We start from the raw sequence: 46,613 nt of genomic DNA on the forward strand, positions 1-46,613 counted from the left end.
GCCGGGGCTGCGGGAGCAGTCTGGCGGCGGTTGAGCAGGAAGAGCGCGGCGATGATCAGGACGGCGCCGAGGACGGCCAGGCCGATCGGGGCCCAGACGCCGACGAGCTGGAGCTTCTGGCGGTTGTCGCCGGAGGTCTCGGCCGCGTTCTTGATCGTGTCGTCGGTGTAGGTGAAGGTCGCGTCGAGGATCGAGACGGACTGGCCGTCGTCGCTGACCAGGCTCTTGCTCTGCTTCTCCTCGACCTTGAGGTACTGGCCGGTGGCGGGCTCGACCCAGACCGTACGGGTGTTGTTGTAGTGGACCTTGCCGGTCGCGCCACCCTTGAGCAGCTGCGAGGTCAGCACGGTGAGCCGGTCGGCCGGGAGCTCCTGGATCTCGTCGCGGATCTCCTGGGTGAACTGGTACGTCTCCAGGCCCTCGATCTGCTGGGTCTTGACGAACTTGGCCGGCACGGTCTTGAGGATGTCCCGGTCGTAGATCTCGTAGTCCTTCTTCTCGGTGCCGAAGGGGAACTTGTAGATCTGGCCGGAGTACGCGATCGACTCCTGGTTGTTGCCGGTGTCGAGCCACGCCTTGTCCCACGGCTGGGCCGCCGCGGTCTGCCGGTCGAGGGCCAAGGACGTGCTGTACGCGCTGATCAGGGCGTTGGTGTCGGTCCGCACGACCTGCTGGCCGACGAGCCAGACCACGGCCTCACCGTCGAGCGGGTCGCTGAGGGCCGAGGTGGCCTTCGCGTCCGGGGTCACGGTGATCGTCGAGCGCAGTTCGACGCCCTCGACGACTTCGGCCTTGCCGGCGGTGATCTGCAGGAAGCGCGCGTTGGGGGCCACGGCGACCGACTGGGTGGGCTTCAGGTCGTAGGGCAGTTGCTCCACTGTGGGCGCCACGACGAAGGCCAGGCCGCCGGCGAAAACCAACGCCAGGACGCCGAGACCGAAGAGCGCGGCGCCGAGGACGCGGGACCTCATAGTGCCTCCACGAGAGGTGGTGAGGGATGGGTGTGGGGAGAAAGTTACTGCTGAGTCACATCGGAGTTGGCGGAAGGTTACTACTGAGTCACATCCGGAAGCGACCCCTGGCGGGCAACTTCCTGAGCACAAATTATTCGGCCGGTCCGGTGCGTCGCAGAACGACGGTGAAGTTCCAGGTCAGCACCTCGCGCAGGAGCGGCACGCGGGCCACCCAGCACATCCCGCGCGGATGATACCGGGGCAGCACATCGACGACGGTCACGTCCCCGGCGCGCCGGGCCGCCCGCGCCCAGCGCATGCTGCGCGCCGCGCTGATCGCGAAGAGTGTCTCGCCGATGCGGTTCTTGGGCTCCCGGCCGTTGCGGCGCAGGTAGCGGCGACGGGCGCCCGCGCCGCCGAGCAACAGGTGCCACGGTCCGGTCTCGTGGCCGCCGTGCGGGGACAGCCACGGCGTGTACGACACGAAGATGGTGCCGCCGGGACGGGTCACCCGCACCATCTCGTCCAGCATCGCCTCCGGGGTGGGGACGTGCTCGAGGACGTTGGACGAGTAGCAGACGTCGACCGCGCCGGTCCGGATCGGCAGGGCCGTGCCGCTGCCGCGGACCATGCCGCGCACCTCGGCCCCGGCCGCCGCGAAGTCGCCGACCGCCGGGTCGATGCCGTGGTAGGTCGCCCCGGCCTTGTCGAACTCGTTGCCGAAGTACCCCGGCCCGCCGCCCACGTCGAGCACCCGGGCGCCGTCGAGGTCGACATAGGACCCGAGCTGGCGCACCGAGTCGACGGCGAGCTCCGAGTAGAAACGGTCAGGGTCGGACTGCTCCACCAGGAACGCGCGGAACAGAGAGATCGACCGGCTCATCGTCGCCCGGTGCGGGGTCGTCCCGTGCGGGGTCGTCCGATCCACCGTTGCTCTGCGCACTGCCACCTGGTTCCTCCGAGTCCTCGTCCGGTGCCGTGGTCGCTGCTGGTGCCGCTGCCGCCCGGATCGTCCGGTGGGTCGTCGGGGCGGTGGTCGCCGCCACCGCGCAGACCGCTGCCAGCATCGCGACCTGCACCCAGGCGCCGTACGCCCATTCCTGCCCGTGCCCGAGCAGGCGACCACCGACGGCGACCGCGAGGCCCGCGCCCGCGGCGGCGAAGGCGAGGCCGGGCAACGCGCCCGGGCGCAGCTGGCGCACGATCAGCGCGGCCAGCAGCAGGGCCGCGCCGGCCACTCCGCCCAGCACGACGACCAGCAGCATGAGCGGCACGACGATCCATCCGCCCCTGCCCGGCACGCCGCAGAACATCCAGGCCGGCGGCGACCCGGCGGGCCCGGGCCGCCGCTTGCGCACCGGCAACAGCGCCATCAGCAGAACGAGCAGGATGCAGGCGGCGCCGGCGGCGAGGCCGAGGCGGTACGGGCGGTCCGGCGTGAACTCGAGCGCCACCGCGCCGCCGTTGCCGGCCGGGACCACGAACGCCTGCTGCCAGCCGTCGACCCGGACGGCGCGCAGCTGCTGCCCGTCCAACGTGGCCGTCCAGCCCGCGTTGAAGTTCTCGTGCACGAGCAGCAGCGACTCCGCGCCGCCGCCGACCGTGACGTTCCGCTCGGTCGGCTGCCACCGGGTCGCTTCGACCGGCCGCGTGGTCACGGGCGTGGTCCGGCCCCGGGCCAGGGTCGCCGTGTCCACCACGTACGCCGCCGACGGCACCGTCCGCAGGCGGTGCTCCCCCGCCGCGAGCGGCACGGACTCGCTCACGAAGTCGTCGCACACCGTGACCTTCAGGGCGCGTCCGGCCCGGACGTCGCCCAGCGTGCCGGCGACCGACGTCGGGTACGCCACCCCGTCGATCTCGACGCCCGGTCCGCTGCCGCACCGGGCGAGCAGCGGGGTGCCGTCGGTGGCCGGGGGCATCAGGCCGCTCAGGGCCGGCGCCTCGACCTCCGCCAGCCCGGCCGGCGCGGGCCAGCTGTTGCCGCGGGTGTCGGCCACGACCCCCTGGGTGCCGGTGATCGTGATGCGTAGCTGCTTCGTGGTGACGGCCGGGAAGCGCACCCAGCCGTCGGCGCCGACGCCGGCCACCGTGTCCCGGCCCGGCGTGGTGATCAGCACCTGGGTGGGCCGGGCGGCGGCCGGGACGGCCGGGACGACGAGCCGGACCCGGTCCAGCCGGCGGGCCGCGCCCCAGGACAGCCGCAGTACCGGGGTGTCGTCGGTGGGCTCGGCGAGCCAGGCCGTGGCCGGGTCGCCGTCGACCGCCGCGTGCGCGCCGACCGTGACGTCGCCGGTCAGCACGGACGACGCCGAAGCGGAAACCTTGCGGTTCAGCGGCAGGGTGCCGCCGGGCCGCGGACGGGCGGTCAGGCGCAGGTCGTAGGCGCCGTTGGCGGTGGTCGTGAAGAACCGGTCGATGCCGAGCGGCTCCTCGCCGGAGCGGGCCAGGAACTGGTCACAGCGGACGGCGCCGCCGGCGGGATAGCAGGAGCCCCGCTGCTGCGGCGACCGCTCGAACGCGTAGACCGCCGCCGCGCCGGCCGGGACGTCGGACGGTACCCGCAGGCCACGCTGGGCGGCCAGGCCGGGCAGACCCAGCTCGCGCAGAGCCACGGCGCCCTCGTACCCCGGCTGCAGAGCCAGCACGGTGACCCGCACGGTCGTGGTGAGACCGGGCAGCGTCGAGAGCTTGTGAGCGCCCGGGCCGGCCGGCACGAGGCGGTCCACCACGCCCTGGTCGGTGGTCAGCCGCACCGCCGCGACCGGGGCCGCGATCCGCAGGTCGTCGGCGAAGTCGACGGTCACCTCGGTGACCCGCTGCGGCGTCTCCAGCACCACTTCGAGCCACTGCCCCACAGGCCGTTGGTACGCGTCGGAACGCCACGCCGTCGACCGGTCGCCGTCGAGGGCCGCGAACGGCAGCCCGGACGGGTCGCTGGGGCCGAACGAGTCCGCGAAGCTCTCGCTGCTGGACGCCCGGACCGAGCGGACACCCTGGTAGGCCGCGACCGTCTGGTGGCCCTCGGCGTCGAACGGCAACAGGTCGCTGCGCACCCGCCCCTGCCGGGTCTTCTCGTCCGCGGTCAGGGTCTGGCTGACGTTGTCGCGCATCCGGCCGATGTTGAGCTCGCGCCGCCGCAGGCCGTCCGTGACGATCCGCGGCCCGTCGAAGCCGGCGGCCGCGGAGTCGCCGGCCAGCACGGCCGGCCGGTCGCCGCTGATCAGGCCCTGTTCGAGCACGCCGAGCAGCGATTCCGGCCCACCGCTGACCGTCGGCACGTCCTTGACCGCGGTGGCCGACACGGTGGACACCGGGCGGTCCACCTGGAAGATCTCGATGGCCGGCGCCGAGAGGCCGGCGTCCACCGGACTGGGCGCCGGGCCGGCCGCGCCGACCGGAGGCCCGAACGTGGCCGCCGGAACGAGGCCGGGTGAGCCGGTGACCGCCCGGCGCACCACGGCGATGGGCGGGGCGCCGGAGGCCGCGCGGTCGAGGTCGTGGCGGACGAGCAGGTAGCGGTAGCCGGAGCGGGCCAGGAAGTCGGCCAGGGCGGGCGAGCCGCGGCCCTGCGCGAGCACCTGCTCGACGGTGTCCATGACCCGGATGTTGCCCTCGGAGCCGAGCGGGATCTGGTGCCGGGTCGACCAGGGGGCCTCGGCCAGCGGCTGGATCGGCTCGTCGACCGTGCGGCCCCAGGAGTGCTGGGCGAACCCGGATCCGGGCACGACCAGGGTGCGGGCCTGGGCGTCCTGCTCGTGCAGCCACGTGGTGGCCTGATTCCAGTAGCCGGGGACCTCGGTCCAGCCCGGCCCCGGGCGGAGCACGAACAGCCAGGCCGGGGCGATCGCGGCCAGCAGCAGCGCGGCCACCACCGGAGCGGCCGGCAACCGCAGACGCAGGCGGGGCAGGGCGAGCACCCGGCTCGCCGCGTAGGCCAGGCCGAGCACGATCGGCAGCCGCAGCACCGGCTCGAACTTGTGGACGTTGCGCAGCGGGGCGAGCGGGCCGTCGAGCAGGTCGCGCATCAGCGGCGCGAACGGGCTGTCCATCGTGCCGACGTAGCCCATGGTCAGCAGGGTCAGGCCGGTCAGTGTGCCCAGCACCAGGAAGCGCCGCTCGGGCAGGCCGCGCAACGCCAGGCCGAGGAGGCCGACCGCGGCGACCACGGCTGTCGCGGCCATCAGCACCGGCCGGTCGACCAGCATCCAGCCGGCCGGCCACCACGGCTCGCCCTGGACGATGTAGCCGCTCCACTGGTTGGTGCCGCGGATCGCCTGGAACAGCGACGTGATCGCCGTGGTGGTGGCGGACGACTCGATGTAGTCGAGGAAAGGCAAGCTGTACTGGCCGAACAGGAACAGCGGGATGATCCACCACAGGCTGGCCAGCGTGACGAACAGCGCCCACCAGCCGATCAGCGCGAACAGGCGCCGGTTCCAGGGCCGGGTGAGCAGATAGACGCCGGGCAGGACGAGGGCCATCACCACGGCGGCGGCGTTGATGCCGCCCATGAAGACCACGGCCAGGGCGGAGAGCGCGGCTGCCCGCCGCGCGGATCCGATCCGGTGCACGGACACCAGCGGCAGCATCACCCAGGGCAGGACGACGACCGGCAGCATCTCCGAGGACAGCGGCCCGATCTCGGTCAGCATCCGCGGCGCCAGCGCGTACGCCAGGGCGCCGACGATCCGGCCCGCGTCCGAGCCGATCCCCATGGCCCGGGCCAGCAGGAGCACGCCGAAGTAGGCGGCGCAGAACAGCAACGCGCACCAGACCCGCTGGGTGATCCAGGGCGGGACGCCGAGCAGGTCGCCGGCCGCGAAGAACGGGCCCATCGGGAACAGGTAGCCGTACGCCTGCTGCTGAAGCTCGCCCGAGGTGGCCCACGGGTTCCACAGGTGCAGCGAGCGGGCCATGAACCCGATCGGGTTCTCGGCCAGGTCGAGCTTGGTGTCGAAAGTGGTGCGGCCCGGGCGCTGCAGGAACGCGAGAACCACCAGGAGCAGGGCGCCGGCGCTGACGGCCAGGGGCCGCCGCCGGTCGACGGCCGCCGTCATCGGCGGCACTTCGGCGGCAGGCAGCTGAACTCGGCCAGCGCGGTGAAGAAGATCTGGCGGATGCCGGACGGCTCCTTGGTCAGCGCCACCCGGCCGCCGGTGGCGCCCGCGATCTGCTGCAGCTCGTCCTTGTCGATCTCGGGGCCGACGCCGATGAACAGGATCGGCACCGGGCGCTTGCGGTCGGCCAGCTCGCCCAGCTCGCGCAGCAGCACGGCGCGCTTGATGCCGCGCGGGTCGTCGTCGCGCCCGTCGGTGAGAATCAGGACCATGTTGATCCGGCCCGGGGTCCAGTTGCGGGTGGCGTCGCGATAGGCGGCCAGGGTGGTGTCGTAGAGCCCGGTCCCGCCGTTCGCTTTGACCCGCATCCGGCCCAGTTCCGCGACGATCTGCGCGCGTCGCGGGCCGACCGGCCCGACCGGCACCATCTCGCGGTAGTCGCGCCCGGCCTCGAGGTTGGTCGAGAACTCCCAGATGCCGATCTCGGTGGTGCCCAGCAGCAGCTGGGCGCCGCCCTGGGCGGCCTCCACTGTGGCCGACAGCCGCGTCGCCGTGGAGCCGGGCACCTGCGCGGCCATCGAGCCGGAGATGTCGAAGACGGCGAGCATCCGGGCGCTGATGTGCACTCCTCCCCAGGCGTTGAGCAGGTCGGTCGCGGCGGCTTCGTCGGGCAGCCGCGCGGGCGGGTAGACCACCTTACGGATCCGGGTGGCGGCCGGAATGCCGGCCGGGGCCGCTCCGGACGGCGTGCGCAGTCCGCTTTCGGTCAACGTCCGTGCGCCCTCGGCGGCGAGCAGCGCGCGCAGGAAGGCCGTGGCGCCCGTCTGCTCGTCGCCGGAGCCGAGCACCGCGTACGGATAGTCGGGGCCGGGCAGCGCGGCCGGCGGGTAGAGCGCGACCTGGCCGACGCCGCCCAGTACGGACAACTCGGTGCTGATCATCGCGCGCGACCCGGGTGGAGCAGCCGGGCTCTCCCCGGTGACCGACAGGGTGTTCGGGGCGAGGCGGCGCATGATGGCCGCCGCGCCGGCGGCGGCATCGGCCGGCTGCGTCTTCGCGGCCAGAGCCCGGATGCCGACCAGCGCCGCGAAGCCGAGCGGGCTGGTCGCCGGGTCGGGCAGCGCGACCGGCACCGGCGCCTTGGTCCCACCGACCAGCTTGACCCAGCTCAGGTCGCCGCTGCGGCTCAGCCGGGTGGCCGAGGCGCTGTCCAGGGCCAGCACGACCGGGGTGGTGGCTACCGAGACGCCCTCGGCCGGAACCTGGAACGCGCCGGCCGCGCGGGCCCGTCGCAACCAGAGCGTCGATTCGGGCAGCCACACGTCGGGCGCCGGCGACACGGCCGGCGCCGAGGAAGACGGCGACGCCGCTGACGGGGACGTGTCCCGGGACAGGTCACGCAGGACGTCGGCCGAATCCCGGGCGTCGACGAGGACGGTCAGACAGGTCTCGCGGGCGGCCAGCCGCTCGGCGACCGTCCGGGCCGCGCCGGCGATGCTCGGCGTCGCGGCGACCCGCAGCGTGATCCGCTCGGCGCAGCCGGGGTCGCTGCGGGTGCGTTCGAGATAGGTGACGGCGCTCCATCCGCCGAGCACGGTGACCAGGGCGACGCTCAGCAACGTGACCGGCCAGAACTCCGGTCGCGCGCGGAGGCTCCCGTCGGCCACTGGCTTCTTCCTTCCATCGATGCACCGTTGCGGTTTCTCGGCACGCTGCCCTAATGTGACGCGATCGTGAATCGTACTCGCCAGTAGGGGTGTGAACGAGTAGACCATGACCGATGTCTTCGGCGCCCACGTACTGTTCCTGAACTGGCGGGACACTGCCCACCCGGAGGGGGGCGGTTCGGAGGTCTTCCTCGAGCGGGTGGCCGCCGAAATGGTTTCCCGGGGCTACCGCGCGACCCTCGTCTGTCAGGCCTACGGCGTCGCGCCGGCCGAGGAGACGAACCCGGACGGCCTCCGGATCGTCCGCCGCGGCGGCCGGCACACCGTATACCTCTTCGCGGCGATGATCTACCTCGCCGGGGTATTCGGAATCGGTCCCCTGTCGCGGCGCCGCCTGGGCCGCCCGGACGTGATCGTCGACGTCGGCAACGGCATCCCGTTCCTGAGCCGGCTCTGGTCCCGGCGGCCGGTGATAGCGCTGGTGCACCACGTGCACCGGGAGCAGTGGCCGGTGCTGTTCGGGCCGCGGATGGCCCGGATCGGCTGGTGGATCGAGTCCCGGCTGGCCGTCCGGGTCTACCGCCGGTGCCGGTACGTCACGGTCTCGGCGTCGACCCTGGGCGAGCTGTCCGGGCTGGGCGTCGACCCGCAGCGGATCACCGTCATCCACAACGGAACCACCGCGGTGGTGGGTCCGCCGGTGCCTCGCACGGCCTTCCCCAGCCTGATCGTTCTCGGCCGCCTCGTGCCGCACAAGCGGGTCGAGCTGGCCATGCGCGCGACCGCGCTGCTGGCCACCGAGATGCCCGACGTGGAGCTGGTGGTGGCCGGGCAGGGGTGGTGGGACGAGCCGCTGCGGCAGCTCGCGGCCGACCTGGACATCGAGAAGCACGTGCGGTTCGCCGGGTACGTCAGCGAGGCGCACAAGCACGAGCTGCTCTGCGGCTCCTGGCTGATGCTGCAGCCCTCGATCAAGGAGGGCTGGGGTCTGACCATCGTGGAGGCCGGCGCGCGGGGCACGCCGTCGGTGGCGTTCCGCTCCGCGGGCGGCGTCGTCGACGCGATGGCCGACGGCGAGACCGGCATGCTGGTCGAGGACGAGTTCGAGTTCTTCCGGGCGACACGCGAGTTGCTGCTGGACGCTCAGCGCCGATCGAGCATGGGCGCGGCCGCGGCGTGCTACGCCCGGCGGTTCACCTGGGCGCAGGCCGGCGAGGCCTTCGCCCAGGTGGTCGCCGGGCACCTTCCCGCGGCGCAGCCGGGGAAGTCGGATCAGCGGGTGCCGTAGACGCTCGTCGAGGCGTCGACGATCTCGGTCGTCTGGGCGACATGATCGGCGGACGGGTTGACCGCGCCCATCATGGCCATGATGCCCACCGCGCCGAGGACACCCCCGGCGACCAGGGCTACAACGTAGGTTGCCAGCTTGGCCATGCTTTTCTCCCTCCCCGGTTCGAATTGGCGGACATTACCACGGAGTAACCCGCCGCCGCAGCAGCGTGAGCCCATAGAAGATCACGATTGCGGCTGCGGCTCCGTGGGCCGCCACGGCGAGGACGCGCCCGCCGACGTCCGCGGCCGGGGCGGGCGGCGCGGACGCGTTCTCCCACAGCTGCAGACTCGATCCCGCATAGGCGAGCCGGAGTCCGGTCAGGACGGCCGCCGGCGGCTCGTCCCCGGCGCCCAGCCGCACCAGCACCCAGCGGAAACCGAGCTCGGCGGCGGGCCGGCCGGCTGCCAGGTGCTGCCGCACGGCGCGGGCGCGCGGGCTCTCCCCGTCGACGGTCACCGGCCCCACCCGCAGGGCGTCGTTGATCAGCACCGGGGCGTTCAGGTAGCGGGGCGCCGGGTCGCGCACCACGACGCCGTCCGTCCACGGATAGCGCTGGTAGCCCTCGAACGGCAGGGAGAGCACCTCGCCGGGCGCCGCGCCGACCCGGTCGGCGACCACGTTCCAGTCCGCCGGATAGTTGACCGGCCGCAGGGCGCCGAGGCCGCCGAAGGCGAGATCGGGCAGGACGGCGACCGGCAACAGCGCGGCCCCGATCAGCACCATCCGGCCCGCCGACGGCTCGAAGCGGCGGGCCAGCGTGCTTGCCATACGCCCGGCGCCGGCCGCGAAGGCCAGGGCCAGAGCCAGCGCGTACGGGATGAGGAACTTCTGCCCGTCGCGCAGCAGGCCGCCGCCCGGCACCTGGCCGACCACCCACTCGAGCACGGGCCCAGCCGGCCCGGCGCCCGCCGCGGCGAGCAGGAACCCGCCTGCGGCCAGCACGAGCAACCGGTCCGCGACGCCGGGCAGGCCGCGGCGCAGGACGGGCAGACCGGCCCCCGCGACCCCGAGCAGCAGCAGGGTCACCAGGGGTGTCAGCGCCGAGCCCCGGCTGTCCGGCACGGTCTGGGAGTTCCAGATGCCACCGGTGCCGGCGAGCGACCACCAGGCGCCCGCCCAGTTCTCGGCCCGGGCGGCGAAGGCGGGCACGCCCTCGGGGTCCGAGACGCCACCGGCCGAAGCGGTCAGCGCGGCGACCAGCCACGGCAGATTGAGCCCGAGCACCGAAGCGGCGGCGAACGCGGTGGTCCGTGACCGCAAGGGCAGCAACACCAGGACGGCGGCCAGCGCGATCAGCCCGCCGGTGGGGGTGACGGCGGCCGGAGCGGCCGCGAGCACCAGCCGGGGCAGGGCGCCGGGACGGCCTGCCAGCAGATCCCGGGCCGCCGCCACCAGCCAGGGCAGCGCGGCGTAGGCGAGCAGCAGCGCCCACTGCCCGAGCAGCAGGCGTTCGGCGAGGAACGGCGTCCAGGCGTACGCCAGCGCCGCCACCACCCGGGGGCCGGTGCGCTCGGCCGGCATGAGCCGCGCGGCGCCCAGCGCGGCCAGATAGACGACAGCCACCAGCGCTGTCCGTTGCAGCAGCCAGCCCGGCACGGCCACGTTGGCCAGCGACACCAGCGCGTCCAGCGGCACCGCCCGCGGGAGCGAGTCCGCCGGGGCGAGCATCTCCCAGTTCAGCGGCTGCCGGGGCACGAACACCATGTCGTAGCGCAGCACGTAGCCGGGCCGGGCCAGGGGCGCGAGGACCACCACGGTGACCGCGGCGGCCACACCGTGCAGCGCCTTCACCCGGCCGGCTGGGGCACGAGCGAGCCGATCTCGATCTCGTCGGTGCAGAGGTTGGCCGAGGCGTCGGCCACCTTCAGCGTCACCTCGTCGCCGCCGGCCAGCAGCAGGATGAACATGGCGTTGAGGCCGCGGCGCACCGCGAACGAGCGCGCCGGATGGTCGCCGGCCCGCACCGTCGCCGTGGTGTCCTTGTCGCTGAGGTAGCCGATCCGCAGCACCTGCCAGTAGTCGACGACCTCGGCCCGCAGCGGGATCCGCACCGTGCGGCCGCGGGTCACCTGGTACCCGCAGCCCTTCACCGGACCGGGCTCGGCCCGTACGCCGTCGACCCAGGCCGGCCGGATGTGCCCGGACTCGTCGAAGACGGAGAGCCGCTGAGCCTCGGTGACGAAGGTCGGCCCGTTCTCGACCGGTCCGAAGAACCGGGACTGCATGTTCCACGGGCTCGACATGCTCGGCACCACCTCCTCGGGCACCGGCTGGTCCATGAACACCGTGCCGGCCCCGGCCACGGCCAGGTCGGCCTGCGCGGTGCGCAGGTAGTCCCGCCCGGCCTTCTGCGACCAGTCCGAGGCGAAGTCGACGCTGCTCCAAAGGCTGCTGGCGATGAAGACGGCCGCCGCCACCACCGCGGCCGTGAGGCGCGCCGGCGGCTTCACCTCGTCCACAGTGCCGTCCAGCTTCCGCAAGCCGCACACGGCGATCCCCACGCAGAGGGCCGCGACCGGCATCACGTCGCCGAGGTAGCGCGGCACCAGACCGGCGACCCCGCTGAGCGCCGAGCCGAGCCGGGTGGCCGCGATCAGGCCGCCGGCCAGCAGGGCGAAGAGCAGCAGCAGGGTCCAGGCCCGCACCGCCACCCAGCGCCGCCACCAGATCGTGCCGGCCACGAGCGCCCCGATGAGAACCCAGGAGACCCACCGGGCGGCCGCGGTCGGCGCCACGACCGCGGTGCCGTCCCCCGCTGCCAGCCAGCTCCACGGCCCGCCGATCAGCCCGGGGGCCAGCGACTCGCCGAAGTACTGGCCCAGGAACGTGCCCACCTCGCCTGCCGACGACGGCTCGCGGATCGTGGAGGCGGTCGACATCCCGAGGTAGGCGCCGAGGTAGACCAGCACGATCACGGTCAGCAGGGCCCAGGCCGGCCACCAGCGCCGGACCGTGGTGACGACCGCGCGGACCGGTCCGCCGGGCGCGTAGAGGCAGAGCGCGACCAGGAACACCAGCGGCGCCGCGAACAGCACCTTCTCGAAGAAGAGGAGCCCGACGAGCACCGCCGCGGCCAGCGAGACCAGGTGGTGGTTGTCGCCTGTGCGCAGGTAGCGGACGAGCGCGCCGATCGCGACGATCATCGCGAGCTGCATGGGCAGCAGGTTGACGCCGACCGCCCACCACGCGGTGAGCTCCAGGGTCAGCGGGTTGAACACGAGCAGGCAGAGGGGCAGCAGCAGGCCCCAGCCCGCCGGCAGCATCAGCTTGAGCAACCGGTAGAAGGCGATGCCGACGGCGAGCTGGGCCAGCAGCATCAGCACCAGCAACGGGACGTAGTCGTACCCGGCGAGCCGCTCGACGGCCAGGGTGACCAGCCGGCCGGCCGGCATGAAGTGGTTGTTGTAGAGCCCGAACAGGTGCCCGGGGTCGAGCCCGTACGCGTCGGCCTGGGACACGATCGGGAAGTCGTCGATGGCCAGGAAGCCGCGCCGCGACACGACCGCCCGCCAGGCCACGCTGAGCACGATGAGGACACCGGCGACCGCGTCCACCGGATCGACCCGGACGCGCACGGCCGGCACAGCCGCGGCGGTCACGACCGCCGCTCCGGCCGGAACAGGACCATGTTGACGTAGCGCGGCCGCGGCCAGACCACCCGGCGGGCGAAGCTCTGCTCGACCCGGGCCAGGGCGCCGCGCTGATGGCCGATCAGATCGAATTCGGACAGCGGGATCCAGCGGCCGGCGGGCATCACGTACGGCTGGTAGCCCCACCCGCCGAGCAGGCCGAGCACCGGCTCGACGGGCTGGATCCGCTCCTCCAGCTCGACGATCAGCAGGGGCCGGTCGCGGCGCAGCGTCTTCTCGGCGCCGCGCAGCGCGGGCATCTCGTGCCCCTCGACGTCGATCTTCAGGAACCGGACGTCGGTCAGCGCCAGCTCGTCGATGGTGATCCGCTCGACCGTGACCGCGCGCCCGGTCGGCTGCTCGAGCGACGAGGTGCCGGTGCCCGGACCGCCCGACGGCAGGTGGAGCTCGGCCGTGCCGGCATGGTCGGAAGCGACCGCCTCGACCACCCGCACGTCGGGGAACGCGGTGGCGACGCACCGGGCCAATTCGGCCGTCGGCTCGACCGAGACCACCCGGTCGGCGATCCGGCGCAGGCCGCGCGTCCACGGTCCGTACCAGGCGCCGACATCGACGGCCGTGCCGCCCCTGGGCGCGTACGAGGGGAGCCGGGCGAGCTCCGGCTCGACCCGCGGATAGGCGAATCGCACCGCCGCCGCGACGGCGTTCGACGGTAGTGCCGCGGCGATGCGCGAGCTCATTCGGGTGGTCAACGTGCCGGCCATGGTGACGAACCATAGTGCCTGTCTCGCACATGGGTAGACCCGAAGTTGACTCACGAGTAACCTCCAGGCACCGAAGTGAAGGGAGCCGTGTGTGGACGTCTGCGTCGTGGGTGGTTGCGGCCGTGTCGGCCTGCCCCTGGGCATCGCGCTGGCCTCGCGCGGCCTCTCCGTCGTGCTGTACGACATCGATGCGACCGCGGTCGATACGGTCAACGCGGCAGTGATGCCCTTCGCTGAACACGGCGCGGCCGAGCTGCTGGCCGAGGCGGTCGCGGCGGGCCGCCTGGTGGCCACGACCGAGCCGTCGAGTGTGGGCCGGGCCGACGCGCTGATCGTCGTCGTCGGCACCCCGGTCGACGAGCATCTCAACCCCGACCTCGGCGCGGTGCCGCGGGCGATCGAACGCGGCGCCGAGTACCTGCGCGACGGCCAGCTCATCGTGCTGCGCAGCACGGTCTACCCGGGTGTCACCGCGCTCACCGAGCGGCTGCTGAGCGGCCGCGGCCTCGACGTGGACGTCGCCTTCTGTCCGGAGCGGATCGCCGAGGGCAAGGCGATGACCGAGCTCTTCGAGCTGCCGCAGATCGTCGCCGCCCGTACGCCGCAGGCTTTGGAACGGGCCGAGAAGCTGTTCCGCACCCTGACCGACTCGATCGTCCGGCTCGAGCCGGAGGAGGCCGAGCTGGCCAAGCTGTTCACCAACACCTGGCGCTACCTGAAATTCGCGGCGGCCAACCAGTTCTGGATGATGGCCAACGACTTCGGCCTCGACTTCGCCCGGATCCGGCACGCGGTCACCTTCGACTACCCGCGCGCCGACGACCTGCCGATGCCGGGCTTCGCCGCCGGGCCGTGCCTGCTCAAGGACACGATGCAGCTGGCCGCGTTCAACCGGAACAACTTCGTGCTCGGCCACTCGGCAATGCTGATCAACGAGGGGCTCCCGCTCTACCTGGTCTCCCGGCTGGAGGACCGGTTCGATCTGAGCGAGCTCACCGTCGGCATCCTCGGCATGGCGTTCAAGGGCGGCAGCGACGACTCGCGCGACAGCCTGGCCTACAAGCTGCGCAAGATCCTGACGCTCAAGGCCCGCGAGACGCTCTGCACCGATCCGTTCGTGCGCGACGACCGCTTCCTGCCGCTCGACGAGGTGCTGAAACGGGCCGACCTGCTGATCATCGCGGCGCCCCACCCGCAGTACGCCGACCTCGAGACCGACACGCCGCTGATCGACATGTGGGGCCTGACCGGGACCGGGGTGCTGGTGTGACGCCCCGGGTCTCGGTGGTCATCCCGGTCTACAACGAGGGCGCCGACGTGGTGCGGCACCTGGAACGGATCCTGCGCGAGGTGTTGCTGCCGGCCGAGATCCTCGTTGTGCACGACATGCCCGAGGACACGACGGTGCCGTACGCGCAGAGGATCGCCGAGCACGACCCCCGGGTCCGGACGGTGCTCAACACGTACGGGCGGGGACCAGCCAACGCGATCCGGTTCGGCATCGACGCCGCCGCGGCGCCGGTCGCCGTGGTCACCATGGCCGACGGCTGCGACGACCCGCGGCAGATCGACGACCTGGCCCGGCTGGTCGACCGGGGGGTCGTGGTCGCCGCGGCGTCGCGCTACATGCCCGGCGGGCAGCAGGTGGGCGGTCCGAGGTTCAAGCGGATGGCCTCGCGCTGGGCCGGGCGCACGCTGTGGTGGCTGGCCCGGGTGGGCACCCGGGACGCGACGAACAGCTTCAAGGCGTACGACACCGGGTTCGTCCGCGAGGTGGGCATCGAATCGCGGACCGGCTTCGAGATCGGCATCGAGCTCACCGCGAAGGCGACCCGGATGCGCCGCCCGGTGGCCGAGATCCCGACCATCTGGCTCGACCGGCAGCTCGGCGAGTCCAACTTCGACGTGGGCCGGTTCGTGCCGAGCTATCTGCGCTGGTATCTGTTCGCGTTCGGCCCCCGGCTGACCGGGGAGCAGCTCGCCGACCGCTGGGCGGCCCGCAAGCCGGACGCCGTCGAACCCGGACGCGACGCCATCGAACCCGATCGCGACGCCGTCGAACCCGATCGTGACAAGGAGAGCACCCCGCAGTGACGAAGGTTCTGGTCACCGGCTCGGCCGGATTCATCGGCGGCTACCTCGTCGAGGAGCTGCTCGGCCGCGGGCACGAGGTGGTGGGCCTCGACGACTACTCCAAGTACGGCAAGGTGGCGCACGCCTACGACGACCACCCGAACTTCCGGTTCGTGGAGGGCGACGCCCGCGACCCGCGCCTCGTCGGCGAGTTGCTCGACGGCTGCGACCACTTCATAGCGGGCGCCGCAATGATCGGTGGCATCTCCTACTTCCACACGTACGCGTACGACCTGCTCGCCACCAACGAGCGGATCATGGCGTCCTCGTGCGACGCGGCGATCGCGGCGCACCGCGACGGCCGGCTGAAGAAGGTCACGTACATCTCGTCGTCCATGGTGTACGAATCGACCGACCGGTGGCCCAGCAGGGAGGGCGACGAGAAGGCAGTGCCGCCGCCGCGTTCCTCGTACGGCTTCCAGAAGCTGGCCGTGGAGTACTACGCCCGGGCCGCCTGGGATCAGTACCAGCTGCCGTACACGATCGTCCGCCCGTTCAACTGCGTCGGCGTCGGCGAGGGCCGGGCCCTGGGCAACGCCGAGGTGCTTTCGGGCAACGTCAAGCTCGCGATGTCGCACGTCGTCCCCGATCTCGTGCAGAAGGTCCTCAAGGGGCAGGACCCGTTGCACGTCCTCGGCAGCGGCGAGCAGGTGCGGCATTACACGTACGGCGGCGACCTGGCCCGCGGCATCGTCACCGCGATGGAGCACGAGGCCGCCCGCAACGAGGACTTCAACCTCTCCACCGCGCAGTCCACGACGGTGCTCGAGCTGGCCGAACTGATCTGGCGCAAGGTCAAGGGACCGGACGTGCCGTTCCGCCACGTCAGCGACGAGCCGTTCGCCCACGACGTGGCGATGCGGGTGCCGGACGTGACGAAGGCCCGCGAGGTGCTCGGCTTCACCGCCGCGACCACGCTCGACGCCATGCTCGACGAGGTGATCCCGTGGATCACCCGAGCGGTCGCGGAGGGCCGGCTCTGAGCGCACCGTCCCGGCGCAGCATCGGTCTCTCCGGCGCCGCCGTGACGATCGCCGGCGCGATCACCAACGCCTTCGGCTATGTCGTGCCGGTCCTCGGCGCCCGCCGGCTGAGCGCGGGCGACCTCGGCGCGCTCGCCACCGTGCTGGCGATCGTCGCGATCGCCTCGGTGCCCGGCACCGGCCTGCAGATCGCGATGGCGGTACGCCGGGCCCGCCACCCGGGCGCCACCGCCGGCCGCGTCGCCACGGTCACCGCGCTGGCCTGCGGCGGCGCGGTGCTGGCGCTGGCGCCGGTCGCGGGCCCGCTGCTCGACCTGCCGCCCGCGCTCACTCCCCTGCTGGCCGTCTACACCTTCGCGATCGTCCTCAGTGGCCGCCCACTGGGCGAGCTCCAGGGTGACGAGCGCTTCCTGCGCCTGGCCCTGGGCATGTCCGTGCTGGCCGCCGGCCGGTACGGCGGGCTCGTCGCGGGCCTGCTGCTCGGTCTCGGCCTGACCGGCTCCGTGCTGCTCGGCACCGTGCTGGCGCTGGGCGTACCGCCCGTGCTCGCTCTCATGGCCCGCACCCCCGGCGCCGCGCCGAACGATCACGGCCTCACCGCGAAGCAGGTCTTCACCGCCGGCTCGGCGACCCTGGCCATGCTGGCCGTCTCGTACGCCGACGTGATCCTGGCCCGCCACGTGCTGCCGGCCGACGCGTCCGGCGCCTACGCCGTGGGAGCCGTGCTGACCAAGGGCGCGATGTGGGCCCCCCAGGTGGTCACCGTGCTGGCCCTGCCCCGGCTCGCCCAGGGCAGCCGGCGCGCGCTGCTGATCGCCGTCGGGCTGGTCGCCGCCTGCGGCGCCCTGCTCGTCGCGGCGTCCGCGCTGGCCGGCGGCCTGGCCTTCAGCCTGGCCGGTGGCGCCGACTACACCGGCCTGGGCCGGTACGCGCCGGTCTTCGCCACCACCGGCGCGTTCTACGCACTGGTCTTCGTGTTGGTCAACGCCCAGGTGGCGGCGGGCGCACGCTGGCCGTCAGCGCCGTTGTGGGCCGCCGCGGCGGTGCTGGTGGCGACCGCCGAATGGCTGGTCCCGCACACCCTGCCCGCCGTCATGTGGTGCTCGGCCGGCGCCGCGGCGCTGGCCCTGGCAGGCACAGCCCTGTCACTCCGCAACAGATCCCGGACCGGGCAGCCCTCGAGCCTCTGAGCAGGTCTCAGACCGGGCAGCCCTGGTCGAGCAGGGCCGCGATCCGCGAGCGGTCCGGCAGGTCCTGCTCGATCGCGTACTCGAGCGCGACCGTCCACAGAGCACGGGCCGCCGCCGGGTCGTCGCATTCGCGGTGGGCCCGGCCGAGCAGGATCCGCAGCCGCATCGCGGTGTGCCGGTAGCCCGCCCGCTCCTGATCGTCCAGCGCGGGCAGCCCCTCGGCCAGGGCACGTTCCGGGTGGCCGGCGGTCAGGTGGGCCTCGGCGATCGCGGCGTGTCCCCAGTCGTCGCCGGTGAAGCTGCTCGTGCCGCGATCGATGAGGTTGCGCAGCGGCGCCGCCCACAACTCGGCCTCGGCGTGGCGCCCGGTGCGCGCGCAGACCAGCACCAGGGCGGCCAGCGCGTCGTACAGATCGATCTCACTGCCCGCCTCGACGGCCGCCGCATGGGCCGTGACCAGCAGCGGCTCGGCCGATGCCGGATCGCCGCTCTCGAGGTGGGTCATGGCCATGCCGACCTCGGCCGTCACGGTGAGCAGGAGGTCGCCGGTGCGGACGCCGAACGCGTGCGCCAGGTCGTCGAGCCGCAGGGCCTCGGCGTGGTTGCCGCGGATCCGTTCCACCATGGCGAGGTTGCTGACGTTGAGCCCCTCGTTGGCGGTGCTGATCGTGCCGTCGGTGCGGGCGTCCTCGAACAGTTCCACGGCCCGGGCGATGTCGCCGGTGCGGATGGAGACGTCGCCCAGGTTGCTCGCGGCCATCCGGGCCCCTCGCACCTCGCCGGCCCGCAGGTACTGCTCGCGGGCGGCGGCGAACTCGCTGCTCGCGGCGGTCAGCCGGTGCAGGTTGATGTTGGCCATGCCCAGCGCGTTGTGACAGTAGGCCCGGCCGAGGGCGTTGTCGGCCGCCTCGGCAGCCCGCAGGGCCGCACGGGCGGTGGTCAACTGGGCGACCCCCGAGCCCTGACCGAAGAGAAAGACGCTGACCGTGTAGACCAGATGCCAGCTGAACGGCGCCTCGTCGCGGTCGGCCGTGTACGCGATGGCCGCGGCCAGGTTGGCCCATTCGGTCTCGAGCCAGACAACCGCGTCCCGCGGGTCGTCGAACGTGTGCGGGACGCCGGCCGGGGCCAGCGCGCCGATGTCGTTGATGGAACGGCCGGGCACGAGGGTCTCGCGGGCCGCGTCGGCGCTGAGCAGGTAGTACGAGAGCAGCCGGTGCAGGGCCTCGCGGCGCACGCTCTCGGATTCCCGGGTGGCCTGCCGGCGAGCGTAGAGCGACAGCAGGTCGTGGCTGCGGAAACGGTCCGGCGCGTACTCCGACACCAGGTGCGCGGCGACCAGCCCGTCCAGTTCGGGCACGTCGTCGCCGAGGTCCCGGTCGAGCAGCACCGCGGCCGCCTCCCGGCTGATCTCGGGGCCGGGCACCACGCCGAGCCGGCGGAACAACCGCTGGGTCTCGGCCGGCAGGGTGCCGTACGAGATGTCGAAGGCGGCGGCGACGGCGCTCTCCGGATCGCCGACCACCTGCAGGCGGCCCAGCAGGTCGGTGCCGCGCAGCTCGCGGATCGCGTCGGCCAAGGTGTGCCGGGGCCGCGCGGCGAGCTTGGCGGCGACGATGCGCAGGGCGAGCGGCAGCCGCGCGCACAGGGCGACCAGTTCGGTCGCCGCCGCGGGATCGGCCTGCACCCGGGCCGCGCCGAGGTGGGTGGTGAGCAGACCCACCGACTCGGTCTCGTCCAGGGTGTCGAGGGTGATCCGGGCCGCGCCCTCGCGGACGACCAGGCCGGTCAGCGCGTCCCGGCTGGTGATCAGCGCGTGGCAGCCGGGACCGCTGGGCAGCAGCGGGCGGACGTGGGCGGAGTCGACGACGTTGTCCAGCACGACCAGGCACCGGCGGTCGGCCAGAACCGAGCGGTAGAGCCCGGTCTGCAGCGGCAGGTCGGCCGGGATCCGTTCGCTGGGGACGCCGAGGGACTGCAACAGCAACGGCAACGCCTCGACCGGGCTGATCGTCGGATCGCCGGAGTGCCCGCGCAGGTCGAGATAGAGCTGACCGTCGGGGTAGCGCTCAGCGATGCGGTGCGCCCAGTGCACGGCGAGGGCGGTCTTGCCCACACCCACGGTGCCGGTGATGACTGTCGCCGTGGCCTGCCCGGACGCAGCGTGCAGGGCGTCGAGGGCCTCGCGGCGGCCCGAAAACCCGACGACGTCCGACGGCAGCTGCCGGGGAATCCACTCGCGCTGCTCCGTCGGCGAAAGCGAAGCCGGCGGAAGCGAAGCCGGACGAGGGGGCGGCGCGGCCACAGCGTCCAGGCGCTCAGCCAGGGCCCGCCACGCCTGCTCCCACCGCAGGGCTTCCGACCGGTCGGCCCCGCAGGCCAGCACGATCGCGCGCACGATCTCGAGCGACGGCAGGCGGCGGCGCTGCACGCTGAACGCGTCGGACAGCGTGCTGGTGGCCACCCCGGTGCGCCGGCGCAGGGTCTCGAGCGAGGGGTTGCCGGCCCACACCTTGATGTCGCGCAACGCCCGGACGAACCCGGCGAGATCCGTCGTCCCGGCGGGCACGGGAAAGCCCCGCTCCTGTCCGGTCGTCGCCATGAGACCTCCGTTGGTCTGCCGAGCGCCCAGTGTGGGCACCCCGTCCGGGCACCCCGTCCGGGCACCCCGTCCGGGCACCCCGTCCGGATCCGGCCGGAACCGTCCGGGCGGCTGGCCGGACTCCCCTCCGGACGGCTCTGATGATCTCACCAGGACGCGAGCCCGGCGCCTGCCGGACATCGGACAGGGAGACTTTGATGACGCCAGGAAACGTCCGTGGCCAGACAGCGCGACGGCGGTCGTCGACCGCTACGCCGCCGGGGCCATCCGGAGAAACACGTGTCTGAGCTGGCCATGATGGGCGGCTTCGGTTTCGAGGTCAGCTTCAGCCCGGACGGCGAAACGCAGGCGGAGGCGCTGGCGGGGCGCATGCGGCAGGCCGCGGCCTGGATCGACCAGCAGGTCGGCCTGCCCTGGGCGCCGTCGTTGTTCGTCGTCGGGCCGGAGGACTGGCCGCGGGTCTCGATGGGCGTGCCGTACGGCATTCCGCACGTCGGTGACGACCGGATCGTCGCCGGGCTGGACGGGGGCCCGTTGTGGGAGGCGCTGCTGAGCCGGTGCGCCCCGCACGTTCCGGCTGGGGCCTGGGAGCGGCTGACCGACGTCTACGGCGACCCGCCGGACCTGCGCCCGTTCGTCGACCTGCTCGTGGTGCACGAGCTGGGCCACGTGACGCACGGCGAGTCGTGGGCGGGCGAGCCGGCCGGTCTCTGGCTCGACGAGCTCGCCTCGAACGTGATCCTGCACGGCTACGTCGAACAGGTCGAGCCTTGGTGGATGCCCAGCCTGGAGACCCTGTTCGACGTCGTCCGGGACACGCCGCGCCGGCTGTGGCCGGTGCGTGACCTGGACCGGATGGCCGACACGCTGGACGGCGACTGGACCAACTATCTGTGGTTCGAGTTCGGCCTCCAGCAGCTGGCCCGCCGGCTCTGGCACTCGGCCGGGAGCAAGGCGGTGCAGGGGCTCGTCGAGCTGCTGCGAGGTCCCGTCCGATGCCAGGAGGAGGTGCTGGGCACGATCGCCACGTACGACGCCGACGTCGCGCTGGCCCTGCGACGCTGGGCCCGCGCCTGAGCACCGGCTCACCAGCACCGCCGGCATCGACCGGGCGGTGACCTCTCGGTCCGGGAGGTCACCGCCCGGGTCGTCAGGCCTCGAAGCGGGTGCGGCGGCGCCGCGCCAGGACGAAGCCGAGGACGCCGCCGGCCACCAGGACCGCGCCGGCCCCGCCGACGAAGGCGGTCTGCGTCCCGGTGATCGCCAGGCTGCCGCCGCCTTGACCGCCGCTGCCCTCGCCGGCCGCGCCGGGGACCTCGTTGATCACGATCGCCGCGGTGTCGTTCTTCTTGTTGATGTCGCGCGAGAACCGCTCGCACTCGCACGGCGGGTTGACCTCGACGAGGCCCTTGCCGTTGGTGATGTCGCCGGTGAGCTCGACGCCGAACTTCCACAGCACCGTCGTCTTGGCCGGGAACAGCGGGGAGCTGTAGCAGACGTACTGCAGCGCCTTGGGGTTCGTCTTGACGCTGTCGTCCTCGGCCTTGGAGCAGCCCTCGGGAACGGTGACGACCTTGGTCTTGGCCGGGATGGTGACGATGACCGTCGCGGCGGCCGAGCCGGACCGGCTGGCGTCCACGGTGGCCGGGCCGTTGTTGCGGGCGCCGACCGGCAGGGTCAGGGTGTCGCCCTCGGCCCCCTTGGCGGCGGCGCCGACCGCGGCGAAGTCGGTGCCCAGCTTGCCGAGCACCTTGATCTCGATGTTCTGCCAGTTGTTGTCGGGGTCGGTGTCGGTCTGGGCCGCGCGGGCGGTCGCCTGCGAGGTCAGACCCAGCTTGCCGCCCTTGCCCGGGGCGCCGGGTCCGTCGTAACCGGCCTTCTCCAGGTACTCGAGGTAGTCCCGGTAGTCGTCGCCGGTCAGCCACTGGAACTCGCCGTACGCGCCACCCGGCGCGGCCGTGCCGGGCCGCACCTTGTACGGAAGGCTGGTCTGGTAGGTCGCGCCCGGCTGCAGGTCCTGGCCGAAGGTGCAGGCGTTGACCTGGCCGTCGCCGTACCAGCAGTTCGAGAACTGCTTGGCCGAGGCGAACGCGTAGTCGGTGTGGAAGACGATCGCCGCGCCCTTCACGACCTCTTTGCTGTTGTTGCGCACCTGGAGCTTGGCGTCGAAGCCGGCGCCGACCTTGACGCTGAGCTTCGAGTCCGGGCCGGCCGCCAGGTCGACGCCGGACGCGACGGTCACGTCGGCCGTGGTGGTGACCGGGTCCACGCCGTCGGCGCGGAAGGTGGTGGTGATCTTGCCGGTCTTGCCGAGGGCGGCCGCGGGCGCGGCGAGCTCGGCCTGGTAGTAGCCGACTGCCCCGTCCGGCCCGAGGTCGAACTCGTACGGCAGGGAACAGGTGAGCTTCGTGGCGCCGACGGCCTCGCAGTCGTCGAACTCCTCGACCTTGAACGCGACGCCGGGCAGGTCGCCCGAGAGCTCGAACGTCATCGCGGTGTTGTGGAGCACCGTCGCCTGGTTCGCGAACATGATCGGCGCGACCTGGATGCTCGCCCCGGCCGCGACGGTGACGTCGGGCAGGACAACATCGATGGTGGGCGCGGCGGCCTGGGCGGGCGCCGCGAAGGCGAAAGCCGCGGTTGCGGCGGCGGCCACAGCGCCGAAGAACAGGCGCCGGCCGAGAGAGCGGTACATGAAGGGGGCCTCCCGTGAAAATGCTTCGCTTTGGAGCCGACGCAGCATAGGCCGAACTCGATCTTCGCGCTGCCCCGCCCATACTCTGCGGGTGGACTACTTCTTCTACGGGCGCGACCGGAGCGACACCGGGCAGCTGCGGCAGCGGATCCTCGAGGAGCACTGGACGTTCATGGACCGGTTCGCCGACGAGATGATCGCGCGCGGACCGACGCTCACCGACGACCTCGAGGACGCGACCGGCAGCGTGCACATCGCCGATCTGCCCGACGCTGAGACCGTGCGGGAGTTCGCGTTCGAGGAGCCCAACTACCGCGCCGGGGTCTACCGCCACGTGCTGGTCCGGCGGTTCGTCGACCTGCTGGGACGGACGATGTGGGACTACCCCGGCCGCCGCGACGGGAGCGGGCGGCACCATCTGATCCTCGCGCACGCCCGGCCGCTGATGGACTGGCCCGGAGCCGACCGGACCGAGCCCGTCCTCGACCGCGAACGGCTCGTCGCCTTCGGACGACTGCTCTCCGACAACGGCGAGGACTGGGAGGGTACGGCCGTGATCGGAGAGTTTCCGGCGCCGGAGGCCGTCAGGGACCTGTTCGCCGCCACCGGCGCCTACGACCGGATCGAGATCCACCCGTGGACGTTCGGCGGCCGCCGCAACCAGGACTGACGCCGCCACCCCGCGGACCGCTTACCCGGCTCCGGCCGAACGCGAAGGACACGATCCGATACCAAGTAACAAAGTGATCATCGTGAATGGTTAGGGTCTCGCCAACGGTGGCCAGTCGTCACCGGGTTTGTCCGTACCCACAGGACACGGCTTTGGTCCGTACCCATAGGACGAGGTGGACAGGATGCGTGCATCAGGAAGGCTCCGGGCGGTCATCGCCGCCGGCGCCATCGCGGCGCTGACGATCGGCGCGGCCGGCTGTGCGGAAAGTGACCGCGACGGCGGCGGGGACGGCGGCACGTCCGCCGCCGGTGGCACCTTCATCTTCGCGGGAGCCGGGGACCCGAAGAACTTCGACCCGATCTTCAACGACGACGGTGAGTCGTTCCGGCCGATCCGGCAGATGTACGACACCCTCATCACCCACAAGCCCGGCACCGCCGAGCTGGTCGGCGGTCTGGCCGAGAGCTGGGAGAACGACCCGACCGGCAAGGTCTGGACGTTCAAGCTGCGCCAGGGGGTCAAGTTCCACGACGGCACCGCGCTGGACGCCGCGGCCGTCTGCGCGAACTTCGACCGCTGGTACAACATGAAGGGCGAGGCCGCCCAGTCCCAGATGATCTATTACACCGACATCTTCGGCGGCTTCGCCGGGAGCCCGGACGCCCTGTACGACAACTGCAAGGCGCAGGACGCCGGCACCGCGGTCGTGACGATGAAGCGGTACAAGGGCGCGTTCCCGGGCGCGTTCACGCTCACCGCGTTCTCCATCGCCAGCCCCGAGGCGATGAAGAAGCACGGCTCCGACACGGTGACGCAGAACGGCGACTCGTTCTCGTACAGCGCGTTCGCCAACGAGCACCCGACCGGCACCGGCGCGTTCACGTTCGGCGGCTGGAACAAGGCCACCGGCGAGATCACGCTGAACAAGAACCCCGACTACTGGGGCGACAAGGCCAAGGTCGACAAGATGATCATCAAGATCATCAAGGATGAGAACACCAGGAAGCAGGAGCTACGCGCGGGCACGGTGCAGGCGATCGACTTCCCGGCCCCGGCCGACCGCAAGGCGCTGGCCGGCGAGGGTTACAAGGTGCTCGACCGGCCCGCCTTCAACATCCTCTACCTGGGCATCAACCAGAAGAACCCGAAGCTCAAGGACCTGCGCGTACGCCAGGCGATCGCGTACGCCCTGAACCGGGCCCAGCTCGTGCAGACCAAGGGCCCGGGCGGTTCCGTGGTGGCCGACGAGTTCCTGCCCAGCACGGTCTCCGGCTACGCCCCGGACGTGCAGAAGTACGAGTACAACGTCGAGAAGGCCAAGCAGTTGCTGTCCGAGGCGGGTGCGACCGGCCTGACGCTGAACTTCTACTATCCGACCGAGGTGTCCCGGCCCTACATGCCGAACCCGCAGGAGATCTTCACCGTGCTCGCCAACGACCTGCAGGCGGCCGGAATCAAGGTCAACGGCGTCCCGCGGCCGTGGAACGGCGGCTTCAAGGACGACGTGCAGCAGTTCGGCAAGCAGGACCTGCACATCCTGGGCTGGACCGGCGACTACAACGACCCCGGCAACTTCGTCGGCACGTTCTTCGGCCGGGCCAAGGCCGAGTTCGGCGACGACGCGATGACCGAGATGTTCGACGCCATCGGCAAGGCCGACGCGACCGTCGACCAGGCGGCCAAGAAGACCGCGTTCGAGCAGGTCAACCGCGACCTGGCGGCCAAGTGGCTGCCCGCCGTGCCGATCTGGCACGCCCCGCCGGCCCTGGTCACCACCAAGAACGTCGAGGGCCTGGTGCCGAGTCCGCTCACCGCTGAGGAGTTCAACACCGTCTCGCTGACCAAGTAACAGCGGGCGCAGCCGCCGGCCCGGACCTCGTCAGGTCCGGGCCTCCGGCGCGGACATGCGAAGGACTTCCTCATGGTGAGAATCATCTCGCGCCGTCTGATCCAGCTGGTCGTCACGTTGCTGGCCCTGATGACGCTGGTCTTCTTCTGGCTGCGCAGCCTGCCCGGCGGACCGGTCGACGCGCTGCTGGGCGAACGCGCGACCCCGCAGACCCGCGAGTTGCTGACCCGGGCCCTCGGTTACGACCAGCCGATCTGGGTGCAGTACGGCCGGTTCCTCAAGAACGTCGTGACCGGTAACTTCGGCAACTCCATCCGCACCGGCGAGCCGGTGACCGACGTGATCAGCCGGGCCTTCCCGGCCACCGTGGAACTGGCCCTGGCGGCGATCATCATCGCGATCGGGCTGGGCGTCCCGCTGGGCTATCTCGCGGCCCGGCACCGCGGGCGGCTGCTCGACAACGCGACCATCATCGTCACCCTGATCGGCATCTCGATCCCGATCTTCTTCCTGGGCTACCTGCTCAAGGACTGGCTGACCCAGGGCGTGCACGTCTTCCCGCCCTCGGGCCGGATCAGCACGGGCCTCGACAACACCGACGTGACCGGCTTCTTCGTGCTGGACGGACTGCTGACCCGGGAGCTCGACGCCTCGGCCGACGCCCTCTGGCATCTGGTGCTGCCGGCCCTGACCCTGGCCACGATCCCGCTGGCGATCATCATCCGGATCACCCGGGCCAGCGTGCTCGACGTCCTGGACGAGGACTACATCCGCACCGCCGACGCCAAGGGCCTGCGCAGCCCCACGATCCGCAAGCGGCACGTGCTGCGCAACGCCCTGCTGCCGGTGGTCACCATCATCGGCCTGCAGACCGGCGCGCTGCTGGCCGGCGCGGTGCTGACCGAGAAGGTCTACAACTGGGGCGGCCTCGGCACGCTGATCACCGACTCGATCAGCGGCGGCCGCGACTACCCCGTGCTCCAGGCTCTGATCCTGCTCGCCGCGGCCGTCTTCGTCGTGGTCAACCTGGTGGTCGACCTCTCGTACGCGGTCATCGACCCGAGGGTGCGTGTGCGATGAGTAGGCCCGGAGGAATCTCCACCCTCGCCGACCACAAGCGGCGGCGGATCGACGAACTGATCGCCCGCACGGCCGAGCCGGGCGGGGTCAGCCTGATCCGGGACGCCGGCCGCCGCCTGCTGCGCAATCCGACCGCGATCGTCGGCGCCGTCATCATCCTGCTGTTCCTGATCATCGCGATCTTCGCGCCGCTGGTGGCGCCGCACGACCCGGTGCAGCGGTTTCCCGAGCTGACCAGGGACCTGACCGTCGACAGCATCCCGGGCGCCACCGCCGGGCACCCGCTGGGCAGCGATCCGCTCGGCCGCGACTTCGCGTCCCGGATGATCTACGGCGCCCGGCAGACGTTGTTCGTCGGCGTCCTCGCCACGCTCATCGGCCTGCTGCTCGGCGTGCTGTTCGGCGCCCTGGCCGGAGCGTTCGGCGGCTGGGTCGACGCGCTGGTCATGCGGCTGACCGACGTCATGCTGGCCCTGCCCAGCCTGCTGCTGGCGATCACCCTGGTCGCGCTGGCCAGCCGATCCACCCAGTGGACGGTGATCATCGCGGTCGCGGTGGTCAACGTGCCCATCTTCGCCCGGCTGCTGCGCGGGTCGATGCTGGCGCAACGCGAGAGCGATCACGTGCTGGCCGCCCGCGCGCTGGGCGTGAAGCGGCGGGACATCGTGCTGCGGCACATGCTGCCGAACTCGCTCACCGCGGTCATCGTGCAGGCCACCCTGACCTTCGCGGTGGCCATCCTGGACGCGGCCGCGCTGTCGTTCCTGGGCCTCGGCGACCCGGACATCAACCGGGCCGAGTGGGGTCTGATGCTGGGTGTGGACGGCGTGCGCTATTTCGAGGTACGCCCGGAACTGGCCTACTACCCGGCCCTGGCGATCATCGTCGTGGCCCTCGGCTTCACGCTGCTCGGTGAGAGCATCCGTGAGGCGCTCGACCCGAAGAACCGGCGGTGATCAGACATGCCTCTGCTCGACGTACGTGATTTGTCGGTCGTCTTCCAGCGCAAGGGCACCGCACCGGTCCGGGCGGTGGACGGCGTGAGCTTCACGGTGGAACCCGGCCAGACGGTCGGGCTGGTGGGCGAGTCCGGCTGCGGCAAATCGGTGACCAGCCTGGCGATCATGGGCCTGCTCCCCCGTCGCGGCAACAAGGTCACCGGTGAGGTGCTCTTCTCCGACACCGACCTGCTCAAGCTGCGCCCGCGCGACCTGCGGGACTGGCGCGGCCGGGACATCGGCATGATCTTCCAGGACCCGCTGTCCTCGCTGAACCCCGTGATCCCGCTCGGCGTGCAGGTGGCCGAGGTGCTGGAACGCCATCAGGGCCGCACCCGGCAGGCGGCGCTGAAACAGGCGCGCGGGCTGCTCGACGCGGTCGGCATCCCGGACCCGGCGCGGCGGCTCAAGGAGTTCCCGCACCAGCTCTCGGGAGGCATGCGGCAGCGGGCGCTGATCGCGATCGCCCTGGCCTGCAAGCCGCGCCTGCTGATCGCCGACGAGCCGACCACGGCCCTCGACGTGACCATCCAGGCGCAGATCCTCACGCTGCTCAAGGAACTGGTCGACGACTCCGGCACGGCGCTGGTGATGATCACTCACGACCTGGGGGTGGTGGCCGGGCTGTGCGACACGGTCAACGTGCTGTACGCGGGCAAGGTGGTCGAGCGGGCCCACCGCCACGACCTGTTCGCGGAGCCCCGGCATCCGTACACCCATGGTCTGCTGCAGTCCGTGCCCCGCCTGGACGCCGACCGCGGCGAGCGGCTGCACCAGATCCGGGGCTCGGTCAGCGACAACATCCCCTGGTCGGAGGGCTGCGCCTTCGCGCCGCGGTGCGACCGGGTGATCGACGACTGCATCGGCGACACGGTGCCCCTCGAACCCACCTACCGCGCCGGCGCGCTGCGGTGCACGAACCCCGTACCGAAGGAAGTGCCGGTATGAGCGACGCCCTGGTCGAGATCGACGATCTCAAGGTCCACTTCCCGATCAAGAGCGGACTGCTTTTCGACCGTACGGTCGGGTACGTCTACGCCGTCGACGGCGTGTCCCTGAAGATCAGCCGGGGCGAGACCTACGGCCTGGTCGGCGAGTCCGGCTGCGGCAAGTCGACATTGGGCCGGGGCCTGCTGCGCCTGGTCGAGCCGACCAGCGGCAGGATCACCTTCGACGGCACGGACGTCCGGGCCCTCAGCGGCGAGCGGATGCGCCTGTTCCGCCGGCGCATCCAGATGGTGTTCCAGGACCCGATGTCCAGCCTCGACCCGCGGCAGTCGGTGGAGTCGCTGCTCGTCGAGGGTCTCAAGGCGCAAGACCTGCACCGGAACAAGGCCGAGGCGCAGAAGCGGCTGCGGTCCACACTGGATTCGGTCGGCCTGCCCGCGTCGGCGCTGACGAAGTATCCCCACGAGTTCTCGGGCGGCCAGCGCCAGCGGATCGGCATCGCCCGGGCCCTGGTGCTCGGGCCCGAGCTGATCGTGGCCGACGAGCCGGTGTCCGCCCTCGACGTGTCGATCCAGGCCCAGGTGGTCAACCTGCTCGGCGACCTGCAGGACTCGCTCGGGCTGACCTACTTGGTGATCGCGCACGACCTGGCCGTCATCCGGCACATCTCCGACACCATCGGCGTGATGTATCTGGGTTCGCTGGTCGAGGAGGCGGACGCCGATCAGCTGTACGAGCGTCCCCTGCACCCGTACACCCGGGCCCTGCTCTCGGCCGTGCCCATCCCCGACCCGCGGGTGGAGGACAGACGCGAGCGCATGCTGCTGGTCGGCGACCTGCCGTCCCCGGCCGATCCGCCGAGCGGCTGCCGCTTCCGCACCCGCTGCCCCTGGTCCCAGACCCGCTGCGCCGAGGAACGCCCGGTACTACGCGTCTTCGACGACTCCGGTCAGCGCGTGGCCTGCCACTTCGCCGAACAGATCCACAGCGGCGAGCTGACCCCGCACGAGGTCCGTGCCGAACTGGTCCGCCCCGGCGCCGACGCCGCGCCGGCCGTGGACAACGAACTCATCCCCACCCGAACCGACCTGCCCACGCAGTAGCCGGACACCGTCATCGTCTGTCGCCTCACGCGGCCTGGTGCAGGGCGGCCCGGACCTGGTCGAAGCCGCCCTGGTCGGGCGGGTTCATGAGGGCGTCGATGGCCGGGCGCAGCGGGCCGGGCCGCCCGGCCACCGCCGCGAACAGGGTGGCGCCCAGCGAGAGCAGGTCGCCCGTGCGGGTCGGTTCGGCGGCGCCGCCCTCGGCGGTGAGCAGCAGGACCGCGCGGTCGTCGGCGAACAGTTGGACGGCGCCCGGCTGCACGTTGCCGTGGACGACGCCGGTCGCGTGGGCCGCTTCGAGGGCGTCCAGCAGTTGCAGGCCGATCCGGCGCACCTGGCCCACCGGCAGCCGCCCTTCCGCACGGATCGCGTCGGCCATCGTGCGGCCTCGGAGCGCCTGACGCTCCGGCACGTACGCAACAACTGTCATGCCTTGACGATCCCGGCTGCCGGACCTCCTGTCGTCACGGCAGGCACCCAACCCTCGTACCGGCTAGCCGGTACGAGGTGACGCACGCCACAGCGATCGGAGATCCGTCAGCCGATGGCCGGCGTCTTAGGTGTTGTGAGCCGAATCCTGTTCATCGAACTGCGCCGCACCCCGGCCCTCTGGTCGGCGCTGGCGCTACTGGCCGCGGGAACCGGGTTGCTGTACAACGCCCCCGAGCGATGGACCTCCGGCTACATGATCCTGGCGCTGGACCAGCGGTGGTACCTCTCGGTCTTCCTCGGGCTCGCCATGGCGACCGGGGCCGCGCAGGGACGCCGGGATCACCGGTCCCGGGTCACCGAGATGTTCGCCGGTGTGGCACGCCCGCGCCTCCAGCAGGCTGCTCCCCTCCTTCTGGTGTACGGCTCGACGGTCGCTGCCGCGTATGCCGGCGCCACCGGCCTCGCCGCCCTCCGCCTCGCCGGCACCGCGGAGTATCTGCGGGCTGGGGCCTTCGCCGGCGTGGTGGCTGTCGGCGCGGTGGCGATGGTGGCCGCGGCCTGGTTCGGCCTGGCGGCCGGCCGGCTGCTGCCGTACCTCGTGACCGCTCCGCTCCTCGCGATCGCCTCGTTCGCCTCGCCGCTGGTTGCCCGTGGGATCACCGGTGGCCGGGAGTGGCTGAGCACGCTCCTGTTCCCCTCGTACGGCCTGGGCGGCGGCTCCGAGTTCGACACCATGCCCGGCCGGTTCAGCCTCGCCCAGCTGCTCTACCTGACCGGTCTGGCCGCCGGCGCCGCGCTGTTGTTCGCCGCCGCCCGTTGGCGCGCCCGGCTGGTGGCCCTGCTGCCCCCGCTCCTCGGCGCCGCCACCGCGGTGCTGGTGCTGCAGGGCGGATCGGCCTTCGTCAGGAACCCGATCGACCCGGACGCCCGCGAGCTGGTCTGCACTGCGGACGCCCCGCAGGTCTGCGTGGCCCGGATGCACAGCGGCGTGCTCGACGAGGTGACGCCCCCGGCCCGCGCGGCGCTGGCGCGGCTGGCCCGGCTGCCGTACGCTCCGAGCCGGGCGGTGGAGTACCTCGACCGCGAGGACAGGGTCGTCGACCAGTCGGCCGACGTCGTGCTGATCCCCCTGTCCATCGGCGACGACGGCCACGCGCTGGATGCCGGGAAGCTCGAGGGATACATGGTCCGCAACCTGGGTGTGGTCCCGTTCGTCTGCCCCGACGAGGCGCCCGGGACAGACCGGGCCGTGGTCGAGGCCGCGTCCGCCTGGCTGCTCGGCACCGAACCGGAGCAGCCGGAAGCCCGGTCGCTCCGGCAGCGGCTGACGAAGCTGGACGAGCGGGAAGCGGCCGCGCGGGTCGCCGCCGTCCGCCGGGCGATCCTGGCCTGCGAGCCCGGCGACGGCCTGCTCACAAGCCGACGGTGATCTTCCATTCCTTCAGCTCGCGGTCCCTGGTCACGCCGTGCCGGGTGTACGGGTCCCGCTCGACCAGGGCCTGGGCGGCCTCGGCGTCGGCCGCGGTCAGCACGATGATGCCGCCGCTGAGGTCGGCCAGCGGCCCGGCCAGCAGCAGCGAACCCTCCGCCTGCAACTTGGCCAGGTGTTCCAGGTGCTCGGGACGCCGCTCGGCGCGCTCCGGGGTGTCGTTGTATCCGTAGGTGAGGATGAAGTGGCTCATTGTCCTGTCCTTTCCGCGGTGGTGAGGCCGTAGACCCGGCGGGCCGTACGGGAGAAGACGTCGGCCTGTTCTTCGTCGGTGCGCTGCCGCAGGGCCTGTCTCCACGCGCCGGTCAGCTCGGCGGCGTTTGTCCACAGTGTTTCGATGGGCAGGTTGGTGCCGAACATGGCGCGGGCCGAGCCGAACTGGTCGAGGACCTCGTCGGCGACGAGACGGATCAGCTCGGGGTCGACGCGGTGGACGAAGGTTCCCTGGCCGGTCAGTTTGACGACGACGTTGGGCCGGGCCGCCAGTTCCCGCAGGCCGGCCCGCCACTCGGCGACGACGGCGGGGTCGGTGTGATCGGTGAGCATCCCGGCGTGCACGAGGACGAACGTCACGCCGGGATGATCCGCCACCAGGGCCGCGGCGTCGTGCATCTGCCCGGCGAACACCTGCAGCTCGAAGAGCCAGCCGAGATCGCGCAGGGCGGCGATGTTGCGCCGGAACACCGGGTCCTTCATCCGGTCGGGCCCGTCGGCGAAGCGGAACTCCGGACGCTCGTGCCAGTGCAGCTGCAGGCGGGTGCCGACCACGAGCGGGCTGATGGCCTGCTGCTGCCGCATCACCTCGACGGCGTTCCCGGCGAACAGGTCGGCGCTGCCCACCACGGCCATCGGCCAGCCCGTCCGCTCGTGCAGACCGGCGACCCAGCGAACCTCGTCGACCACCCTGTCCAGGGGCCAGTTCGGCTGTACGTACACCGAGGCGTCGATGCCGGCCGAGCGCGCGTCGTCCACGTACTCCTCGATCGGGTAGTCCCGCCGGATCGGTTCGTACGGACCGAAGATCCGCGGGACCATCGGCCCGGACAGCCACGGCATGTCGGCCTGGCGCCAGACGTGGTGGTGGCAGTCGACGATGTCACCTTCGTACATGGGCGAGCCCTTCCCGAACGGCGGTGAGCGCGGTTCCGAGGTCGCGGACCCCGGTCAGCGAGTCGAGGTCGGCCCGCACCGCCGCCATCGCGCGGGTCAGCGGCCGGTAGTCCGGCTCGCAGGCGAGCGGCGACCACCAGCGCAACCGGTGGGCCAGCTTCGACAGCCGGCGCGTGGCCTCGACCATCGCCGTGCAGTCGCCGCGTTCGAGCCCGTCGGAGAGGACGAGGACGAGAGAGCCGCGGGACATGGTCACGAAGCGCGCGCTGCCGAGAAACGTCCGCAGGCTCTCGCCGATCCGGGTGCCGCCCTCGGCGTCCAGCACCAGCGGGGTCAGGGCGGCGAGGGCGGCGTCGGTCTCGGGGGTACGCAACGCGGACGTGACCCGGGTGAGCCGGGTGCCGAAGGTGAAGACCTCGGCCCGGTCGCAGGCGGCGACCACGGCGTGGGCGAAGCGCAGGTAGTCGGCGCTGTACTGCTTCATCGAGCCGGACACGTCGACGAGCACCAGCACGCGGCGCTCCCGGGGCGGGCGGTGCCGCCAGTGCAGCCGCACGATCTCGCCCTGCGTACGACGGGAGTCGTGGAACGTGGCGCGCAGGTCCACGCGTTGCCGGCGGCCACCGGGCCGGTTACGCCGCGACCGGATCGTGGGCACCGCCCGGGGCAGCTCGCGACAGATCTGCCGCAGGACCTCGCGGGCGCCGGGTACGGTGGCGGCGAACCGGACCGGGGACTCGGGACTGAACCGGCCGGCGGCGAGACCGGACCGGCCGCCGTCCTCGAGAACGGCGTCGCCGGCTTCGCGGTCACCCGGGACACCCGTCGGTTCGTTGTCGTCCTCCGGTGGTCGCTCGGGCGGATCGACGAGCACGAGGGCATCGGCGGCCGTGCCGAAGAACTGCTGGAACACCTCGTCGTAGACGGGTCGGTCGGCTTCGGCGGTGGTGAGGGTGGCGGCGCCGATCCAGTACAGCTGCCCGGTGGTTGCGGGCGGCATCAGCTGCACGGCAGCGAAGAAGTCGACCCGCTTGGTGGCCGGAACGCCGATCCCCCGGGCGTGCAGCTGCCGCAGGAAGGCGTGGAGGTGGTCCTCGACGCGCGACACCAGCCGCCGGTCCTCCTCAGGCGGGGTCATCGCCGAAGACCTCGGTGGCGTGGGCCAGAACCAGGGCGACGTCCTCTTCATTCTTCAGAACCAGGCCGAGCGAGGCCCGCAGAGCGTCGTTCTCGCCCGCTCCGTCGTCCATCAGCGTCCGCGAGCCCTGCGCCCACGCGATGGCCTCGGCGATGCCCGGTCGCTTCAACGGGCCCAGCGACCGGATGACGTTGACCGAGCGCACCAGCCGGGCGGCACTGCGCGCGCCGAGCCCGGGCGCCTGCGCCTCGATGATCGTGCGCTCGCGTTCCGGGTCGGGGAACGGGATCCAGTGGTAGAGGCAGCGCCGTTTGAGGGCGTCGTGCAGCTCCCGGGTGCGGTTGGAGGTGAGCACCACCAGCGGCGGCACGGCGGCCGTGATCGTGCCGAGCTCCGGGATCGAGATCTGGAAACCGTCGAGGAACTCGAGCAGGAACGCCTCGAACTCGCTGTCGGCGCGGTCGATCTCGTCGAGCAGCAGCACGGCGCCGGCCCGGCTGCGCAACGCGCGCAGCAGGGGTCGTTCGAGCAGGAACTCGCTCGCGTAGAGGTCGGCCACCGGGGTGCCCCGCACCTCGGCGGTGCGCAGGCTCAGCAGTTGCTTCGGGTAGTCCCACTCGTACAGGACCTGCGAGACGTCGATGCCTTCGTAGCACTGCAGCCGGATGAGGTCGCGACCGAGGGCGTCGGCCAGCACGTGCGAGATCTGCGTCTTGCCGACGCCGGGCTCCCCCTCGAGCAGCAACGGCCGGCCGAGCGCGATCGCCAGCCGCACGGCCGTCAGGAGGCCTTCATCGGCGAAGTAGCGCCGCTGTTCCAGGTGCCGGTTGAGGGTGTCGCGATCCGGCGCCCTCATGCGCGAAGGGCGTCGAGGCCGCGCAGGATCGACTCCGGGGTGAACGGCATCGTCGTCAACCGCACGCCGCACGCGTCGAAGATGGCGTTGGCGATCGCCGGGATGGGAGCGTTGGCCGTCATCTCGCCGATGCCTTTGGCGCCGAACGGCCCGTTCGAGGCCGGGCGCTCGAGGATCACGCTCGACTGCACGGGGATCTCGGCCGGGCCGGGCATCAGGTATTCACAGAAGTCCACCGGCCCGTGGTCGCGCGAGGCCGGGTAATACGGCTCGGTCGACTCGAACACGGCGTGCGAGACGCCCATCCAGCCACCGCCCTCCACCTGCTGGGCGGCCATCGCGGGGTTGAGGGCCCGGCCCACCTCGTACGCGTTGTGCAGGCTCAGGACGGTGGCCACGCCGGTCTCGTCGTCCACCTCGACCTCGGCCACGGTGCACGCGTGGGCCTGGCACGAGTCCGGGTCCATCTCACCGGTCTCGGGGACCGGATAGTTGCGCTCCTTGAGATAGATGCCCCGCCCCGAGATCGTCCGGCCCTGCTTGAAGTGGGCGGCCAGCGTGACGTCCTGGATGTGGATCTTCGTCTCCGGGCTGCCCTTGAGCCGGACGAAGCCCGTGCCGTCGGTCTCCAGGTCGTCCGCGTCCGCCTCCAGCTCCTCCGCCGCCACCGCGAGCATCACGTCCCGCGCCTCGCGGGCGGCCATGATGACCGCGTTGCCGATGCGGTGCGTGCCCCGGCTGGCGAAGGTGCCCATGCAGTGCGGGCCGGTGTCGGTGTCGGCGGTGTCGACGATGACGTTGGCCATCGGCATGCCCAGCGTCTCGGCCGCGCACTGGGCGACGACGGTCTTGAGCCCCTGACCGAGGTCGACCGACGACAGGCTGATCACGAAGCCGCCCATGGTCGTCGCGTGGATGAGCGCCTGGGACGGGTCGCCGCCCAGGTTCATGCCGGTGGGGTAGTTGACCGACGCGTACCCGCGGCCGCGCAACAGCGTCATGCCTTTTCTCCTCTCGGCGTGGTCGAGGTCAGGGCCAGGTATTCGTCGGGCAGCTCGTGGCCGACCAGGGCGGCCGCGCGCTGGATGACCTCGATCAGGGCGGTGCCCTCGGCGACCTTGCGGTGGGCCTTGAGGTCGCCGTCGCGGTAGGCGTTGCGCAGCCGGAACTGCAGCGGGTCGAGGTCGAGGGCCCGGGCGATCCGGTCCATCTGGGACTCCAGGGCGAAGTCGGCGATGGTGACGCCGAAGCCGCGCATCGCGCTCGACGGCGTGCGGTTGGTGTAGACGCAATGGCAGTCGGCGTAGACGTTCGGAATCGTGTACGGGCCGGGCAGATGGGCACACGCCTTGGTCGTGCCGTAGGGCGAGTGCCGCGAATAGGCGCCGGCGTCGACGTAGAGCATGACCTTGCGGGCGAGGATGCGCCCGTCGTTCGTGACGCCGTCCTTGATGTAGATGCGCTCGGCCGCCCGGGGCGAGGAGACCTGCATCTCCTCCTCGCGGGTGTAGACGAACTTGACCGGCCGGTTCGTGAGCGTCGCCGCGATGCAGGCCAGCGGCTCGACCATGACGTCCACCTTGCCGCCGAAGCCGCCGCCGACGGTGCCGCCCTTCACCTGCAGGTCGGTGAACGGCCGGTCGAGGATCAGGGCCGTGTTGTCGAGCGTGAAGAACGCGGCCTGGGTGTTGCTGTGGATGAGGAGGCGGCCGCTGCTCTGCGGTACGACGATGCAGCCGGTCGTCTCGGTCGGCGCGTGCTCGATGGGGGCCGAGCTGTAGCGCCACTCGAAGATGCGGTCGGACTGCGCGAAGCCCCGCTCGACGTCGCCGAACCGGAGCCGGCGCGCGTGGTGCCCCTCGTAGACGAAGTAGTTCGTGCCGGCCTGCTTGATGACGGGCGCGTCCGGGGCCAGCGCCTCCTCGACGTCGAACACCGCCGGCAGCTCGGTGTAGCCGACCCTGACCCGCGCGGCGCCCTCGATCGCGGCCGCCTCCGAGTCGGCCACCACCGCGACGATGGGCTCGCCCTTGTAGAGCACCCGGTCCTCGGCCAGCACCGGCTCGTCGTTGGGCTCGATGCCGATCAGCCGCAGCACGACGTACCAGTTCGACGGCACGTCCCGATGGGTGATGACCCGCAGCACGCCGGGGACCTTCAGCGCCTCCGAACAGTCGACGCTGTCGATCCGCGCGTGATGGTGCGCGGAGCGGTGGATCTTGACGTGCGCGAGGTCCGGGAAGGTCCGGTCCTCGAAGAATTCCGTACGCCCGGTGACGTGCCCCAGCGCGTCCGAGCGCTGCACCGTGGTGCCGATGACGGTGAAGTCGCCGGCCTTGCGCTCGTCCTTGAAGTACTCGGTGTCGATCGGGTTGACGCGCGGCATCAGAGCTTCGCCCCCTCGCCGGCGCGCGACCGCCGGCGCGCGGCGGCGTCGAGGACGGCGCTGACTATCGGCTCGTAGCCGGTGCATCGGCAGACGTTGCCGCTGATCGCCTCGTTGACCTCGTCGCGGGTCGGGTCCGGGTTGCGGTCGAGCAGCGCCTCGGCCGACATGATCATGCCGGGCGTGCAGAAGCCGCACTGGGTGGCGAACCCGTCGAGGAAGGCCTGCTGCACGTCGCTCAGCACCTGACCGTCGGCGAGCCCCTCGATCGTGGCGATCTCGGCGCCGTCGACCGTCACCGCGGGCACCAGGCAGGACACCACGGGCTGCCCGTCCAGCAGCACGGTGCACGAGCCACAGGCGCCCTGAGCGCAGCCCCGCTTGGCGCCGGTCAGGCCGAGTTGCTCGCGCAATGCGAGCAGCAGCGTCGTCCCGGGCCGGGCGATGAACGCCTGACCGGCCCCGTTGACCCGGAGGCTCACGATCTTCACCGGCGACCTCGTTCCGTCAGCGGCCGAGCAGCGCTCGCCGCAGGTGGACAGGAAAGACCCGCGTGCGATACCAGGCCGAGGCGTACGCGTCGTCGGCCGGCGACAGCTCACCCAGGCCGGCCCGTGCGGCGGCCGCCACGGTCTCCTCGGTCAGCGGCCGGCCGAGCAGCGCCTCCTCGACGGCCGCCGCGCGGACGATGTGGTCGCTGACGCCGCCGAGGGCGACGCGGGCCCCGGACACGAGCCCGTCGAGTTCGACGATCGTGGCCGCGACCGTGACCAGCGAGGCGGAGTTCCACCGGCGGCGGGCCGCCTTGACGTACTTGAAGACCCCGGGCGCGGGCAGCTCGAAGGTCACGGCGGTGACGAGAGCCGGCCGTTCCAGGGGCAGCTCGGCCGGGCCGCTCCCGCCGGCCGGCACGGCCCGGGCGTTCAGCGCGACCAGGGCGACGGCGAGGTCCCCGTAGGGCTGCGGGACGAACAGGTTGCCGCCGACGGTGGCCAGGTTGCGCACCGGCACCGAGGCGATCGAGCGGACGACGGGATTGAGGATCTGGAGCCGGGAATCGTGCTCGATCTGCGACAGGGTCGTCGTCGCGCCGATGGTCACTGTGGAGCCGGTGACGGTGATGCCGGACAGTCCGGTGCGGCGCAGGCTGACCAGTTCCGTCGGCGGTGATCCGTAGTCGTTGAGCGCCGGCATCAGGCTGGTGCCGCCGCCGAGGACGGTGGCGCCCGAGACGATCAGACCCACAGCCGCGGGCACGTCCTCGGGGACATGAACCTCAGTCAACATGCGAGATCCTTTTATCGATATCGATAATTCAACGTAACGGGATCTCACTATGCTGGTCAACAGAACGCGGTCGCCGGTTGACGCTCCGCGATCATGGCGACGAGGGAAGGACCAGGGTGACCACGTCGAGGCCGACGCTGAGTGAAGGCATCCGGGACGGCCTGGTCGAGATGATCGTGTCGGGCCGGCTCAAGACCGGCGAGAGGCTGATCGAGACCCGGATCGCGGCCGACTTCGGAACCAGCCAGGCTCCCGTCCGGGAAGCCCTGCGCGAACTCGAAGGGCTCGGCCTGGTCGAGAGCCGCCCCCGACGCGGCCGCCACGTGCTGCCGTTCGTCGAACAGACCCTGCGGGAGGCGTACGTGGTTCGCGCGGCCCTGGAGGAGACGGCGACCCGGCTGGCGATGCTCAACGGGAAGCTGCCCCTGGAGGCGATGGGCGACGATGTCGCCGACATGCGCCGGTGCGGGGCCGCCGGCGACGTCCGCGGTATCGGCCTGGCCAGCACCCGCTTTCACCGCCGGGTGGTGCTGGCCGGCGACAACTTCCTGCTGGAGCGAGCCTGGGAGGGGCTGCAGATCGAGGCCCGCACGGCGATCACCCTGATGGTGACCGAACCCGACCTCGGACATGTGGCCGACGAGCACGCCGAGCTTCTGAGCGTCCTCGAATCCGGCGACGTGGAGGCCGCTTGCCTGCACACACGCTCGCATCAGTGGGCCTACGCGGACCTCCCGCACGACATGCACGGCACGGCCCGAGCGGTACGCTTCCCCAGCAGCGCCACGTAGGACACCGATGGTGGTCGTCAGGCGGCCCGGATGGTGATGTCTCCGCCGCTGGTCTTGACGGTCACCTTGTGGACCGAGGTGTCGTCGGTGTCGACCGAGACGTCGCGCGGGCCGCCGCCGCTGTCGGCCTCGACCGCGTACGGCCCGCCGGGCAGCGTGATCCGGGCGCCGCCGCCGGCGGTGTCGACGGTGACCGATTCCGGCTCCGCGCTCAGGCCGGCCTCGACCGCGCCGCCGCCGGACTTGACGGTCAGGCTGGCCGACAGCTTGCCGACGACCACCTTGCCGCCGCCCGAATCGATGTCGACCGGGGCGCCCACGCCGGTGACCTCGACCGTGCCGCCGCCGCTGGACAGCTTCGCGGTGAGCGTCCCCGGGATCCGTATCTCGTAGTCGACGTTGCAGATGCCGTCGACGTCGCAGCGGTCGGACTGCAGCAGGAGCTTGCCGTCGCGGACGCTGTGCCGGCTGACCGGCTTCTTGTCGCCGTACTGCATCGTCTCGGTGACCTTGATGGGTCCGCTGCCGGTGACGATCCTGATGTCGCCGCCGTGCCCGTCGACCCGCAGCGCCGTGACCGTCTCGGCGACCTCGTACGACGACGATGCGCTTGACCTGCCGCCACCCGTGCCGCACCCGGCCAGCGCGGCCGCGACGATCACGGCCAGGCCCGCCCCGCGTACCCGGCTCCTCGAACCCTCCACCTTCAGCATCACTTGCGGACCCCTCCCCCGTGACAGCGGCGCGAGCGCCTATTCCGTGTCCCGCAACAGCTTCTCCATCGCCCGCACCCGGCGCTGCAGGCCGGCGACCTCCGACTCCAGGCTCGTGACCTGGGCGCTCGTGGCGGCCTGGCGGGCGACCGATTCCTCGGCCAACCCGCGGAACTCCTTCTCCTTGCTGGTGGCCGCCCTCGCCTGCCAGACGTAGCGCGCCGTCCAGACCAGCAACACCCCGAACAGCAGCAGGACCGCCGCGTAGCCGAGATCCAGGAATGCGTAGTCGTTCACTGCCGGCTCCATCTCCGTGTCACCCCTGCCCCTGCGCGTCGTCGCGGAGACGCGCCTCCTCGTACGTCAAGGTCGCCGCGGCCGCGGCAAGCGCCTGCGGCGTCAACTCGATGGCGAACTGACGAATCGTGTAGTACTTCATGGCCTTGCCGTCGGGCGACAGCTCGAGAGTCGCCTCCACCAGCCCCGCCGCCTCCAGTTTGCGGAGGTGCACCTGCAGCAGCGCACGGCTGATCTGCAGCCGACGGGCCAGCCGGCTCACGTACTCGCGGCCGTCCAGCAGGGCCGCGACGATCCGGATCCGGTGCGGGTTGCTGAGCGTGGACAGCACTTGAACCAGCTCGTCGCCGGTCCGTTCGGACGACGTCATCAGCCTCCCCGCCTTGGCACCTGCTACAAGATCTTTGCAGGTAGCAGGACAGGCTGTCAACGCCGGCCCCGCTGATGGGGGCAGACCGGGAGAGCAGCCGATGACGCGGCTGTGCCGGAGCTACAACGGGACGGTCATCGCACCGGCAGGGTCACCCGCCGGCCCAGGCCGACCTCGGCCGCCGCGGTGTCGGTCACCATCGCGTACGCCCCCGCCGGCACGCCCTTGCGCACCGCCACCCGGGAAGCCGCCTTCAGCAGTGCCCGCTCGCTCGCCCCGGCGATGAAGAAGACGTAGTCGTCGCCGACCTGCTCGCCGTCCTCGTACTCCTCGAGGCCGAACTCCTCCTCCAGGTCGATCAGGAAGTCACCGACATCATCGACCCATTCGTCCTCCCCGGTCGCCGGGAAGTGGATCTCCACCATCACAGCCATGTCGTTGATGATTCAGCACCGGCCGGCGCCGATGACACGAGGGCCAGTTCCCCGCCGCGGGTGTTTGAGGGGCCACCGGCAAGGTACTGGTGCTGTGTCGGCAAGCCGGAACCCCGTACACCGTTAGGTTGAGATCATGGAATATCGCACGCTCGGGCGCAGCGGATGCGCCGTCTCCTCGCTCTGTCTGGGCACGATGACCTTCGGCGACGAGTCCGACGAGAAGGTGTCGCACGCCCAGCTCGACCGGTTCCTCGAGGCCGGCGGCACGTTCGTGGACACCGCGGACGTGTACTCGGCGGGCGAGTCGGAACGGATCATCGGCCGCTGGCTGGCCGCACGGCCGGCCGACGTCACCGAGGCGGTCGTGCTCGCCACCAAGGGCCGGTTCCCGATGGCGGCCGACCCCAACGGCGCCGGGCTGTCGGCCCGCCACCTCACCCGCGCGCTCGACGCGTCGCTGACCCGGCTCGGCGTCGAGGCGGTCGACCTCTACCAGGCCCACGCGTGGGACGAGTTCACCCCGCTCGAAGAGACCCTGCGTACCCTGGACGGGTTCGTCCGGGCCGGCAAGATCCGCTACTACGGGTTCTCGAACTTCACCGGCTGGCAGCTCACCAAGACGGTGTCGCTGGCCCGCGAGCTCGGGCTGACCGGCCCGGTCAGCCTCCAGCCCCAGTACAACCTGCTGGTCCGCGAGATCGAGTACGAGATCGTCCCGGCCTCGCTCGACGCCGGCCTCGGCCTGCTGCCGTGGAGCCCGCTCGGCGGCGGCTGGCTGACCGGCAAGTACCAGCGCGACCAGCGGCCCACCGGCGACACCCGCCTCGGCGACAACCCGGAGCGGGGCATGGAGGCCTACGACCGGCGCAACAGCGCGCGCACCTGGGACGTGATCGAGGCCGTGCAGCGCATCGCCGAGGCCCGCGGCGTGTCGATGGCCGAGGTGGCGCTGGCCTGGGTGACCGACCGCCCCGGCGTGACCTCGACGATCCTGGGCGCCCGCACGCTCGACCAGCTGGACGCCAACCTCAAGGCGGCCGGCCTGCACCTCACCGCCGACGAGACCGACGCCCTCGATCAGGCCAGCGACCCCCGGCCGAACGACTACCCGTACGGCCCGCTCGGCATCAAGCAGCGGAGCCGCACCATCTGAGGGCCGTCTCCCGGCATCGTGCCACTGCGTTCATCATCCCGGCACTCTCCGTGGCCACCGGGAGACGGTGGGCCCATGAAGAAACTAGCCTGTGTCATCACTGCCGCGGCGGCCATGGGCGTGGTCGCAGCCACGCCCGCCGCCGCCCACTCCACCGCCACTCACACCACCGCCGGCGCGCAACGCTGCACGCCGGCCCGGCCCGCAGCGGACTTCTATGCCGGCGGGCGCATCGCCTCCGCTCCGATCAACGACCGCAACGCGAAGTGCACCACCATCTCGGTCTCGGGCATCCGGGACGTGGGCCGGCCGTGGGACAGGTGCCAGACGTTCCTGGTGGCCCTGCTCTCCACCGACGGGCGCGATCCCACCTACACCGAACCGGTGCGGGCATGCTCGCCCACACCCCGGACGCGGACGGTCCTCGCCACCGGGGTGCCGGCCGGAACCCAGTTCCGCGTGCTCTACCAGGTCGACTACATCGAGCCGGCGCCGCAGTCGGTCCGCTACACGGTCTGGCGGTGACTTCCTGCCGGCGCCGCGCCCTCGCGGCGCCGGTGTCCTCGCGCCGGGCACGGTCAGGATTGGACGACCGGCCGGCGGGAACCTTGCTGACATGATCCCCTTCCGGGCAGCCGCCGGCACCACTCACCGGGCCCACCGCCTCGTACGCGTCGATCGGTCCCTACCCCGCACGGTGGAACACCCGGTGCGCACAGTGGTGGTCGGGGGTGGCATCGCCGGAATGACCGCCGCGCTGCTGCTTGCCGAGCGCGGCGTGACGGTGACTCTGCTGGAACGCGACGAGCGGCTGGGCGGCCGGCTCTCCGCCTGGCCCCGCAAGCTGGCCGACGGATCCGTCCAGATGGTCGGCCACGGATTCCACGCCTTCTTCCGGCAGTACTACAACTGGCGGAACATCCTTCGCCGTGTCGACCCGTCGTTGTCGTTCCTGCGCCCGGCCGAGCGCTATCCCGTGATCTCGCGGGACTGGCCGGAGGAGGACTTCGGCGGTCTGCCGGGCGGACCGCCGTGGAGCCTGTTCGCCCTGATGGCCCGCTCCCCCAGCCTGCGGACGCGCGAGATGCGCGACGTCGACGGCCCCACCTCGCTGGCGCTGCTGCGGTATTCGCGGGCCGAGACGTACCGCGAGTTCGATGCGATGTCGGCTGCGGAGTTCCTGGATCGCCTGGCCATGCCGGACCGGGCCCGCACGTTGCTGTTCGACGTGTTCGCCCACTCGTTCTTCAACCGCGCGGCCGACATGTCAGCGGCCGAGATGATCATGCAGTTCCACTTCTATTTCCTGCGCAACCCCGAGGGCCTGGACTTCGACGCGCCCGACGACGACTACCAGACCGCCATCTGGGGGCCGTTGAGCGAGCGGCTGCTGGCGCTCGGAGCGGACATCCGCACCGGCGCCGGCGTGGACAGCATCGAACCCGGGTGGACCGTCACTCTCACCGGCGGCGCCCGGATCCCGGCCGACCAGGTCATCCTGGCCACCGACCCGGCGTCCGCGCGGAGCATCGCCGCCGCCTCCCCCGGCCTGCCCCTGCGCCTCACGACCGCGATGAAGACGGTCGAGACCACGGCCCCGTACGCGGTGAGCCGATTCTGGACCGACCGTGACGTCGCCGGCGACCGCGCCGTCTTCAACGGTGTCGCCCGTGAGCCGCTGCTGGACTCGGTGAGCCTGTTCCACCGCGTCGAACGCGGCTCGGCGCGATGGGCCCGGCGCACCGGTGGCGCCGTCGTGGAACTGCACGCCTATGCCGCCGACACGGATGTCGAAGCGGACGCGGCAGCCCGCGACATGTGGTCGGAGCTCGCCGGGATCTGGCCGGAGGCGGGCGGGCTGCGGGCGGTCGACGTCGACAGCCGGATCGGCTACGACGCCCCGGCCTTCGACGTGGGCAGCGACGCCACCCGGCCCGGCGTGACCACCGACGCCGACGGGCTGTTCGTGGCCGGCGACTGGGTCCGCATGCCGTTCCCGTGCGCGCTGATGGAGCGTTCGGCCGCCTCGGCGGCCATGGCCGCCAACGCGATCCTGCGCCGGCACGGGGTGCGTCCGGTGCAGGTGTTCTCGGTCCCACCCCGCGGCCTGCTGGCCCCGCGCCGACGGTGACACTGTCGGCCGGCGGGGACCGCACGCCCCGCGGTGACGTCGCTACCTGCGAAGCCGGCTGCCAATCGGGTCGGCTGCGGCCCGCACGCCGGCGGTGGCGCCGACTACCGGCGGGCCCAGCCGTCAGCCGGGCGGGACGCGGCGCGTCCAGAGACGCCGTCTGCCGGCGGGTTCAACCGTTGGCCGGGCGGGACGCGCCGCTTGCAGAGACGCCGTCTGCCCGGCGGGTTCAACCGTTGGCCGGGCAGGGTGGGGCGACGAAACCGCGGTGCGTGCCCCGCGTCCACCGGCAGCCGAAGGCCGGATCGGCAACGGCCCGGCGGTTGAGCACCGCGTCGCCGGCGGCTCGATGGCCCGTACGGAGCCAGGTTGTCAGGTCGTCGAAGGCCTGCGTCAACTCGGCCGGGGTGAAGTCGCAATGGCCGACGCCGCGGATCGCCCGGGACACGAACAGGGCGGATCGGCCGTTGCGGGCCGCTCGGGCCGCGTACTCCTGCTCCATCGAGAACGGCACGAACAGGTCGCCGATGTCGTGCAGGGACAGGACCGGGATCGACGGCCGGCCGTCCACGCGGGGAATGCCGGACAGGCCAGGATCGGCGGGGACGGCCCGCTTCACCCGCAGCACGTCCCGGTTGAGGCGCCATTCCGCAGCGGTCGGCCACAGCCGGTCGGTGCTGCGGTAGACCGTGTGCCGGTTGCCGGCGACGTTGCCCTCGGCGATGCCCGCGGTGCCGCCCTGCAGACCGGGGTAGAGGCCGAACAGGAACGGCAGGTCGGCCAGCGGAGGCAGGGAGGGTGCGGAGTTCCAGTACGCGAACGCGCTGTCGAAGCCCGGCCGGTCGCCGCCGCTGCGCCGTTCCACGACGGCCGACCACGTGCGCCCGGCCGGCGTGGAGCCGGACGGCAGGCCGAGCGCGGGTACGATCCGGCCGACCTGCTCCCGCCACCGCTGCTGGTAGTCCGCCGCTGGTTCCCGCGGGAACTCGATCCTCACACCGGTCAGGGCGGCTGCCGTGACGTTCGCGTCGAGGAAGTAGTCGTACAGGGCGGTGTCGCCCAGCACCCCGCAATAGGGCATCGCCCCCGCGAAGGCCCGGGGGTGTTCCTTGATCGCCACCGCGGTGACGTGCCCGCCCATCGACGCCCCGGACATGATCACCGACCGGGCGCGGACGCCGGTGACCCGCCGGAACACGTCGATCAGGGCCACCGAGTCGCGGACGCCCTGCCCGACGTCGTATCCGTTGGTGGCGTAGCTGGAGGCCGCCCACGCATAGCCCCGCGCCACGTAGTGCTGCCGCAGGGCCGGATCGTCGACGTAGACGGTCGTGCCGGTGCCGCGATACCCGTGGGCGTAGACGACGAGTCCGCCGTTCCACGCGCCGGGAACCTCGATGCGATACGCCGCACCGCCGGCGATTCCGGTGTGGACCTTGGCGCCCGGTAGCGCGGTGAACGGTGTGCCGTCGAGCGCGCAGTCCGGGTCGGCGACCAGGTAGCCGGGCTGGGTCGTGCTGGGCGTGGGCGCGGTGCAGACCGGCGCGGCGGCCGGTGCGGCGGCCGGTGCGGCGACAGCCGGCGTGGACGCGACGGCGAGCGCGACGATCAGCCCGAGCCCGGCGGCGGCACGACTCCAGATCATGGTGTTACCTCCCGGTAACATTTCATGCCTGGCATCGACCGGCGTCAAGACTTCGAGCCGCACGATCGCTCATTCGGGCCGACAAGCACCACGCCGGCCGCATCCTCGGCGGCCGGCCGGCGACCAGACCGGGGCCGGGCCGCAGCCGGACTGCGACCAGGCGACAGCCAGCCGGCAGCGGAGTGGCGGTCAAGCGGCTGACCGGCAAGGACACGGACGAGCCGGCAAGGGACGACGGTCGGCTCGGCAGATTGCGCGGATGCGGCACGACGGAGCGGCCTCGCCGACCGAGCCCACCGGCGGCACGACGGGCTGAGCGCGCCGCACCGGCTCCAATCATCAGTCATGTGAGCGATAACAGCGACGCTGGATGATCTTACGGTTGATTGCTCGCGATGCTGTTGTCCGCCTGCAACAGCCACTCTCTCAGAACGCACAAAATCCGGATCGGCGAAAGCTGTTATGCCGGACGGCTCCAATGAGTCACGTTCACATCGCCTTGAGGACGGAGAAACATCCTGGCAATATGCGACGAATTGGGAGCGCTCCCAGCCGCGATTCCCCACAGGAAGGCACATCCCCTGATGAAGCCCCGATCCGCATCCGCACGACGACGCTCGTGGCTGCTCTCGGCAGCGACCGCGGGTGTCGTCGCCGCCGCCGGCCTCGCCGTGGTCGGTCCGGCCGAGGCCGCGAGCACCCTGGGCGCATCGGCCGCCCAGTCCGGCCGCTACTTCGGCGCCGCGATCGCCGCCGG

Annotated in this window: 41 protein-coding genes (1 of these 41 cut by a window edge); 17 read left to right on the forward strand and 24 right to left on the reverse strand. The window is 71.9% G+C overall.

Going from position 1 to position 46,613, the window contains the following annotated elements; genetic code table 11:
* The 4 genes from pgfA to KXC43_RS08555 form a co-directional block, all read right to left on the reverse strand.
* On the reverse strand, window positions 1–971 hold the 5' portion of the coding sequence (gene pgfA, locus KXC43_RS08540) for a cell envelope lipid trafficking protein PgfA (RefSeq protein WP_221375419.1). 121 nt of this gene lie to the left of the window's left edge; only the first 971 of its 1,092 coding nucleotides appear in the window; the start codon lies at window positions 969–971; its stop codon lies beyond the left edge, outside the window.
* A 133-nt stretch (window positions 972–1,104) separates the two neighbouring features.
* Complete coding sequence (locus KXC43_RS08545) at window positions 1,105–1,836, reverse strand: class I SAM-dependent methyltransferase (RefSeq protein ID WP_221375420.1); 732 nt, start codon at window positions 1,834–1,836, stop codon at window positions 1,105–1,107.
* Window positions 1,781–6,013 (reverse strand): alpha-(1->3)-arabinofuranosyltransferase, encoded by a 4,233-nt coding sequence (locus KXC43_RS08550; protein ID WP_221375421.1) that lies wholly within the window; start codon window positions 6,011–6,013, stop codon window positions 1,781–1,783. The genes KXC43_RS08545 and KXC43_RS08550 overlap by 56 nt, the downstream gene beginning before the upstream one ends.
* Window positions 6,010–7,680 (reverse strand): substrate-binding domain-containing protein, encoded by a 1,671-nt coding sequence (locus tag KXC43_RS08555; RefSeq protein WP_221375422.1) that lies wholly within the window; start codon window positions 7,678–7,680, stop codon window positions 6,010–6,012. The genes KXC43_RS08550 and KXC43_RS08555 overlap by 4 nt, the downstream gene beginning before the upstream one ends.
* A 106-nt stretch (window positions 7,681–7,786) precedes the next feature.
* On the opposite strand from KXC43_RS08555, the gene KXC43_RS08560 reads away from it, so the two are divergent.
* Window positions 7,787–8,968 (forward strand): glycosyltransferase family 4 protein, encoded by a 1,182-nt coding sequence (locus tag KXC43_RS08560; protein WP_221375423.1) that lies wholly within the window; start codon window positions 7,787–7,789, stop codon window positions 8,966–8,968.
* On the opposite strand, the gene KXC43_RS08565 is transcribed toward KXC43_RS08560, so the two are convergent.
* The 4 genes from KXC43_RS08565 to KXC43_RS08580 are packed head-to-tail and all read right to left on the reverse strand — an operon-like array spanning window position 8,953 to window position 13,367.
* On the reverse strand, window positions 8,953–9,114 hold the full coding sequence (locus KXC43_RS08565; protein WP_221375424.1) for a hypothetical protein: 162 nt from the start codon (window positions 9,112–9,114) through the stop codon (window positions 8,953–8,955). The genes KXC43_RS08560 and KXC43_RS08565 overlap by 16 nt on opposite strands.
* Before the next feature lie 34 nt (window positions 9,115–9,148).
* Window positions 9,149–10,804: an MmpA family trehalose lipid delivery protein gene (locus tag KXC43_RS08570; RefSeq protein ID WP_221375425.1), complete on the reverse strand. Its 1,656-nt coding sequence runs from the start codon at window positions 10,802–10,804 to the stop codon at window positions 9,149–9,151.
* A complete protein-coding gene (locus KXC43_RS08575) occupies window positions 10,801–12,612 on the reverse strand; it encodes a hypothetical protein (RefSeq protein WP_221375426.1) in 1,812 nt (603 codons plus the stop codon). The genes KXC43_RS08570 and KXC43_RS08575 overlap by 4 nt, the downstream gene beginning before the upstream one ends.
* On the reverse strand, window positions 12,609–13,367 hold the full coding sequence (locus KXC43_RS08580) for an FkbM family methyltransferase (RefSeq protein WP_221375427.1): 759 nt from the start codon (window positions 13,365–13,367) through the stop codon (window positions 12,609–12,611). The genes KXC43_RS08575 and KXC43_RS08580 overlap by 4 nt, the downstream gene beginning before the upstream one ends.
* A gap of 91 nt (window positions 13,368–13,458) precedes the next feature.
* Between KXC43_RS08580 and KXC43_RS08585 the strand changes: the two genes are divergently transcribed.
* Genes KXC43_RS08585 through KXC43_RS08600 form a run of 4 tightly spaced genes read left to right on the forward strand, consistent with a single transcriptional unit; the run spans window position 13,459 to window position 17,673 of the window.
* On the forward strand, window positions 13,459–14,637 hold the full coding sequence (locus tag KXC43_RS08585; protein ID WP_308129011.1) for a nucleotide sugar dehydrogenase: 1,179 nt from the start codon (window positions 13,459–13,461) through the stop codon (window positions 14,635–14,637).
* Window positions 14,634–15,461: a glycosyltransferase family 2 protein gene (locus KXC43_RS08590; protein WP_221375428.1), complete on the forward strand. Its 828-nt coding sequence runs from the start codon at window positions 14,634–14,636 to the stop codon at window positions 15,459–15,461. Before KXC43_RS08585 ends, KXC43_RS08590 begins: the two co-directional genes overlap by 4 nt.
* Window positions 15,458–16,483: an NAD-dependent epimerase/dehydratase family protein gene (locus tag KXC43_RS08595; protein ID WP_221375429.1), complete on the forward strand. Its 1,026-nt coding sequence runs from the start codon at window positions 15,458–15,460 to the stop codon at window positions 16,481–16,483. The genes KXC43_RS08590 and KXC43_RS08595 overlap by 4 nt, the downstream gene beginning before the upstream one ends.
* Window positions 16,447–17,673: a lipopolysaccharide biosynthesis protein gene (locus KXC43_RS08600; RefSeq protein WP_308129012.1), complete on the forward strand. Its 1,227-nt coding sequence runs from the start codon at window positions 16,447–16,449 to the stop codon at window positions 17,671–17,673. Before KXC43_RS08595 ends, KXC43_RS08600 begins: the two co-directional genes overlap by 37 nt.
* Window positions 17,674–17,680: 7 nt before the next feature.
* Here KXC43_RS08600 and KXC43_RS08605 read toward each other — a convergent pair whose 3' ends face one another.
* Complete coding sequence (locus KXC43_RS08605; protein WP_221375430.1) at window positions 17,681–20,275, reverse strand: ATP-binding protein; 2,595 nt, start codon at window positions 20,273–20,275, stop codon at window positions 17,681–17,683.
* Between the two features lie 279 nt (window positions 20,276–20,554).
* Here KXC43_RS08605 and KXC43_RS08610 point away from each other — a divergent pair, with 279 nt between their 5' ends.
* The gene (locus KXC43_RS08610) at window positions 20,555–21,352 is read left to right on the forward strand and encodes a hypothetical protein (RefSeq protein WP_221375431.1); all 798 of its coding nucleotides are present in this window, start codon (window positions 20,555–20,557) and stop codon (window positions 21,350–21,352) included.
* Between the two features lie 73 nt (window positions 21,353–21,425).
* On the opposite strand, the gene KXC43_RS08615 is transcribed toward KXC43_RS08610, so the two are convergent.
* Window positions 21,426–22,970 (reverse strand): hypothetical protein, encoded by a 1,545-nt coding sequence (locus KXC43_RS08615; RefSeq protein ID WP_221375432.1) that lies wholly within the window; start codon window positions 22,968–22,970, stop codon window positions 21,426–21,428.
* Window positions 22,971–23,061: 91 nt separating this feature from the next.
* On the opposite strand from KXC43_RS08615, the gene KXC43_RS08620 reads away from it, so the two are divergent.
* The 6 genes from KXC43_RS08620 (at window position 23,062) to KXC43_RS08645 (ending at window position 29,621) form a co-directional block, all read left to right on the forward strand.
* Complete coding sequence (locus KXC43_RS08620; RefSeq protein WP_221375433.1) at window positions 23,062–23,640, forward strand: YciI family protein; 579 nt, start codon at window positions 23,062–23,064, stop codon at window positions 23,638–23,640.
* 184 nt (window positions 23,641–23,824) lie between these two features.
* The gene (locus tag KXC43_RS08625) at window positions 23,825–25,492 is read left to right on the forward strand and encodes an ABC transporter substrate-binding protein (protein WP_221375434.1); all 1,668 of its coding nucleotides are present in this window, start codon (window positions 23,825–23,827) and stop codon (window positions 25,490–25,492) included.
* A gap of 72 nt (window positions 25,493–25,564) precedes the next feature.
* Window positions 25,565–26,572, forward strand: coding sequence for an ABC transporter permease (locus tag KXC43_RS08630; protein WP_221375435.1), 1,008 nt, complete (start codon window positions 25,565–25,567; stop codon window positions 26,570–26,572).
* Window positions 26,569–27,528 (forward strand): ABC transporter permease, encoded by a 960-nt coding sequence (locus tag KXC43_RS08635; protein ID WP_221375436.1) that lies wholly within the window; start codon window positions 26,569–26,571, stop codon window positions 27,526–27,528. The genes KXC43_RS08630 and KXC43_RS08635 overlap by 4 nt, the downstream gene beginning before the upstream one ends.
* A 6-nt stretch (window positions 27,529–27,534) precedes the next feature.
* Window positions 27,535–28,518: an ABC transporter ATP-binding protein gene (locus tag KXC43_RS08640; RefSeq protein WP_221375437.1), complete on the forward strand. Its 984-nt coding sequence runs from the start codon at window positions 27,535–27,537 to the stop codon at window positions 28,516–28,518.
* Window positions 28,515–29,621 (forward strand): ABC transporter ATP-binding protein, encoded by a 1,107-nt coding sequence (locus KXC43_RS08645; protein WP_221375438.1) that lies wholly within the window; start codon window positions 28,515–28,517, stop codon window positions 29,619–29,621. The genes KXC43_RS08640 and KXC43_RS08645 overlap by 4 nt, the downstream gene beginning before the upstream one ends.
* A 25-nt stretch (window positions 29,622–29,646) precedes the next feature.
* Here KXC43_RS08645 and KXC43_RS08650 read toward each other — a convergent pair whose 3' ends face one another.
* The gene (locus KXC43_RS08650) at window positions 29,647–30,051 is read right to left on the reverse strand and encodes a protein kinase family protein (RefSeq protein ID WP_221375439.1); all 405 of its coding nucleotides are present in this window, start codon (window positions 30,049–30,051) and stop codon (window positions 29,647–29,649) included.
* Window positions 30,052–30,186: 135 nt separating this feature from the next.
* Between KXC43_RS08650 and KXC43_RS08655 the strand changes: the two genes are divergently transcribed.
* Window positions 30,187–31,482 carry a hypothetical protein gene (locus tag KXC43_RS08655; RefSeq protein ID WP_221375440.1) on the forward strand — a complete coding sequence of 432 codons (1,296 nt, stop codon included), beginning with the start codon at window positions 30,187–30,189 and terminating at the stop codon, window positions 31,480–31,482.
* On the opposite strand, the gene KXC43_RS08660 is transcribed toward KXC43_RS08655, so the two are convergent.
* The 8 genes from KXC43_RS08660 to KXC43_RS08695 are packed head-to-tail and all read right to left on the reverse strand — an operon-like array spanning window position 31,466 to window position 38,319.
* Entirely contained in the window at window positions 31,466–31,735 is a 270-nt protein-coding gene (locus tag KXC43_RS08660; RefSeq protein ID WP_221375441.1) for a YciI family protein, read from the reverse strand. The genes KXC43_RS08655 and KXC43_RS08660 overlap by 17 nt on opposite strands.
* The gene (locus tag KXC43_RS08665; protein WP_221375442.1) at window positions 31,732–32,652 is read right to left on the reverse strand and encodes an amidohydrolase family protein; all 921 of its coding nucleotides are present in this window, start codon (window positions 32,650–32,652) and stop codon (window positions 31,732–31,734) included. Before KXC43_RS08665 ends, KXC43_RS08660 begins: the two co-directional genes overlap by 4 nt.
* Entirely contained in the window at window positions 32,639–33,790 is a 1,152-nt protein-coding gene (locus KXC43_RS08670) for a vWA domain-containing protein (protein ID WP_221375443.1), read from the reverse strand. The genes KXC43_RS08665 and KXC43_RS08670 overlap by 14 nt, the downstream gene beginning before the upstream one ends.
* On the reverse strand, window positions 33,777–34,646 hold the full coding sequence (locus tag KXC43_RS08675) for an AAA family ATPase (RefSeq protein WP_221375444.1): 870 nt from the start codon (window positions 34,644–34,646) through the stop codon (window positions 33,777–33,779). Before KXC43_RS08675 ends, KXC43_RS08670 begins: the two co-directional genes overlap by 14 nt.
* Window positions 34,643–35,647, reverse strand: coding sequence for a xanthine dehydrogenase family protein molybdopterin-binding subunit (locus tag KXC43_RS08680; protein WP_221375445.1), 1,005 nt, complete (start codon window positions 35,645–35,647; stop codon window positions 34,643–34,645). The genes KXC43_RS08675 and KXC43_RS08680 overlap by 4 nt, the downstream gene beginning before the upstream one ends.
* Window positions 35,644–37,032, reverse strand: a complete 1,389-nt coding sequence (locus KXC43_RS08685; RefSeq protein WP_221375446.1) for a xanthine dehydrogenase family protein molybdopterin-binding subunit — start codon at window positions 37,030–37,032, stop codon at window positions 35,644–35,646. Before KXC43_RS08685 ends, KXC43_RS08680 begins: the two co-directional genes overlap by 4 nt.
* Window positions 37,032–37,523: a (2Fe-2S)-binding protein gene (locus tag KXC43_RS08690; RefSeq protein ID WP_221375447.1), complete on the reverse strand. Its 492-nt coding sequence runs from the start codon at window positions 37,521–37,523 to the stop codon at window positions 37,032–37,034. Before KXC43_RS08690 ends, KXC43_RS08685 begins: the two co-directional genes overlap by 1 nt.
* A 16-nt stretch (window positions 37,524–37,539) precedes the next feature.
* On the reverse strand, window positions 37,540–38,319 hold the full coding sequence (locus tag KXC43_RS08695) for an FAD binding domain-containing protein (protein WP_221375448.1): 780 nt from the start codon (window positions 38,317–38,319) through the stop codon (window positions 37,540–37,542).
* Between the two features lie 116 nt (window positions 38,320–38,435).
* Here KXC43_RS08695 and KXC43_RS08700 point away from each other — a divergent pair, with 116 nt between their 5' ends.
* The gene (locus tag KXC43_RS08700) at window positions 38,436–39,110 is read left to right on the forward strand and encodes a GntR family transcriptional regulator (RefSeq protein ID WP_221375449.1); all 675 of its coding nucleotides are present in this window, start codon (window positions 38,436–38,438) and stop codon (window positions 39,108–39,110) included.
* A gap of 17 nt (window positions 39,111–39,127) precedes the next feature.
* Here the strand turns inward: KXC43_RS08700 and KXC43_RS08705 are convergent, their stop codons facing one another.
* The 4 genes from KXC43_RS08705 to KXC43_RS08720 form a co-directional block, all read right to left on the reverse strand.
* On the reverse strand, window positions 39,128–39,823 hold the full coding sequence (locus tag KXC43_RS08705; protein ID WP_221375474.1) for a DUF4097 family beta strand repeat-containing protein: 696 nt from the start codon (window positions 39,821–39,823) through the stop codon (window positions 39,128–39,130).
* A 39-nt stretch (window positions 39,824–39,862) separates the two neighbouring features.
* Window positions 39,863–40,120: a hypothetical protein gene (locus tag KXC43_RS08710; protein ID WP_221375450.1), complete on the reverse strand. Its 258-nt coding sequence runs from the start codon at window positions 40,118–40,120 to the stop codon at window positions 39,863–39,865.
* A 19-nt stretch (window positions 40,121–40,139) separates the two neighbouring features.
* Entirely contained in the window at window positions 40,140–40,490 is a 351-nt protein-coding gene (locus KXC43_RS08715; protein ID WP_221375451.1) for an ArsR/SmtB family transcription factor, read from the reverse strand.
* 134 nt (window positions 40,491–40,624) lie between these two features.
* The gene (locus KXC43_RS08720) at window positions 40,625–40,924 is read right to left on the reverse strand and encodes a hypothetical protein (RefSeq protein WP_221375452.1); all 300 of its coding nucleotides are present in this window, start codon (window positions 40,922–40,924) and stop codon (window positions 40,625–40,627) included.
* Window positions 40,925–41,060: 136 nt separating this feature from the next.
* Between KXC43_RS08720 and KXC43_RS08725 the strand changes: the two genes are divergently transcribed.
* From KXC43_RS08725 to KXC43_RS08735, 3 genes are all read left to right on the forward strand, one after another.
* The gene (locus KXC43_RS08725; RefSeq protein ID WP_255643716.1) at window positions 41,061–42,080 is read left to right on the forward strand and encodes an aldo/keto reductase; all 1,020 of its coding nucleotides are present in this window, start codon (window positions 41,061–41,063) and stop codon (window positions 42,078–42,080) included.
* A 75-nt stretch (window positions 42,081–42,155) separates the two neighbouring features.
* The gene (locus tag KXC43_RS08730) at window positions 42,156–42,605 is read left to right on the forward strand and encodes a hypothetical protein (RefSeq protein ID WP_221375453.1); all 450 of its coding nucleotides are present in this window, start codon (window positions 42,156–42,158) and stop codon (window positions 42,603–42,605) included.
* Window positions 42,606–42,696: 91 nt separating this feature from the next.
* On the forward strand, window positions 42,697–44,211 hold the full coding sequence (locus tag KXC43_RS08735; RefSeq protein ID WP_221375454.1) for an FAD-dependent oxidoreductase: 1,515 nt from the start codon (window positions 42,697–42,699) through the stop codon (window positions 44,209–44,211).
* Window positions 44,212–44,440: 229 nt separating this feature from the next.
* Here KXC43_RS08735 and KXC43_RS08740 read toward each other — a convergent pair whose 3' ends face one another.
* Entirely contained in the window at window positions 44,441–45,856 is a 1,416-nt protein-coding gene (locus tag KXC43_RS08740; RefSeq protein ID WP_221375455.1) for an alpha/beta hydrolase family protein, read from the reverse strand.
* Between the last annotated feature and the right edge of the window lie 757 nt (window positions 45,857–46,613).

Origin of the sequence: Paractinoplanes polyasparticus (assembly GCF_019710575.1) — a bacterium.
In the GTDB taxonomy this organism is placed as follows: domain Bacteria; phylum Actinomycetota; class Actinomycetes; order Mycobacteriales; family Micromonosporaceae; genus Actinoplanes; species Actinoplanes polyasparticus.

Excerpts from the sequence above, each read along its gene's own strand:
- KXC43_RS08695 (WP_221375448.1), bottom strand. The coding sequence starts at position 38,319 with ATGTTGACTGAGGTTCATGTCCCCGAGGACGTGCCCGCGGCTGTGGGT.
- KXC43_RS08560 (WP_221375423.1), top strand. The coding sequence starts at position 7,787 with ATGACCGATGTCTTCGGCGCCCACGTACTGTTCCTGAACTGGCGGGAC.
- KXC43_RS08685 (WP_221375446.1), bottom strand. The coding sequence starts at position 37,032 with ATGCCGCGCGTCAACCCGATCGACACCGAGTACTTCAAGGACGAGCGC.
- KXC43_RS08665 (WP_221375442.1), bottom strand. The coding sequence starts at position 32,652 with ATGTACGAAGGTGACATCGTCGACTGCCACCACCACGTCTGGCGCCAG.
- KXC43_RS08735 (WP_221375454.1), top strand. The coding sequence starts at position 42,697 with ATGATCCCCTTCCGGGCAGCCGCCGGCACCACTCACCGGGCCCACCGC.
- KXC43_RS08545 (WP_221375420.1), bottom strand. The coding sequence starts at position 1,836 with ATGAGCCGGTCGATCTCTCTGTTCCGCGCGTTCCTGGTGGAGCAGTCC.
- KXC43_RS08580 (WP_221375427.1), bottom strand. The coding sequence starts at position 13,367 with ATGGCCGGCACGTTGACCACCCGAATGAGCTCGCGCATCGCCGCGGCA.
- KXC43_RS08565 (WP_221375424.1), bottom strand. The coding sequence starts at position 9,114 with ATGGCCAAGCTGGCAACCTACGTTGTAGCCCTGGTCGCCGGGGGTGTC.
- KXC43_RS08550 (WP_221375421.1), bottom strand. The coding sequence starts at position 6,013 with ATGACGGCGGCCGTCGACCGGCGGCGGCCCCTGGCCGTCAGCGCCGGC.
- KXC43_RS08625 (WP_221375434.1), top strand. The coding sequence starts at position 23,825 with ATGCGTGCATCAGGAAGGCTCCGGGCGGTCATCGCCGCCGGCGCCATC.
- KXC43_RS08640 (WP_221375437.1), top strand. The coding sequence starts at position 27,535 with ATGCCTCTGCTCGACGTACGTGATTTGTCGGTCGTCTTCCAGCGCAAG.
- KXC43_RS08635 (WP_221375436.1), top strand. The coding sequence starts at position 26,569 with ATGAGTAGGCCCGGAGGAATCTCCACCCTCGCCGACCACAAGCGGCGG.
- KXC43_RS08645 (WP_221375438.1), top strand. The coding sequence starts at position 28,515 with ATGAGCGACGCCCTGGTCGAGATCGACGATCTCAAGGTCCACTTCCCG.
- KXC43_RS08615 (WP_221375432.1), bottom strand. The coding sequence starts at position 22,970 with ATGTACCGCTCTCTCGGCCGGCGCCTGTTCTTCGGCGCTGTGGCCGCC.
- KXC43_RS08630 (WP_221375435.1), top strand. The coding sequence starts at position 25,565 with ATGGTGAGAATCATCTCGCGCCGTCTGATCCAGCTGGTCGTCACGTTG.
- KXC43_RS08675 (WP_221375444.1), bottom strand. The coding sequence starts at position 34,646 with ATGAGGGCGCCGGATCGCGACACCCTCAACCGGCACCTGGAACAGCGG.
- KXC43_RS08740 (WP_221375455.1), bottom strand. The coding sequence starts at position 45,856 with ATGATCTGGAGTCGTGCCGCCGCCGGGCTCGGGCTGATCGTCGCGCTC.
- KXC43_RS08725 (WP_255643716.1), top strand. The coding sequence starts at position 41,061 with ATGGAATATCGCACGCTCGGGCGCAGCGGATGCGCCGTCTCCTCGCTC.
- KXC43_RS08605 (WP_221375430.1), bottom strand. The coding sequence starts at position 20,275 with ATGGCGACGACCGGACAGGAGCGGGGCTTTCCCGTGCCCGCCGGGACG.
- KXC43_RS08660 (WP_221375441.1), bottom strand. The coding sequence starts at position 31,735 with ATGAGCCACTTCATCCTCACCTACGGATACAACGACACCCCGGAGCGC.
- KXC43_RS08650 (WP_221375439.1), bottom strand. The coding sequence starts at position 30,051 with ATGACAGTTGTTGCGTACGTGCCGGAGCGTCAGGCGCTCCGAGGCCGC.
- KXC43_RS08705 (WP_221375474.1), bottom strand. The coding sequence starts at position 39,823 with ATGCTGAAGGTGGAGGGTTCGAGGAGCCGGGTACGCGGGGCGGGCCTG.
- KXC43_RS08730 (WP_221375453.1), top strand. The coding sequence starts at position 42,156 with ATGAAGAAACTAGCCTGTGTCATCACTGCCGCGGCGGCCATGGGCGTG.
- KXC43_RS08670 (WP_221375443.1), bottom strand. The coding sequence starts at position 33,790 with ATGACCCCGCCTGAGGAGGACCGGCGGCTGGTGTCGCGCGTCGAGGAC.
- KXC43_RS08715 (WP_221375451.1), bottom strand. The coding sequence starts at position 40,490 with ATGACGTCGTCCGAACGGACCGGCGACGAGCTGGTTCAAGTGCTGTCC.
- KXC43_RS08680 (WP_221375445.1), bottom strand. The coding sequence starts at position 35,647 with ATGACGCTGTTGCGCGGCCGCGGGTACGCGTCGGTCAACTACCCCACC.
- KXC43_RS08720 (WP_221375452.1), bottom strand. The coding sequence starts at position 40,924 with ATGGCTGTGATGGTGGAGATCCACTTCCCGGCGACCGGGGAGGACGAA.